56 protein-coding genes, 1 other RNA gene and 1 pseudogene (1 of these 58 cut by a window edge) are annotated in these 54,997 nt (G+C 62.6%); 24 read left to right on the top strand and 34 right to left on the bottom strand.

Translation table 11 applies throughout. The features are described 5' to 3' along the window. The 7 genes from NPS47_RS18180 to NPS47_RS18150 all read right to left on the bottom strand — a co-directional run. On the bottom strand, positions 1–1,186 hold the 5' portion of the coding sequence (locus NPS47_RS18180) for an ABC transporter permease (RefSeq protein WP_274296191.1). It extends 437 nt beyond the left edge of the window; the window shows 1,186 of its 1,623 coding nt (coding positions 1–1,186); its start codon is at positions 1,184–1,186; its stop codon lies beyond the left edge, outside the window. Between the two features lie 129 nt (positions 1,187–1,315). Beyond that, the gene (locus NPS47_RS18175) at positions 1,316–2,317 is read right to left on the bottom strand and encodes an extracellular solute-binding protein (protein WP_274296190.1); all 1,002 of its coding nucleotides are present in this window, start codon (positions 2,315–2,317) and stop codon (positions 1,316–1,318) included. Between the two features lie 116 nt (positions 2,318–2,433). Continuing rightward, a complete protein-coding gene (locus NPS47_RS18170) occupies positions 2,434–3,651 on the bottom strand; it encodes a 2-octaprenyl-3-methyl-6-methoxy-1,4-benzoquinol hydroxylase (RefSeq protein ID WP_274296222.1) in 1,218 nt (405 codons plus the stop codon). A 9-nt stretch (positions 3,652–3,660) separates the two neighbouring features. Continuing rightward, entirely contained in the window at positions 3,661–4,143 is a 483-nt protein-coding gene (locus NPS47_RS18165; RefSeq protein WP_274296189.1) for a DUF4442 domain-containing protein, read from the bottom strand. Between the two features lie 2 nt (positions 4,144–4,145). Further along, on the bottom strand, positions 4,146–5,339 hold the full coding sequence (ubiH, locus tag NPS47_RS18160) for a 2-octaprenyl-6-methoxyphenyl hydroxylase (protein WP_274296188.1): 1,194 nt from the start codon (positions 5,337–5,339) through the stop codon (positions 4,146–4,148). After that, complete coding sequence (gene pepP / locus NPS47_RS18155; protein ID WP_274296187.1) at positions 5,336–6,670, bottom strand: Xaa-Pro aminopeptidase; 1,335 nt, start codon at positions 6,668–6,670, stop codon at positions 5,336–5,338. The genes ubiH and pepP overlap by 4 nt, the downstream gene beginning before the upstream one ends. Before the next feature lie 22 nt (positions 6,671–6,692). Beyond that, on the bottom strand, positions 6,693–7,247 hold the full coding sequence (locus NPS47_RS18150) for a YecA family protein (RefSeq protein WP_274296186.1): 555 nt from the start codon (positions 7,245–7,247) through the stop codon (positions 6,693–6,695). 151 nt (positions 7,248–7,398) lie between these two features. Here NPS47_RS18150 and NPS47_RS18145 point away from each other — a divergent pair, with 151 nt between their 5' ends. From NPS47_RS18145 to NPS47_RS18130, 4 genes are all read left to right on the top strand, one after another. Then, positions 7,399–7,608, top strand: coding sequence for a TIGR02449 family protein (locus tag NPS47_RS18145; RefSeq protein ID WP_045181548.1), 210 nt, complete (start codon positions 7,399–7,401; stop codon positions 7,606–7,608). Continuing rightward, entirely contained in the window at positions 7,605–7,922 is a 318-nt protein-coding gene (locus NPS47_RS18140; RefSeq protein ID WP_038615705.1) for a cell division protein ZapA, read from the top strand. The genes NPS47_RS18145 and NPS47_RS18140 overlap by 4 nt, the downstream gene beginning before the upstream one ends. 18 nt (positions 7,923–7,940) lie before the next feature. Next, a non-coding RNA gene (gene ssrS / locus NPS47_RS18135) (6S RNA) lies at positions 7,941–8,118 on the top strand. 83 nt (positions 8,119–8,201) lie between these two features. Continuing rightward, complete coding sequence (locus NPS47_RS18130) at positions 8,202–8,810, top strand: 5-formyltetrahydrofolate cyclo-ligase (RefSeq protein ID WP_274296185.1); 609 nt, start codon at positions 8,202–8,204, stop codon at positions 8,808–8,810. Positions 8,811–8,828: 18 nt separating this feature from the next. Here NPS47_RS18130 and NPS47_RS18125 read toward each other — a convergent pair whose 3' ends face one another. Further along, a complete protein-coding gene (locus NPS47_RS18125) occupies positions 8,829–8,969 on the bottom strand; it encodes a hypothetical protein (protein ID WP_165392175.1) in 141 nt (46 codons plus the stop codon). Between the two features lie 180 nt (positions 8,970–9,149). On the opposite strand from NPS47_RS18125, the gene NPS47_RS18120 reads away from it, so the two are divergent. The 4 genes from NPS47_RS18120 (at position 9,150) to NPS47_RS18105 (ending at position 14,489) form a co-directional block, all read left to right on the top strand. Further along, entirely contained in the window at positions 9,150–9,599 is a 450-nt protein-coding gene (locus NPS47_RS18120) for an EVE domain-containing protein (RefSeq protein WP_274296184.1), read from the top strand. Positions 9,600–9,691: 92 nt separating this feature from the next. Beyond that, positions 9,692–10,651, top strand: coding sequence for an HlyD family secretion protein (locus tag NPS47_RS18115; protein ID WP_274296183.1), 960 nt, complete (start codon positions 9,692–9,694; stop codon positions 10,649–10,651). Continuing rightward, positions 10,648–13,371, top strand: coding sequence for a ribosome-associated ATPase/putative transporter RbbA (rbbA, locus tag NPS47_RS18110; protein ID WP_274296182.1), 2,724 nt, complete (start codon positions 10,648–10,650; stop codon positions 13,369–13,371). The genes NPS47_RS18115 and rbbA overlap by 4 nt, the downstream gene beginning before the upstream one ends. Continuing rightward, positions 13,371–14,489, top strand: a complete 1,119-nt coding sequence (locus NPS47_RS18105; RefSeq protein ID WP_274296181.1) for an ABC transporter permease — start codon at positions 13,371–13,373, stop codon at positions 14,487–14,489. The genes rbbA and NPS47_RS18105 overlap by 1 nt, the downstream gene beginning before the upstream one ends. Before the next feature lie 12 nt (positions 14,490–14,501). Here NPS47_RS18105 and NPS47_RS18100 read toward each other — a convergent pair whose 3' ends face one another. Beyond that, complete coding sequence (locus NPS47_RS18100) at positions 14,502–14,906, bottom strand: flagellar basal body-associated protein FliL (RefSeq protein WP_045181529.1); 405 nt, start codon at positions 14,904–14,906, stop codon at positions 14,502–14,504. A gap of 156 nt (positions 14,907–15,062) precedes the next feature. Here NPS47_RS18100 and NPS47_RS18095 point away from each other — a divergent pair, with 156 nt between their 5' ends. Further along, the gene (locus tag NPS47_RS18095) at positions 15,063–16,040 is read left to right on the top strand and encodes an NADPH:quinone oxidoreductase family protein (protein ID WP_274296180.1); all 978 of its coding nucleotides are present in this window, start codon (positions 15,063–15,065) and stop codon (positions 16,038–16,040) included. Positions 16,041–16,081: 41 nt separating this feature from the next. On the opposite strand, the gene NPS47_RS18090 is transcribed toward NPS47_RS18095, so the two are convergent. The 5 genes from NPS47_RS18090 to trxA form a co-directional block, all read right to left on the bottom strand. Next, entirely contained in the window at positions 16,082–16,753 is a 672-nt protein-coding gene (locus NPS47_RS18090) for a gamma-glutamylcyclotransferase (RefSeq protein WP_274296179.1), read from the bottom strand. 275 nt (positions 16,754–17,028) lie between these two features. Then, complete coding sequence (locus NPS47_RS18085) at positions 17,029–17,997, bottom strand: CDP-6-deoxy-delta-3,4-glucoseen reductase (RefSeq protein WP_274296178.1); 969 nt, start codon at positions 17,995–17,997, stop codon at positions 17,029–17,031. Next, the gene (gene ubiD / locus NPS47_RS18080; protein WP_038615731.1) at positions 17,998–19,464 is read right to left on the bottom strand and encodes a 4-hydroxy-3-polyprenylbenzoate decarboxylase; all 1,467 of its coding nucleotides are present in this window, start codon (positions 19,462–19,464) and stop codon (positions 17,998–18,000) included. Positions 19,465–19,590: 126 nt separating this feature from the next. After that, on the bottom strand, positions 19,591–20,850 hold the full coding sequence (rho, locus tag NPS47_RS18075) for a transcription termination factor Rho (protein ID WP_010221159.1): 1,260 nt from the start codon (positions 20,848–20,850) through the stop codon (positions 19,591–19,593). A 229-nt stretch (positions 20,851–21,079) separates the two neighbouring features. After that, the gene (gene trxA / locus NPS47_RS18070; RefSeq protein WP_045201042.1) at positions 21,080–21,409 is read right to left on the bottom strand and encodes a thioredoxin TrxA; all 330 of its coding nucleotides are present in this window, start codon (positions 21,407–21,409) and stop codon (positions 21,080–21,082) included. Positions 21,410–21,651: 242 nt separating this feature from the next. On the opposite strand from trxA, the gene ppx reads away from it, so the two are divergent. Next, a complete protein-coding gene (ppx, locus tag NPS47_RS18065) occupies positions 21,652–23,154 on the top strand; it encodes an exopolyphosphatase (protein WP_274296221.1) in 1,503 nt (500 codons plus the stop codon). Here the strand turns inward: ppx and ppk1 are convergent. Then, on the bottom strand, positions 23,141–25,327 hold the full coding sequence (gene ppk1, locus NPS47_RS18060) for a polyphosphate kinase 1 (RefSeq protein WP_425313527.1): 2,187 nt from the start codon (positions 25,325–25,327) through the stop codon (positions 23,141–23,143). The two genes, ppx and ppk1, sit on opposite strands and share 14 nt — an antisense overlap. A 79-nt stretch (positions 25,328–25,406) precedes the next feature. Next, positions 25,407–26,417, bottom strand: a complete 1,011-nt coding sequence (hemB, locus tag NPS47_RS18055) for a porphobilinogen synthase (protein WP_274296176.1) — start codon at positions 26,415–26,417, stop codon at positions 25,407–25,409. 207 nt (positions 26,418–26,624) lie between these two features. Here hemB and NPS47_RS18050 point away from each other — a divergent pair, with 207 nt between their 5' ends. Together NPS47_RS18050 and elbB are read left to right on the top strand one after the other, a co-directional pair. Then, complete coding sequence (locus NPS47_RS18050; protein ID WP_274296175.1) at positions 26,625–27,245, top strand: DedA family protein; 621 nt, start codon at positions 26,625–26,627, stop codon at positions 27,243–27,245. Positions 27,246–27,379: 134 nt separating this feature from the next. Then, positions 27,380–28,054: an isoprenoid biosynthesis glyoxalase ElbB gene (gene elbB, locus NPS47_RS18045; RefSeq protein WP_274296174.1), complete on the top strand. Its 675-nt coding sequence runs from the start codon at positions 27,380–27,382 to the stop codon at positions 28,052–28,054. 108 nt (positions 28,055–28,162) lie between these two features. On the opposite strand, the gene NPS47_RS18040 is transcribed toward elbB, so the two are convergent. The 5 genes from NPS47_RS18040 to NPS47_RS18020 all read right to left on the bottom strand — a co-directional run bounded on the left by NPS47_RS18040 (position 28,163) and on the right by NPS47_RS18020 (position 34,031). Further along, entirely contained in the window at positions 28,163–28,624 is a 462-nt protein-coding gene (locus NPS47_RS18040; RefSeq protein WP_274296173.1) for a YaiI/YqxD family protein, read from the bottom strand. 60 nt (positions 28,625–28,684) lie between these two features. Continuing rightward, positions 28,685–30,583: a cytochrome c/FTR1 family iron permease gene (locus NPS47_RS18035; RefSeq protein WP_274296172.1), complete on the bottom strand. Its 1,899-nt coding sequence runs from the start codon at positions 30,581–30,583 to the stop codon at positions 28,685–28,687. Positions 30,584–30,817: 234 nt separating this feature from the next. Beyond that, complete coding sequence (locus NPS47_RS18030; RefSeq protein ID WP_274296171.1) at positions 30,818–31,450, bottom strand: LysE family transporter; 633 nt, start codon at positions 31,448–31,450, stop codon at positions 30,818–30,820. 83 nt (positions 31,451–31,533) lie between these two features. After that, entirely contained in the window at positions 31,534–32,121 is a 588-nt protein-coding gene (locus tag NPS47_RS18025) for a mechanosensitive ion channel family protein (protein ID WP_038617017.1), read from the bottom strand. Beyond that, positions 32,121–34,031, bottom strand: a complete 1,911-nt coding sequence (locus tag NPS47_RS18020) for an ATP-binding cassette domain-containing protein (protein WP_274296170.1) — start codon at positions 34,029–34,031, stop codon at positions 32,121–32,123. Before NPS47_RS18020 ends, NPS47_RS18025 begins: the two co-directional genes overlap by 1 nt. A 50-nt stretch (positions 34,032–34,081) precedes the next feature. On the opposite strand from NPS47_RS18020, the gene NPS47_RS18015 reads away from it, so the two are divergent. Beyond that, on the top strand, positions 34,082–34,564 hold the full coding sequence (locus tag NPS47_RS18015; protein WP_274296169.1) for a TIGR02444 family protein: 483 nt from the start codon (positions 34,082–34,084) through the stop codon (positions 34,562–34,564). Here NPS47_RS18015 and NPS47_RS18010 read toward each other — a convergent pair. Further along, positions 34,540–35,628: an AlgP family protein gene (locus NPS47_RS18010; protein WP_274296168.1), complete on the bottom strand. Its 1,089-nt coding sequence runs from the start codon at positions 35,626–35,628 to the stop codon at positions 34,540–34,542. The two genes, NPS47_RS18015 and NPS47_RS18010, sit on opposite strands and share 25 nt — an antisense overlap. Before the next feature lie 226 nt (positions 35,629–35,854). Between NPS47_RS18010 and NPS47_RS18005 the strand changes: the two genes are divergently transcribed. After that, positions 35,855–36,520, top strand: a complete 666-nt coding sequence (locus NPS47_RS18005; protein ID WP_274296167.1) for an FKBP-type peptidyl-prolyl cis-trans isomerase — start codon at positions 35,855–35,857, stop codon at positions 36,518–36,520. Between the two features lie 16 nt (positions 36,521–36,536). Here NPS47_RS18005 and NPS47_RS18000 read toward each other — a convergent pair whose 3' ends face one another. From NPS47_RS18000 to NPS47_RS17965, 8 genes and pseudogenes are all read right to left on the bottom strand, one after another. Beyond that, positions 36,537–37,007, bottom strand: coding sequence for an Rsd/AlgQ family anti-sigma factor (locus tag NPS47_RS18000; RefSeq protein WP_038615765.1), 471 nt, complete (start codon positions 37,005–37,007; stop codon positions 36,537–36,539). Positions 37,008–37,230: 223 nt separating this feature from the next. After that, positions 37,231–37,749 carry a disulfide bond formation protein B gene (locus NPS47_RS17995; RefSeq protein ID WP_274296166.1) on the bottom strand — a complete coding sequence of 173 codons (519 nt, stop codon included), beginning with the start codon at positions 37,747–37,749 and terminating at the stop codon, positions 37,231–37,233. Between the two features lie 216 nt (positions 37,750–37,965). Further along, entirely contained in the window at positions 37,966–39,204 is a 1,239-nt protein-coding gene (locus NPS47_RS17990; RefSeq protein WP_274296165.1) for a heme biosynthesis protein HemY, read from the bottom strand. Beyond that, complete coding sequence (locus tag NPS47_RS17985; protein WP_274296164.1) at positions 39,201–40,295, bottom strand: uroporphyrinogen-III C-methyltransferase; 1,095 nt, start codon at positions 40,293–40,295, stop codon at positions 39,201–39,203. The genes NPS47_RS17990 and NPS47_RS17985 overlap by 4 nt, the downstream gene beginning before the upstream one ends. A 45-nt stretch (positions 40,296–40,340) precedes the next feature. Next, complete coding sequence (locus NPS47_RS17980) at positions 40,341–41,108, bottom strand: uroporphyrinogen-III synthase (RefSeq protein WP_274296163.1); 768 nt, start codon at positions 41,106–41,108, stop codon at positions 40,341–40,343. Next, positions 41,105–42,046: a hydroxymethylbilane synthase gene (hemC, locus tag NPS47_RS17975; RefSeq protein ID WP_274296162.1), complete on the bottom strand. Its 942-nt coding sequence runs from the start codon at positions 42,044–42,046 to the stop codon at positions 41,105–41,107. The genes NPS47_RS17980 and hemC overlap by 4 nt, the downstream gene beginning before the upstream one ends. A gap of 118 nt (positions 42,047–42,164) precedes the next feature. Then, a complete protein-coding gene (locus NPS47_RS17970) occupies positions 42,165–42,911 on the bottom strand; it encodes a LytR/AlgR family response regulator transcription factor (RefSeq protein WP_274296161.1) in 747 nt (248 codons plus the stop codon). Further along, a pseudogene (locus NPS47_RS17965) lies at positions 42,908–43,015 on the bottom strand (sensor histidine kinase); the annotation flags it as partial. The gene NPS47_RS17970 and the pseudogene NPS47_RS17965, both read right to left, overlap by 4 nt. 219 nt (positions 43,016–43,234) lie before the next feature. Here NPS47_RS17965 and argH point away from each other — a divergent pair. Next, complete coding sequence (gene argH, locus NPS47_RS17960) at positions 43,235–44,629, top strand: argininosuccinate lyase (RefSeq protein ID WP_274296160.1); 1,395 nt, start codon at positions 43,235–43,237, stop codon at positions 44,627–44,629. A 52-nt stretch (positions 44,630–44,681) separates the two neighbouring features. On the opposite strand, the gene NPS47_RS17955 is transcribed toward argH, so the two are convergent. Continuing rightward, on the bottom strand, positions 44,682–45,344 hold the full coding sequence (locus NPS47_RS17955) for a glutathione S-transferase (protein ID WP_274296159.1): 663 nt from the start codon (positions 45,342–45,344) through the stop codon (positions 44,682–44,684). A 146-nt stretch (positions 45,345–45,490) separates the two neighbouring features. On the opposite strand from NPS47_RS17955, the gene NPS47_RS17950 reads away from it, so the two are divergent. The 3 genes from NPS47_RS17950 to NPS47_RS17940 all read left to right on the top strand — a co-directional run bounded on the left by NPS47_RS17950 (position 45,491) and on the right by NPS47_RS17940 (position 49,115). Continuing rightward, on the top strand, positions 45,491–45,775 hold the full coding sequence (locus NPS47_RS17950; RefSeq protein WP_274296158.1) for a hypothetical protein: 285 nt from the start codon (positions 45,491–45,493) through the stop codon (positions 45,773–45,775). 84 nt (positions 45,776–45,859) lie between these two features. Next, positions 45,860–46,105, top strand: a complete 246-nt coding sequence (locus NPS47_RS17945) for a TIGR02647 family protein (RefSeq protein ID WP_107026129.1) — start codon at positions 45,860–45,862, stop codon at positions 46,103–46,105. 163 nt (positions 46,106–46,268) lie between these two features. Further along, on the top strand, positions 46,269–49,115 hold the full coding sequence (locus NPS47_RS17940; protein WP_274296157.1) for a class I adenylate cyclase: 2,847 nt from the start codon (positions 46,269–46,271) through the stop codon (positions 49,113–49,115). 3 nt (positions 49,116–49,118) lie between these two features. Here NPS47_RS17940 and rnk read toward each other — a convergent pair whose 3' ends face one another. From rnk to cyaY, 3 genes are all read right to left on the bottom strand, one after another. Beyond that, a complete protein-coding gene (rnk, locus tag NPS47_RS17935; RefSeq protein ID WP_157194640.1) occupies positions 49,119–49,538 on the bottom strand; it encodes a nucleoside diphosphate kinase regulator in 420 nt (139 codons plus the stop codon). A gap of 133 nt (positions 49,539–49,671) precedes the next feature. Then, positions 49,672–49,893, bottom strand: coding sequence for a DUF1289 domain-containing protein (locus NPS47_RS17930; RefSeq protein WP_274296156.1), 222 nt, complete (start codon positions 49,891–49,893; stop codon positions 49,672–49,674). Between the two features lies 1 nt (position 49,894). Next, a complete protein-coding gene (gene cyaY, locus NPS47_RS17925; protein WP_274296155.1) occupies positions 49,895–50,227 on the bottom strand; it encodes an iron donor protein CyaY in 333 nt (110 codons plus the stop codon). A gap of 192 nt (positions 50,228–50,419) precedes the next feature. Here cyaY and lptM point away from each other — a divergent pair, with 192 nt between their 5' ends. From lptM to NPS47_RS17895, 6 genes are read left to right on the top strand one after another with little or no spacing between them, the layout of a single operon-like run. Next, a complete protein-coding gene (gene lptM, locus NPS47_RS17920) occupies positions 50,420–50,557 on the top strand; it encodes an LPS translocon maturation chaperone LptM (RefSeq protein WP_010221125.1) in 138 nt (45 codons plus the stop codon). A gap of 9 nt (positions 50,558–50,566) precedes the next feature. Beyond that, the gene (gene lysA / locus NPS47_RS17915) at positions 50,567–51,814 is read left to right on the top strand and encodes a diaminopimelate decarboxylase (protein WP_274296154.1); all 1,248 of its coding nucleotides are present in this window, start codon (positions 50,567–50,569) and stop codon (positions 51,812–51,814) included. A 4-nt stretch (positions 51,815–51,818) separates the two neighbouring features. Then, positions 51,819–52,649, top strand: coding sequence for a diaminopimelate epimerase (gene dapF, locus NPS47_RS17910; protein WP_038615803.1), 831 nt, complete (start codon positions 51,819–51,821; stop codon positions 52,647–52,649). A gap of 13 nt (positions 52,650–52,662) precedes the next feature. Continuing rightward, the gene (locus tag NPS47_RS17905) at positions 52,663–53,400 is read left to right on the top strand and encodes a DUF484 family protein (protein ID WP_274296153.1); all 738 of its coding nucleotides are present in this window, start codon (positions 52,663–52,665) and stop codon (positions 53,398–53,400) included. Further along, complete coding sequence (gene xerC / locus NPS47_RS17900; RefSeq protein ID WP_274296152.1) at positions 53,400–54,299, top strand: tyrosine recombinase XerC; 900 nt, start codon at positions 53,400–53,402, stop codon at positions 54,297–54,299. Before NPS47_RS17905 ends, xerC begins: the two co-directional genes overlap by 1 nt. Next, the gene (locus NPS47_RS17895; RefSeq protein WP_274296151.1) at positions 54,296–54,991 is read left to right on the top strand and encodes an HAD family hydrolase; all 696 of its coding nucleotides are present in this window, start codon (positions 54,296–54,298) and stop codon (positions 54,989–54,991) included. Before xerC ends, NPS47_RS17895 begins: the two co-directional genes overlap by 4 nt. Positions 54,992–54,997: the final 6 nt, after the last annotated feature.

Below are 54,997 nucleotides of genomic sequence, written 5' to 3'. Positions count from 1 at the left end.
GCCAGTTGGACAACGGCACCACCACCTGGTTATCCAGGTAACTGAACGCCAGCATGATCGACACCGCCAGCACCGAGCCAGGCAAGGCATACCCCAGGTTGGCCAGCCCGACCCCGGCGCGGATACCCGGTGCGGACGATTGCCGGCGGGCGAACGCCAGCACCAGAGCGACACAGACGGTGATCAGCGCGGCCATGGCCCCCAGGTAGAGGGTATGCAGAATCAGGCTGGTGTAACGCTCATCGAGGTCGAAGCGTCCGCGCTGCCAGAACCATACCAGCAATTGCAGCAGCGGGATGACGAAGGCACAGGCGAACACCAGCAGGCACCAGCCACTGGCCGCCAGCGCCTTGATCCCGTGCAGGTGGTACAGCGCCTTGCCCCGTGGACGCTCGTTGCTGCCGCGCACGGCGCCACGGGCACGGCGTTCGCCGTAGAGCACCAGCATCACCGCCAGCAGCAACAGGCTCGCCAGCTGCGCGGCACTCGACAGGCTGAAGAAGCCATACCAGGTCTTGTAGATCGCCGTGGTGAAGGTGTCGAAGTTGAACACCGACACCGCACCGAAATCGGCCAGGGTTTCCATCAAGGCCAGGGCGACACCGGCGCCGATAGCCGGACGTGCCATGGGCAACGCCACTCGCCAGAACGCCTGCAATGGCGAATGCCCAAGTACCCGCGCCGCTTCCATCAGGCCTTTGCCCTGAGCCATAAAGGCGGTGCGCGCGAGCAAGTAGACGTAAGGGTAAAAGACCAGTACCAGGACGATGATCACCCCACCGGTGGAGCGAACCCGCGGCAGGTGCATCGGCCCGAACCATTCGCGCAGCAGGGTTTGCACCGGCCCGGCAAAGTCCAGCAGGCCGACGAAAACGAATGCCAGCACATAGGCTGGGATGGCGAACGGCAGCATCAATGCCCAATCCAGCCAGCGCCGCCCGGGGAACTCGCACAGGCTGGTGAGCCAGGCCAGGCTCACGCCGAGCAAGGTGACGCCAACGCCGACGCCGACAATCAGGGTCAGGGTGTTGCCCAACAGGCGGCTCATCTGGGTATCGAGCAGGTGCGACCAGATCTGCATGTCGACCGACTGCCAGGACAACAGCAGCACGCTCAGCGGCAGCAGCACCAGGGCGGCAATGGCGAAAACCAGGGGATACCAGCGGCGTTGGGCGGGGTGAGCCAAAAGGAGATCTCTGTGCAGTGATGACGACCGCGTTGCGGTCGATCGCTGGCAAGGCCAGCTCCCACTGTGGGAGCCGGCATTGCCGGCGATTGGGGCCTGACTAGGCCCCGAAAGGATAAAGCCTTGCGCTTAGTTCCAGCCAGCCCGATCCATCAGGCGAATTGCCTCAGCCTGACGCTTGCCAGCAATTTCAACCGGGATGGTGTCAGCCTTGAACGTACCCCAGGCCGCGACTTCTTCCGACGGTGCGACGTTCGGGTTGGCCGGGAATTCCTGGTTCACGCCAGCGAAAATTTTCTGCGCTTCTTCACCGGTCATCCACTCGACCAGTTTGGTCGCGGCTTCAGGATGCGGCGCGTACTTGGTCAGGCCGATGCCCGACAGGTTGACGTGCACGCCACGGTCAGCCTGGTTCGGCCAGAACAGCTTGACCGCCAGGTTCGGGTTTTCCTTGTGCAGACGACCGTAGTAGTAGGTGTTGACGATCCCGACGTCGCACTGGCCGGCATTGATGGCTTGCAGCAAGGCGGTGTCGTCGGAGAACACGTCGGTGGACAGGTTGTTGACCCAGCCCTTGATGATTTCCTCGGTTTTCTTCTCGCCGTGGGTTTCGATCAGGGTTGCGGTCAGCGACTGGTTGTAGACCTTCTTCGCCGTGCGCAGGCACAGACGCCCTTCCCAGTTCTTGTCGGCCAGGGCTTCGTAGGTGGTCAGTTCTTCAGGTTTGACCCGCTCGGTGGAGTAGGCGATGGTCCGTGCGCGCAGGCTCAGGCCGGTCCAGTCGTGGGACGAAGCGCGATACTGCTTGGGAATGTTGGCATCGATGACGTCCGATTTGATCGGCTGCAGGATGCCCATCTGCTCGGCCTGCCAGAGGTTGCCGGCATCGACGGTGAGCAGCAGGTCGGCGGTGGCGTTCTGCCCCTCGGCCTTGATCCGCTGCATCAGCGGCGCTTCCTTGTCGGTGATGAACTTGACCTTGACCCCGGTCTTGGCGGTGTAGGCGTCGAACACCGGCTTGATCAGCTCGTCGATGCGCGAGGAATACACCACCACCTCGTCCGCCGCCTGGGCGGTGCCGCCCAACAGGGTCAGAGCCAGGGCGGCCAATACGTGCTTGCGTGGCAACATGGTGCAGTCCTCGGAGTTCAAATTAGAGGCGCAAATGGTAGTTAATCCCATTTGCCTTCTCAACCGAACTCACTGGGGAGGAGTTACCAGATGTTACGACAGAAGAAGAACTGGCTTCAGGCCCTTGCCAGTTCTGGCAAGTCACCACTGAGCCCCAAGGCCTGACGAACGAACAGCGCCTTGGCTTCAGGCAGTTGCTCAACCCATTTCAGGCCACTGTTGCGCAGCCAGCGCAACGGCAACGGATCAGCCTGGAACAGGCGCTCGAAGCCTTCCATCGCCGCCATCAGCGCCAGGTTGTGCGGCATGCGCCGGCGCTCGAAGCGGCTCAACACGCGCTCATCCGCCAGTCGTTCACCGCGTTCGTAGGCATGCAGCAATTCTTCAGCCAATACCGCGGCATCGAGAAAGCCCAGGTTGACCCCCTGCCCGGCCAGCGGATGAATGGTGTGCGCAGCATCACCGATCAGCGCCAGGCCTTCGGCCACATAACGCTTGGCATGGCGCTGACGCAGTGGCACGCAGAGTCGTGGATCGGCCTGCAGTACGGCACCGAGGCGCCCTTCGAAGGCGCGTTCGAGTTGCGCGCAGAACTCGGCATCGTCGAGCTTCATCAGACGCTCAGCCTGCTCCGGGGTGGTCGACCAGACAATCGAGCACCAATCCTGCTGGCCATCGCGCAGCAGCGGCAGGAAGGCCAGCGGGCCATCGTCGGTAAAACGTTGCCAGGCCGTTGCCTGATGCGGCTCGGCGCAGCGTACGCTGGTGACAATGGCGTGGTGCAGGTAGTCCCATTCGCGGGTCTCGCAGCCGGTCAGACGCCGCACCGCCGAGTTCGCGCCGTCAGCGGCGATCACCAGCGGCGCGCGCAACGTGCGGCCATCGGCGAGGGTCAGCAGCCACTCGTCACCGGAACGGCGCATCTGCTCCAGGCGCGCGTTGGCCAACAGGCCGACTTCGCTGTCGTGCAGGCGCTCCAGCAGGCCATCCTGTATCACCCGGTTCTCGACGATGTGCCCGAGCGCCTCGGCATGCACGCTGGCCGCCGAGAAATGGATCTGACCGGTGCCGCTGCCGTCCCAGACGCGCATGTCCGAGTAAGGGCTGGCACGCCGTGCCTCGATCCCCTGCCAGGCACCCAGGCGCTCGAGGATGCGCTGGCTGGCCATCGACAGGGCGCTGACCCGCGGCTCGAAGGCGGCCTCTTCATCAAAGGGCTTGACCGACAGCGGACTGCCGTCGAGCAGGAGAATCTCCAGGCCGCTGTGCTGCAATGCCAGGGCCAGGGCGCTGCCGACCATACCGGCACCGACAATCAACAGATCTGCGCGCATTTCCATGCCTTAAGCCTGTCTCGCTTGCGGCTTGAGCCGCACGTAAAGGGTTTTGTCGACCTGCGCCACCAGCTCGCCGGCAGCGTCACGGATATCGACCTGAAGTCGTGGCAGGTATTTCTTGCCGCCTGCCGTGTGCTCGCGGATATCCGCCAGCAGTTGATCGTCGATGCGCAATTCAGCGAACACCGGGCCTTTGCCCGGGGTGATGAAATCGATACTGGCGGCCTTGTCCCAGACAATGTAATCGCGGCCCAGCAGTTCCATCAGCATCAGCATGTAGAACGGATCGACCATCGAATACAGGCTGCCGCCGAACTGGGTGCCGACGTAGTTGCGATTGAACCAACCCAGGCCCATGCGCACCTTTATCTGGCGCAAGTCCGGACTGATGCTTTGCACGTGAATGCCGGCACCGATATAGGGCGGATAAAAGTTCAGCCGCCAGCGCAGCCTGCGCGCACGCCGGGCCAGTTTGCGCGAATCGTCCATGCTCAGCTCCGTGGGTCCGGACGGGTTCCCAGGCCCATGGCCTGGCGGGCAAACCAACGCTTGGCCGGCGGCAACAGGTCGAGCCCGAGCAGCCCCAGGTTACGTCCGGTGGCAACCAGCGGTTGCGCACTGCCGAACAGGCGGGTAACGCGGTCGGAGAAGCCCACGGTCAGGTCCTGATCCAGGCGCTGACGCTCGCGGTAGGCCTGCAGTGTGGCAAAGTCCCCCGGCACTGCGGGCCCTGCCAGCAGGCCTTCGGCCAGTGACTGCACATCGCGCAGCGACAGGTTGAAGCCCTGCCCGGCAATCGGGTGCAGGCTGTGGGCGGCATTGCCCAGCACCACTAGGTGCGGACGTACCTGCTCCTGGGCCTCGATCAGCGACAAGGGGTACAGGTGCCGTGCGCCGACCTGGCGCAATGCGCCCAAACGGTAACCGAACACCTCCTGCAACTCGCTCAGGAAGCTGCGTTCGTCCAGCTCGGCCAGGCGTTTGGCGTCCATCCCGGCGCGGGTCCAGACCAGCGCACAGCGGTTTTCCGGCAACGGCAGCAGCGCCATCGGCCCTTCATCGGTGAAGCGTTCGAATGCCTGGCCGCAGTGGGCCTCGCTCGGGGTGATGTTGGCAATCAGCGCACTCTGGTTGTAAGGCCGCTGACTGACATGGATACCCAGTTGCTCGCGCAGGCCGGAACGACCGCCATCGGCCAGTACCGCCAGATCGCACTCGACCACGGTGTCGTCGTTGAGCGACAGACGATAGCCATCTTCCAGTGCCTGCATGGCAGTCACTTCAGCCGGGCAACGCCAGCTCACCACCTCGGCATCCAGGCCTTGCCACAGGCACTGCCCGAGCCAGGCGTTCTCCACCACATAGCCCAGGGCGGGAACCCCTTCCTCCAGCGCATCCAGACGCGTGGCGCCAAAGCGGCCACGGTCGGAAACCTGGATCTGGCGAATGGGCTCGGCGCGGCGGCTGATCTGCTGCCACAGGCCCAGGCGCTCGTAAATCTGCCGGGTGCCGAAGGACAACGCCGAGGAGCGGGCGTCATAGCTCGGTTGGTAAGTGTCGCCCGGTGCGAAGGGTTCGATCAGCAGGATCTTCCAGCCACGCGCCTTGGCTCCCGCTTGCAGGGCCAGCGCCAAGCTGGCGCCAACCAGGCCACCGCCGATGATTGCCAGGTTCACCCGGTTCATGCCGCGGCACTGCGCGCAGCAGCCATCAAGGCTTCGATTTCAGCGACCGTTTTCGGCACACCTGAGGTCAGGATTTCACAGCCCTGCTTCGTTACCACTACATCATCCTCGATACGTACACCAATGCCGCGCCACTTTTTCGCGACACTCTGGTTGTCGGCACCGATATAGATGCCAGGTTCCACGGTCAGGGCCATGCCGGGTTCAAGTACGCGCCACTGACCACCGACCTTGTACTCGCCGACATCGTGCACATCCATGCCCAGCCAGTGTCCGGCACGGTGCATGTAGAAGGCGCGGTAGGCTTCGCTTTCGATCAGCTCTTCAACCTTGCCCTTGAGCAGCCCCAGCGCCACCAGCCCTTCGGTGATCACCTGAACCGTCGCCTCATGGGCGTGGTTCCAGTGCTTGCCCGGCGCGATGACCGCAAACGCGGCTTCCTGCGCCTTGAGCACCAGCTCGTAGATCGCCTTCTGTTCCGCTGAGAACTGCCCGCTGACCGGGAAGGTACGGGTAATGTCGCTGGCGTAGCAGTCAATCTCGCAACCCGCGTCGATCAACACCAGATCCCCGTCCTTGAGCAGCGCGTCGTTCTCTTGATAGTGCAGGATGCAGCTGTTGCGTCCGGCCGCGACGATCGAGCCGTAGGCCGGCATCTTCGCCCCGCCTTTGCGGAACTCGTAGTCCAGCTCGGCTTCCAGGCTGTACTCGCGCAAGCCCGCACGGCAGGCCTGCATGGCCCGCACATGAGCCCGTGCAGAAATCGCCGCAGCCTCGCGCATGACTTTCACTTCTGCCGCCGATTTATACAGGCGCAGGTCATGCAGCAGATGATCCAGGGCAACGAATTCGTTCGGCGGCTGGGCGCCAAGACGGGCCTTGGAGCGGATCACGTTGATCCATTCCATCAGGTGCCGATCGAATTCCGGGTTGCTGCCCATGGCCGAATAGACCCGGTCACGGCCTTCGATCAGGCCGGGCAGAATGTCGTCGATATCGGTGATGGGAAAGGCGTCATCGGCGCCAAAGTCGCGGATCGCGCCTTCCTGGCCGGCGCGCAAGCCGTCCCACAACTCACGTTCCGGATTGCGTTCACGGCAGAACAGCACGTATTCGCCGTGTTCACGGCCGGGGATCAGGGCGATCACCGCCTCAGGCTCGGGGAAACCGCTGAGGTACTGGAAGTCGCTGTCCTGGCGGTACACATGCTCGACGTCGCGATTGCGAATGGCAACCGCGGCGGCGGGCAGAATAGCGATGCTGTTGGGCTCCATCTGCGCCATCAGCGCCTTGCGTCGACGGGCGTATTCCGACTTGGGGATATGGCTCATGGGCAGTGGAGTCCCTCAGCAATCAGTGCAACGAAGGTTTGGCGGCAGGCTCGACCGGCTTGGCCAGCTCCGTGTACAGCAGCAACGGCGCGACGCGCAGGTATTCCATGACTTCCATGTAGTCGCTTTCGCCGTCTTCGGATTCTTCCAGGGCATCCTGGACCTGGGAGATCGCGTCCAGGTCCTGGAGAATTTCCTTGGCCTCGGCGCTCAGGGTCAAGCCACCCGAGTTCAAGCCAAAGCCATAAAGGAAGCCCTTGCACCACTCACCCAGGGCAGCAGCCCGGTCGGTCAGCGTGGCGTCATCGCCCGGCAGCAGCAAGACAACAGTGATATCGTCGCCGGTGAGTTCGCCTTTGACCATCTCCTGCAGGCCGATCAAAGCGTTGCGAACGTTGTCTGCCGGATCGTTTTCCAGCAGGTGGGCGGCGTCGGCCAGCCAGGCCTCGGCATCGAAGCCGGCACCGGCGCAGCTGCGGCCGAGCAACAGCCCGTGCAGCTCGGCAGGGGAAACAGGATGCCCGTTGCTGCTGAGCAAGGTGGCGAAAGCGGTGTACGGCGAATTGGTATTGGGCATGGGCAACTAGGCGCCAGACGGCGCAATGACTAGAATGAAGACCTTGTATCCTAGCACCGGCAGGCGCGCCAAGACCATCGACGTGGCCAACTCGGGGCAGGTCGGGGCATAAACCGGGCAACCACCCCCAGAGCGAATCGAGTGGCAACCAATGCAAGAGAACGATCTGCAAACGCTGATGGGCCGATTCGAACTGCTGATTGAGCGAGTCGAGCAACTAAAACGGCAAAATGCACTCCTAATAGCTCAGGAAAAGTCCTGGCGCGAGGAGCGCGCCCACCTCATCGAAAAAAACGAAATCGCCCGGCGTAAGGTCGAATCGATGATTTTGCGACTCAAGGCCCTGGAGCAAGACTCATGAGTTCAAGCAATAGCGTCACCGTTCAGATCCTCGACAAAGAATATTCGATCATCTGTCCGCCCGAAGAGCGCAGCAACCTGGTCAGCGCCGCGCGCTACCTGGATGGCAAGATGCGCGAAATCCGCAGCAGCGGCAAAGTCATCGGTGCCGACCGGATCGCGGTGATGGCCGCGCTGAACATCACCCACGACCTGCTGCACAACCAGGAACGCCCTGAAGCGCCGGCAGGCGGCGCCTCCCGCGAACAGGTGCGCGATCTGCTCGAACGGGTCGATCAGGCACTGGCCGACGATCAAGATTCAAATAAGGGCTGAGTATCGGTATACTGGCGCCACTCCCTGGAGTGCTTGCCAGTCGGTCATGTCCCTGAGCCGATACGCACAACCACGGGGGTTGCACGTGGGGCCGGTGTGCATGTCCGCTTGACGGAAAGCCTTAACGCCTCCTGCAATCTCCACCTTGAACTTTCGGGTTCAAGGGCTACACCGACAGCGGTTCGTCGGGGAGCCTGAATTACCTTTGCACGCGTAATTGCGCGGGCAAATCGAGCTGCCGCCCTGCGCCAGGCAGCCCTCTCTGGGAACGCCCGTGCCATGACCGACACCGCGCCGCTCACCCGCCCCCAGCTCCGCCGCCTGTTACGCGATGCCCGCCGCGCCTTGAGCCCGGCCGAGCAACGTCAGGCCGCGCTTGGACTGTACCGGCAACTGGCCCAGCATCCGCTATTCCGCCGCGCCCGCCACATCGCCCTGTACCTGCCCAATGATTGCGAGATCGATCCGCGTCTGCTGCTGCGCGAAGCCCAGCGGCGCGGCAAGCGCACCTATCTGCCGGTGCTGCACGCCTGGCCGAGAAGCAAAATGGTTTTCCAGCGTATCGAACACGGCGAAAAGCTGCGGCCCAACCGTTTTCGCATCGCCGAGCCGCACATCAATCTGGCGCGGCAACGGCCGATCTGGGCGCTGGACCTGATCCTGCTGCCACTGGTGGGGTTTGATGAAGTCGGTGGCCGGCTGGGCATGGGCGGTGGCTTCTATGATCGCAGCCTGGCCTATCAGGCACGGCGCAAGGCATGGAAAAAGCCCTTGTTGTTAGGCTTGGCCCATGAATGTCAAAAAGTCGAGCGACTGGCCCAGGCCAGTTGGGACGTACCACTGCAGGGAACGGTCTCGGACCGTGGCTGGTACCTGGCGCCCATTTGAAAGGCGCCAGCATGGCGATCAACGCTGTTGCGGATTGACCGGCATTTCGTAAGGAGCGTCGAGTTTGCGCTCCCAAAGGCTTTGCGCATAACCGGTAGTGACCACACCCAAACCGAACAGAAACACCAGAATCCAGAGCAAGTCCGGTTTGCGATTCATTGATTGCCCCCCTCAGGCAAACTGATCACGTTGTCAGCAACGGTTTTTAGTGGTTGCAGCAGCGTCAAGCTTAAAAGTGGCGCATTCTCCGACAACCTGAGACGACACGCAAACCTTGACGCCAACCGACTGTCGGTTTCATGCATCAGGTTATTTCAAATTTTTACCAGGAGCAGCGCCATGGCCTATTGGCTGATGAAATCCGAGCCCGACGAACTTTCGATCAAGGATCTGGCACGCTTGCAGGAAGCGCGCTGGGACGGCGTTCGCAACTATCAGGCGCGCAATTTCCTGCGCAGCATGGCGGTCGGTGATCAATTTTTCTTCTACCACTCCAGCTGCCCTGAGCCAGGCATTGCCGGTATCGCCCGGATCAGTGCCGCCGCCTACCCCGACCCGACCGCCCTGGATCCGCAAAGCCATTACTTCGACGCCAAGGCCAACGTCGAGAAGAACCCCTGGAGCGCTGTCGACGTTGCCCATGTGGAAACCTTCGGCAAGGTGCTGGGCCTGGGTTACCTCAAACAGCAGACCGCGCTTGCCGAATTGCCTCTGGTACAGAAAGGCAGTCGCCTCTCGGTGATGCCGGTGACCCCCGAACAATGGGCCGCGGTACTCGCGCTGCGTTAAACCGGGTAGGATGCTATCAATTTGACCAACATCAAAGCACCAGGATCGGTGCCGCGTCACACTCTGACGTGAACGCAGCAGGATGCAGACTGATGAGCCAACATACCCCGAAATTTTTCGCCGGCGCCTTGATCGCCCTGCTTCTGGCCGCAGGCGGCCTGGGTTACTGGAAATCCCTGCACGATCGTCTGCCCGATGGCCTGAGCATGGGTAACGGCCGGCTCGAAGCCACTGAAGTGCAGATCGCCAGCAAGATCCCCGGACGCCTGGCCGAAGTGCTGGTCGACGAAGGCGACAAGGTACGCCAGGGCCAGCTACTGGCGCGCATCGACACCCGTACCCTCGAAGCGCAACGCAACCAGGCGGAAGCCGAAGTGCTGCGGGCCGAGGAAAACTACGCCGCCGCCCAGGCCAACGTGCAACTGCGCCAGAGCGAACTGCTGCTGGCCAGTCAGGAACTCAAGCGGGTGCGGGAAATCTTCCAGCGCAAATACGCCAGCCAGCAGTTGCTCGACCAGCAGCAGGCACGCTACGACACCGCCAGTTCCGCGGTGGTCGCCGCGCGCGCACAACTGGCCGCAATCAAGGCCGCGATCGGCGCCGCCCAGGCCCAGGTCGCGCAACTCACCAGCGAGATCGACGACAGCAGCCTGCGCGCGCCCATCGACGGCGTTATCCAGCTGCGCCTGGCCGAACCTGGCGAAGTACTCGGCGCCGGTGGCCGGGTGTTGTTGCTGATTGATCCAAACGATCAGTACATGAACCTCTACCTGCCGGCTTCGACTACCGGTCGCCTGACCGTCGGCGATCAGGCCCGGGTGGTGCTCGACGCCCTGCCGGAAAAGGCCCTGGCGGCAAAAATTGCCTTTGTTGCCGCCAAGGCCCAGTTCACCCCGAAGCAGGTGGAAACCCGCGACGAACGCCAGAAGCTGGTGTTCCGGGTCAAGCTGCGCCTGACCGCCCCGAGTGCCGTACCGCAGGCCAAGCCCGGCATGCCCGGTGCCGGTTATGTGCGCACCGCTGAAGTGGACTGGCCGGCGAACCTGCAATGAACGCACTGGCGCTGCAAGCCGAGGGCATCAGCCACCGCTACGGCAAGCTGGACGCCCTGCAGGACATCACCTTCAACCTGCCAGCCGGCACCCGCTGCGGCCTGATCGGCCCGGACGGTGCCGGCAAGTCCAGCCTGCTCGGGCTGATTGCCGGGGTGAAAAAACTGCAAAGCGGTGAGCTGTCGGTACTCGGCGGCTCGATCCGCAAGCGCCGTCATCGCAACAGCCTGTACCCGCGCATCGCTTTCATGCCGCAGGGTCTGGGCAACAACCTCTACCCGGAACTGTCGATCCGCGAAAACATCCGCTTCTTCGCCACCCTGTTCGGCCTCAGTGCCGCCGAGTGCGAGCAGCGTATGCATAACTTGCTGCTGGCCACCGACCTCGCCCGTTTTGCCGAACGGCCGGCGGGCAAGCTGTCCGGCGGCATGAAGCAAAAGCTCGGGTTGTGCTGCGCGTTGATCCACGAGCCGGACCTGTTGATCCTCGATGAGCCGACCACCGGCGTCGATCCGCTGTCACGCCGGCGCTTCTGGGAGCTGGTCGAACAGGTGCGCCAGGAGCGGCCGCAACTGACCCTGCTGGTGGCCACCGCCTACATGGAAGAGGCCGAGCAGTTCGAACATTGCCTGATGCTCGATCGCGGCCGATTGATTGCCGCGGGGCTCAGCCACGAACTGGCCGGTGCTACCGCCAGCGGCAAGCTGGATGATGCCTTCACCCACTATCAAGGCGACAGCGCACATGACGCGCAACCGCTGCAGATTCCACCGCGCCCTGACGGCGACACGAAGATTGCCATCGAAGCCCATGAGCTGACCCTGCGCTTCGGTGATTTCACTGCGGTGAACAAGGTCAGTTTTGCCATCGGTCGTGGCGAGATTTTCGGCTTTCTCGGCTCCAACGGCTGCGGCAAGACCACCACCATGAAGGTGCTTACCGGCCTGATGCCGGCCAGTGAAGGCAGCGCCATGCTGTTGGGCCGTCCGGTGGACGCCAAGGACCTGGCCACGCGCAAGCGGGTCGGTTTCATGTCCCAGAGCTTCTCGCTGTATGGCGAGCTCAGTGTGCGGCAGAACCTCGACCTGCACGCGCGGCTGTTCGACCTGCCGAAAGCCGAAAGCGCGCCGCGCATCGTCGAGCTGATCGAGCGCTTCGACCTCGGCGCTATCGCCGACCAGCAATCCGGCGCCCTGCCCTTGGGCCTGCGCCAGCGCCTGTCGTTGGCGGTCGCCGTACTGCATCGCCCGGAAGTACTGATCCTCGACGAGCCCACCTCCGGGGTCGACCCGGCTGCCCGCGATGATTTCTGGCGCTTGCTGATCGAGCTGTCGCGCGATCAGGGGGTGACCATCTTCCTGTCCACCCACTTCATGAACGAAGCGCTGCGCTGCGACCGCATTTCCCTGATGCACGCCGGCAAGGTACTGGCCTGCGACACCCCGGCTGCGCTGCAACAACAATTCGCCGGTGAGACCCTGGAGGACGCTTTCGTCACCTGCCTGGAACAGGCCCAGGAACCGAGCGAAACGCCTGTGGCGACAGCCCAGCTGGATGCACCTGCCTCGGCAACGCCAATAGTCATGTCACAAGGTTTCAGCATTAGACGCCTGTTCGCCGTGGCCACCCGCGAAGGCAAAGAACTGCTGCGCGACAAGGTACGCCTGGCATTCGCCCTGCTCGGTGCCTTGTTCATGATGGTGATTTTCGGCTACGGCATCTCGCTGGACGTGGAGAACCTGGCGTTCGCCGTGTACGACCAGGACCAGAGCCCGCAAAGCCGCGCCTACCTCGAAGCCTTCCGCGGCTCGCGCTACTTCGCCGAGCAAGCACCGATTCGCGACTCGAAACAGTTGCACCAACGCCTGCAGCGCTCGGAAATCAAACTGGCCCTGGAGATCCCACCCGGATTCGGTCGCGACCTGCATGCCGGACGCCAGCCGGTGGTGGCGGCCTGGCTCGACGGTGGCATGCCGTTTCGCGCCGAGACCAGCCGCAACTACGTCGAAGCCGTGCATCAGGCCAACCTCGAACAACTGGCGGCCCTGAGCAGCAGGGCGCACCCCGGACAATCCCCGGTGCGCCTGGAAACCCGCTTTCGCTACAACCAGGACGTGGTCAGCGTAAATGCCATCGGCCCCGGGGTGATGGCGCTGATCCTGGCTTTCATTCCGGCCATGCTCACGGCACTCGGGATTGTCCGCGAGAAAGAGCTGGGTTCGATCACCAACTTCTATGCCACACCGCTGACCCGCCTGGAATTCCTCCTCGGCAAACAGGCGCCGTACCTGGCAATCAGTCTGATCAACCTGGCGCTGCTGGTGGCAATGAACCGCTGGCTGTTCGGCGTACCCTTCAAAGGCAGCGCCCTGGCGCTCGCTTGTGGCGGTCTGTTGTACCTGTTGGCAACCACCAGCCTGGGCCTGCTGATCTCGGCTTTCACCCGCACCCAGATCGCCGCGATCCTCGGCACCATGATCATCACCAGCCTGCCGACCATCCAGTTCTCCGGGTTGATCGTGCCGCGCTCCTCGCTCGATGGCTCGGCGGCGCTGATGGGCCAGCTGTTCCCGGCCGGCTACTTTCTCGATATCGCCGTCGGCACGTTCACCAAGGCCCTGAGCCTGCGTGAGCTGTGGCCACAGTGCCTGGCGTTGCTGGGCTTCTTCCTCGGCTTCACCGGCCTGAGCCTGGCCATGCTGAAAAAGCAGGAGGTCTGATGCATCGTCTGGCACACACCCTGCGCCTGGGCCTCAAAGAGCTGACCAGCCTGCGCCACGACAGCGTACTGCTGCTGTTCCTGCTGTATGCCTTCAGCGTGGCGATCTACATGCCGGCAGCGGGATCGATCATCGGCGTGCACAACGCCAGCGTGGCGGTGATCGACGAAGACCACAGCCTGCTGTCGCGCAAGCTCGCCGAGGCCCTGCAGCCACCCGAATTCCAGACCGCTGTGCCGCTGGCCTACGACCAGCTCGACCAGGCCATGGACAGTGGCCTGTACACCTTCGTCATCAACGTACCGGTCAACTTCCAGACAGACCTGCTCGCCGGGCGCTCGCCAGAGCTGCAGGTCAATGTCGATGCCACAGCCATGAGCCAGGCGTTCATGGGCGCTGGCTACATCGGGCGGATCTTCGAACGCGAATTGCTGGACTACGCCAACCAGGGTTCGGCGGCCAGCAGCAGCCCGGCGCTGATCAGCCCCAGGGCGCTGTTCAACCCGAACCTGGAAGGCGGCTGGTTTCTGGCGGTGATCCAGATCGTCAACAACATCACCATCCTGGCGATTGTCCTCACGGGCACCGCACTGCTGCGCGAACGCGAACACGGCACCCTAGATCACCTGCTGGTGCTGCCGCTGACGGCGCTGGAAATCATGCTGGCGAAGATCGGCAGCAATGCCCTGGTGGTGGTGCTGTGCACCTGGGTGTCGCTGGAAGTGGTGGTCAAAGGGGCATTGGGCGTGCCGCTGGCAGGTTCGCTGGGCCTGTTCCTGGCAGTGACCGCGCTGTATCTTTTTGCCAGTACCGCGCTGGGGATCTTCCTCGCCACCCTGGCGCGCTCGACCCCGCAATTCGGCTTGCTGGCGATTCCGGTGATCATCCCCATGCTCTTGCTGTCCGGCGGCAGTACGCCGCTGGACAGCATGCCGCAGTGGCTGCAGTGGGTCATGCAGCTTTCGCCCTCGACCCACTTCGTCAGCCTCAGCGCCGCGATCCTGTTCCGTGACGCCGGGCTGGCGGTGGTGTGGCCCGACCTGCTGGCCCTGGCCGCCATCGGCCTGGCATTTTTCGCCGTGGCCCTGGGACGCTTTCGCCGCAGCCTGACGTCCTGAGGGCCGGGTGGGTTACTGCACGATCAGGTTGTTGAACAGCAGGTCATCCACCAGCGGTTTGCCTTCTTCGTTCTCCAACACCTGCTGGACCTGCTTCAGGGCTTCCTGACGCAGCTTTTCCTTGGCCTCGACATTGCTCATGCTTTCCAGGTTCTGCTGAGTGAAGAGCGCCACCAGTTGATTGCGGATCAATGGCTCATGATGCTTCACCGCCGTCGCGGCAGCATCGCTGTTGACCCGCAGGGCGACGTCGGCTTTGTACACACGCAGCTTCGGGCCGCCATCCAGGGCGTAGTTGCCCACAAACGGTGGGCTCAGGGAGATGTAGGAGACCTTCGGTTCCCCTTCCTTGGCTTCTTCGGCCATGGCCGCCATCGGCAGCATCAGCGCCAGTACCATCAAGATCCACGCTTTCACGAATTCGCTCCTCAAACAGTTGGCGCCAGCATACCCAGCGCACCGGTCAAACCCAAGCCCGGGCTTATGCCGGCCTATCAGGACGGGCCATGCTCGTTGACCCGACACCTGACCCACCTACACTTATCGGCCACTACGCGCAAAGGAATAGTCCCGATGAAAGCAGTGTTGTGCAAAACCCTGGGCCCGGCTCAGGGTCTGGTCCTGGAAGAGGTCGCAAGCCCGATACCGAAGAAGAACGAAATTCTCCTCGACGTGCATGCGGCCGGGGTCAACTTTCCCGACACCCTGATCATCGAAGGCAAGTATCAGTTCCAGCCGCCGCTGCCCTTCTCTCCCGGCGGTGAAGCAGCAGGGGTGATCAGCGCGGTGGGCGAAAAAGTCACGGATCTCAAGGTCGGCGACCGGGTCATGGCCCTGACCGGCTGGGGCAGCTTTGCCGAGCAGGTGGCCGTGCCGGGCTATAACGTGCTGCCGATCCCTGAGCAGATGGACTTCACCCACGCCGCCGCCTTTGGCATGACCTACGGCACCTCGATGCATGCCCTGCAGCAACGCGGTCAGCTCAAGGCCGGCGAGACCCTGCTGGTGCTCGGCGCCTCGGGCGGGGTCGGGCTGGCAGCGGTGGAAATCGGCAAAGCCATGGGCGCGCGGGTCATCGCCGCAGCCAGCAGCGCCGAGAAGCTCGCCGTGGCCAAGGCCGCCGGTGCTGATGAGCTGATCAACTACAGCGAGCACAGCCTCAAGGACGAGATCAAACGCCTGACCGCTGGCAACGGCGTCGATGTGATCTACGACCCGGTCGGCGGCGACCTGTTCGACCAGGCAGTGCGCGGCATTGCCTGGAACGGCCGGCTGCTGGTGGTGGGCTTTGCCAGCGGACGCATCCCGCAGCTACCGGTGAACCTGGCGCTGCTCAAGGGCGCGGCAGTGCTTGGCGTGTTCTGGGGCGCCTTCGCTCAACGCCAACCCGCGGACAACGCGGCGAACTTCAAGCAGCTGTTTGCCTGGTACGCCGAGGGCAAGCTCAAGCCACTGGTGTCGCAAACCTTCCCGCTGGCCGAGGCCGGCGCGGCCATCGACCTGCTCGGTCAGCGTAAAGCGCTGGGCAAGCTGGTGGTGACTCTTCGCTGAGCCGGTGGGAGCGAGCTTGCCCCGCGATGGCGCACTGCCAGTCACATCACATCGCGGGTCAAGCCCGCTCCCACCGAATGCAGTGCCGCCCGGAACCTGGCCTCCAGATTACGGTCCGGCATGGCGTGGCTACGCAGGGCATGGAGGGTCTGCTCGACGTAGTCACGGGTACTGCCATAACGCCCCTTGGCGTTGGCGAAAATCTGACTGAGCAGATCGTCGGGCAAATTGCCGGCATAACACGGCAAATGCCGCTCCAGCACAAAACCCAAGGCCTGCACCTTGCTGCCATCGTCCAGGCGGCAGGCCAGCCAGTGCGGCCGGTAAGCCGGATAAGGCATTTCGCGTTGCCACAGGGCCAGCAGCGAGTCTTCCAGGCATTCGTCTGGCAGGCGGTAGGCAAAGCCGCTGCACGAGCCGCCACGGTCAAGGCCGAAGACCAGCCCAGGGCACTCCGGCGTCCCCCGGTGCTCATGCGACCACAGGTACAGCCCGCGATGGTAGCCATGCACCCTGGCACGCCGACGCTCGGCGGCGTTGCACTCCGGACGCCAGATCAGCGAGCCGTAGGCAAACAGCCAGACCGGGCCACCCTGGTGGCGTGACATGGTGTGTTGAACCGAATGTTGAAGTTGCTCGCGAGACAGTTGTTGTCCGAAATCGAGCAACGGAGGATAAGCCACAGGCAAAGATGAAGTTTCAATCGCCGACATAGCTGCCGCCAGAATTCCTCGTGAACTACTGAAGTGAGTCACTGTAAACGAATACGTCATCCGTGTACTTACCGTACGGCAGATGGTGTATTTAACACAAGCCTCACCTCACCCCGGAAGCGCCCTGCAGCAAGGCTTTGAGCGAACAGCCGGGTGTTATTCCAAGTGTAGCGAAAGTTATTTACGCTGCCGGCAATAATAATTGCCTTATGCCCGGCACAAACAACGGCAGTTATTAAACCGGCACGCTATTGCAGCGTGCCTTATTCCGTCATTCAACCGCGAGGGGCATAAGCGAAGACATCAGCGCGCATCTGGTGAGCGTCCATTCCGGCTTCGACCAGTGCATCAAGGGTGGCATAGATCATATTGGGCGAACCGCTGGCATAGACGTGCACACCTGCCAGATCGTTCAGATCCTCGCAGACCGCTTCATGTAGCATCCCGCAGCGCCCTTCCCAGCCACACAGGTCACTGACCACTTTGTGCAGGAACAGGTTCGGCAACTGCTCCCATTCGGCCCAATGCTCGATCTGATAGAAGTCTTCCGGCAGGCGCACACCCCAGTACAGATGAACCGGGTGCTTGAAGCCCTGGGCCCGGCAATGCTCGATCAGGCTGTGCATTTGCGCCATGCCGGTGCCTGCGGCAATCAGCACCAGCGGGCCATCGGGCAGCTCGGCCAGGTGCGCATCGCCAAACGGCATCTCGAGTCGCGCCATACCGTTGCGTTGCAACTGGGCGATCAATGCCACCGCACTGTTCTCGCGGGCCAGTACATGCAGCTCAAGGTCGCGCCCGCTGTGGGGTGCCGAGGCCAGGGAGAAGGCCGCCTTGTCGCCCGCTTCGCGTTCGATCATCAGGTACTGCCCAGCGTGGTAACGCGGCAGCTTGCCCGCTGGCGCGCGCAGGCGCACCCGCCAGACGTCGCCACCGACCTCGACGCACTCGCTCAACTGACAGGCCAGTGTCCGTACTGGCAACTCGCCTAACGCGAGCACACCATCCCATAACAAGACACAGTCCTCCAGCGGTTCGGCGATGCAGGTGAACAGCTCGCCATGGTCACGCTCCTGCCCGTCCTGACGCACCCGTCCTTCCACCAGCAACGCCGCGCAGACGTGGCAGTTGCCATTGCGGCAGCTCTGCGGGCAGTCGTAACCAAGACGTCGCGCCCCATCCAGAATCCGTTCGCCGGGGTTGAGCGCCAACACCGCCCCGGACGGCTGCAAGGTTACCTGCATTTAGTCTATTCCCAACTGGTTCCACAGCTCATCGATCCGCCGGGTGACAGCTTCATCCTTGACGATGACCCGTCCCCATTCACGGCTGGTTTCTCCCGGCCACTTGTTCGTCGCGTCCAGGCCCATCTTCGAGCCCAGGCCGGAAATCGGCGAAGCGAAGTCCAGGTAGTCGATCGGGGTGTTGTCGATCATCACCGTATCGCGCTTGGGGTCCATGCGCGTGGTAATCGCCCAGATCACATCGTTCCAGTCCCGGGCATTGATGTCGTCGTCGGTGACAATAACGAACTTGGTGTACATGAACTGTCGCAAAAACGACCAGACCCCGAGCATGACGCGCTTGGCGTGCCCCGGATACTGCTTCTTCATGGTCACCACCGCCATGCGGTAGGAGCAGCCTTCCGGTGGCAGATAGAAGTCGGTGATTTCCGGGAACTGCTTCTGCAGGATCGGCACGAAAACTTCGTTGAGCGCCACACCGAGGATCGCCGGCTCATCAGGCGGACGGCCGGTGTAGGTGCTGTGGTAGATCGGATTCTTGCGGTGGGTGATGCGCTCGACGGTGAACACCGGGAAGCTGTCGACTTCGTTGTAGTAGCCAGTGTGGTCGCCGTACGGGCCTTCCGGGGCCATTTCGCCCGGATGAATCACACCCTCGAGGATGATCTCGGCGGTGGCCGGCACCTGCAGGTCATTGCCACGGCACTTGACCAGCTCGGTACGGTTGCCGCGCAACAGGCCGGCGAAGGCGTACTCGGACAGGGTGTCGGGCACCGGGGTTACCGCGCCAAGGATGGTCGCCGGGTCCGCGCCGAGGGCCACGGAGACCGGAAACGGCTGGCCCGGGTGCTTCTCGCACCACTCGCGATAGTCCAGGGCGCCGCCGCGGTGGCTGAGCCAGCGCATGATCACCTTGTTGCGGCCGATCACCTGCTGGCGGTAGATCCCCAGGTTCTGACGCTCTTTGTTCGGCCCGCGGGTCACGGTCAGGCCCCAGGTGATCAGCGGCGCGACGTCGCCCGGCCAGCAATGCTGCACCGGCAACATGCCCAGATCGACGTCGTCGCCTTCGATGACCACTTCGTGGCAAGCCGCATCCTTGACCACTTTCGGCGCCATCGACACGACCTTCTTGAAGATCGGCAGCTTCGACCAGGCATCCTTGAGGCCCTTGGGCGGCTCAGGCTCCTTGAGGAAGGCCAGCAGCTTGCCGATTTCGCGCAGCTCGCTGACCGACTCGGCGCCCATGCCCATGGCCACCCGCTCCGGGGTGCCAAACAGGTTGCCGAGCACCGGAATGTCGAAGCCCGTGGGCTTTTCGAACAGAAGCGCCGGGCCTTTGGCGCGCAGGGTGCGGTCGCAGACTTCGGTCATTTCCAGGACTGGAGAGATCGGAACCTGGATGCGCTTGAGTTCGCCGCGCTGTTCCAGGCCACGGATAAAGTCGCGCAAATCGCGATACTGCATGCAAAAGCCTCGTATTCGCCGTACCGGTCGGGGTGCAAAGTGTATCGCCTAACCCGGCCGGCCTGAATAGCCAAAGTACAGATAGCAAAAAGCCGGGTTGCCCCGGCTTTTGCGCAACGCACTCGTTTACTTGCGCTTCATCGACAAGAAGAACTCGTCGTTGGTCTTGGTCTGCTTGAGCTTGTCGACCAGGAACTCGATGGCCGCTACTTCATCCATCGGGTGCAGCAGCTTGCGCAGGATCCACATGCGCTGCAGCTCGTCGTCGGCGGTCAGCAGCTCTTCGCGACGGGTACCCGAACGGTTGATGTTGATGGCCGGGAACACACGCTTCTCGGCGATCTTGCGGTCCAGCGGCAGTTCCATGTTGCCGGTGCCCTTGAACTCTTCGTAGATCACTTCGTCCATCTTCGAACCGGTTTCAACCAGTGCGGTGGCGATGATGGTCAGCGAGCCGCCTTCTTCGATGTTACGCGCAGCACCGAAGAAACGCTTTGGCTTCTCCAGGGCGTGAGCATCGACACCACCGGTCAGAACCTTGCCGGAGCTCGGGATCACGGTGTTGTAGGCACGTGCCAGACGGGTGATCGAGTCGAGCAGGATGACCACGTCTTTCTTGTGCTCAACCAGGCGCTTGGCCTTCTCGATGACCATTTCGGCAACCTGCACGTGGCGGGTTGGTGGCTCGTCGAAGGTCGAGGCAACCACTTCGCCGCGCACGGTGCGCTGCATTTCGGTCACTTCTTCCGGGCGCTCGTCGATCAGCAGAACGATCAGGTGGCACTCGGGGTTGTTACGGGTAATGTTCGCCGCGATGTTCTGCAGCATGATGGTCTTGCCCGCTTTTGGCGGTGCAACGATCAAACCACGCTGGCCTTTACCGATCGGGGCGCAGAGGTCGATCACCCGGCCGGTGAGGTCTTCGGTGGAACCGTTACCGGCTTCCATCTTCAGGCGCTCGTTAGGGAACAGCGGCGTCAGGTTTTCGAACAGAATCTTGTTCTTCGCGTTTTCCGGCCGGTCGAAGTTGATGGTGTCGACTTTCAGCAGGGCGAAGTAACGCTCGCCTTCTTTTGGCGGGCGGATCTTGCCGACGATGGTGTCGCCGGTGCGCAGGTTGAAACGGCGGATCTGGCTTGGCGAGACATAGATGTCGTCCGGGCCGGCCAGGTAGGAAGCATCCGCCGAGCGCAAGAAGCCGAAGCCGTCCTGGAGAATCTCCAGCACGCCGTCACCGGAGATTTCCTCGCCGCTTTTCGCATGCTTTTTCAACAGGGAGAAAATCACATCTTGCTTGCGCGAACGGGCCATATTTTCTATGCCCATCTGTTCGGCCATTTCGAGCAGATCGGTAATCGGCTTTTGCTTGAGTTCAGTCAGGTTCATAAGGGGAGTGACGTAATCATGTAAGAAGGGGAAATTAAGCTTCTGGCTTAATGAAGCCGCGCCGCAGAGAAGGCGACAGGATCGCGTACTGATTCGAATTAGGGATGCGTCGGCGACGGCGTGCAGAGGGCACCGAAGAAACAGTGCGAGGCCGAATGTAACACCTGCTTTTTCTGCCGTCTAGTCACCCGACAAAGAAAAGCCCCGGCGAATGCGGGGCTTTTTTCACTCAGATATTGGCGTCCAGGAAGGCTGCCAGCTGAGACTTGGACAGTGCGCCGACCTTGGTGGCCTCGACGTTGCCGTTCTTGAACAGCATCAGCGTCGGGATGCCACGCACGCCGTGCTTGGCCGGGGTTTCCTGGTTGTCGTCGATATTCAGCTTGGCGACGGTCAGTTTGCCCTGGTAGGTAGCGGCGATGTCGTCCAGAACCGGAGCGATCATTTTGCAAGGGCCGCACCATTCAGCCCAGTAGTCGACCAGCACCGGGCCTTCAGCCTTCAGGACTTCGGCTTCGAAGGTGGCGTCAGTGACGTGTTTGATAAGATCGCTGCTCATGGAAGTCTCCAAGGTCGTAAGCAAAAAAACGTGGCCCATCATAGCCGCACCGGCGACTTACAGGAAGTCACGGACGATTGAGTGTAACTATAGTTGTGCATGACCGCGCATATCGGTGCGCTCACAGGAAAGTCATATTTCCTCCATCAACCTGCCCCACATCAAGCCTTGATACGCTGCGCGTTGGCGTCAGCCGTGGATCGTGGCAGGATTGCCGGGTTATCGACCGAGAAACCATGACCATGCCGCAAACCCCAGCCAAGAATCTGTCCTTGATCGCTGCCATTGACCTGGGCTCCAACAGTTTCCATATGGTTGTGGCCAAGGCCCACCATACCGAGATCCGCATTCTTGAGCGGCTCGGGGAGAAGGTTCAGCTGGCCGCCGGCATCAACGAAGAGCGCCAGCTCAACGAAGAGTCGATGCAACGCGGCCTCGATTGCCTCAAGCGCTTCGCCCAGCTGATCAGCGGCATGCCCGATGGCGCCGTGCGCATTGTCGGCACCAACGCCCTGCGCGAGGCGCGCAACCGCGGCGAGTTCATCCGCCGCGCCGAAGAAATTCTCGGCCACCCGGTCGAAGTCATTTCCGGTCGTGAGGAAGCTCGCCTGATCTACCTCGGCGTTTCCCACACCCTGGCCGATACCCCCGGCAAACGCCTGGTCGCCGATATCGGCGGCGGCAGTACCGAATTCATCATTGGCCAGCGCTTCGAGCCGTTGCTGCGCGAGAGCCTGCAAATGGGCTGCGTCAGCTACACCCAGCGCTACTTCCGCGACGGCAAGATCACCCCGGCGCGCTACGCCCAGGCCTATACCGCGGCGCGCCTGGAACTGATGAGCATCGAAAACGCCCTGCACCGCCTGACCTGGGACGAAGCCATCGGCTCCTCCGGGACCATCCGCGCCATCGGCCTGGCGCTCAAGTCAGGCGGCATGGGCAGCGGCGAGGTCAACGCCGAGGGCCTGGCCTGGCTCAAGCGCAAGCTGTTCAAGCTGGGCGAAACCGACAAGATTGATTTCGACGGCGTCAAACCGGACCGCCGGGCGATCTTCCCGGCGGGCCTGGCGATCATGGAAGCGATTTTCGATGCGCTGGAACTGCAGCGCATGGACCACTGCGACGGTGCCCTGCGCGAAGGCGTGCTGTACGACCTGCTCGGCCGCCATCACCATGAAGACGTGCGTGAACGTACCCTGACCTCGCTGATGGAGCGTTACCACGTCGATCAGGGCCAGGCGGCCCGGGTCGAGCGCAAAGCCCTGCACGCCTTCGACCAGGTGGCCAAGGCCTGGGACCTGGAAGACGGTATCTGGCGTGAACTGCTCGGCTGGGCGGCCAAGGTGCATGAAGTGGGCCTGGATATCGCCCACTATCACTACCACAAGCACGGCGCCTACCTGATCGAGCACTCCGACCTGGCCGGCTTCTCCCGCGAAGACCAGCAGATGCTCGCCCTGCTGGTGCGCGGCCACCGCCGAAACATTCCCAAGGACAAGTTCGCCGAATTCGGCGACGAAGGCGTCAAACTGATTCGTCTGTGCGTGCTGCTGCGCTTTGCGATCCTGTTCCACCACATCCGCGGCACCCAGCAGATGCCGACAGTGACCCTGCACGCCAACGGCGATAGCCTGGATGTCGAGTTCCCGGCCGGCTGGCTGGAAGAGAATCAGCTGACCCAGGCCGACTTCGGCCTGGAGGCCGAGTGGCTGACCCGGGTCGGCTTCGTCCTCAGCGTACGCTGAGGACCGGGTTGCTCAGGCGCTCGAGCAGAGCGGCCTGGGCACTGCGCGGGTTCTGGTTGCCGGTCGGCGTGCTGCGCACGTAGCGGCCGTCCGGTTGCAGGATCCAGGCGTGGGTGTTGTCGGTCAGGTACCCTTCCAGCTCCTTCTTCACCCGCAGGATCAGCTTCTTGCCCTCGACCGGGAAGCAGGTCTCGACCCGCTTGTCGAGGTTGCGCTCCATCCAGTCGGCACTGGACAGGAACATCTGCTCCTCGCCGCCGTTGAGGAAGTAGAACACCCGCGTGTGCTCGAGGAAGCGGCCAATGATCGAACGCACCTGAATGTTGTGCGAGACCCCGGCAATCCCCGGACGCAGACAGCACATGCCGCGCACCACCAGATCGATACGCACGCCTGACTGACTGGCCTTGTACAAGGCGCGGATGATCTTCGGATCGGTCAGCGAGTTGAACTTGGCGATGATGTGCGCCGGCTTGCCCTCCAGGGCAAACTGGGTTTCCCGCGCGATCATGTCGAGCATGCCCTTCTTCAGGGTAAACGGTGCGTGCAGCAGCTTCTTCATGCGCAGGGTCTTGCCCATGCCGATCAACTGACTGAACAGCTTGCCGACGTCTTCACACAGGGCGTCGTCGGAGGTCAGCAGGCTGTAGTCGGTGTACAGACGCGCGTTACCGGCGTGGTAGTTGCCGGTACCCAGGTGTGCGTAGCGCACAATCTCGCCGGCCTCGCGACGCAGGATCAGCATCATCTTGGCGTGGGTCTTGAAACCGACCACACCATAGATCACCACCGCACCGGCGGCTTGCAGACGGCTGGCCAGCTGCAGGTTGGACTCTTCGTCAAAACGCGCACGCAATTCGATCACCGCAGTGACCTCCTTGCCGTTACGCGCCGCATCGACCAGTGCGTCGACGATCTCCGAGTTGGCACCGCTGCGGTACAGGGTCTGGCGCACGGCCAGGACATGCGGGTCCTTGGCGGCCTGGCGCAGCAGATCGACCACCGGCGTGAACGACTCGAAGGGGTGCATGAGCAGGATGTCCTGCTTGCCAACCACACTGAAAATATTCTCGGCGTTCTGCAACAGCTTGGGGATCGCTGGTGTGAACGGCGTGTATTGCAACTCAGGGTGACTGTCCAGGCTGGTGATGCTGAACAGCCGGGTCAGGTTGACCGGGCCATTGACCTGGTACAGCTCGCTTTCACTCAGGCTGAACTGCTTGAGCAGGTAGTCCGAGAGGTGTTTGGGGCAGGTGTCGGCGACTTCCAGGCGCACGGCATCGCCATAACGGCGCGAGAACAGCTCGCCACGCAGGGCCCGGGCCAGGTCTTCGACGTCTTCGGAGTCCAGCGCCAGGTCGGCGTTACGGGTCAGACGGAACTGGTAGCAACCCTTGACCTTCATGCCCTGGAACAGATCATCGGCGTGGGCGTGGATCATCGACGAGAGGAACACGTAGTTGTCGCCAGGACCACAGACATCCTCCGGCACCTTGATCACCCGCGGCAACAGGCGTGGCGCCGGAATGATCGCCAGACCGGAGTCGCGGCCGAAGGCATCGACGCCTTCCAGCTCGACGATAAAGTTAAGGCTCTTGTTCACCAGCAACGGGAACGGGTGCGTCGGATCGAGGCCGATCGGAGTAATGATCGGCGCGATCTCGTCGCGGAAGAAGCGCCGCACCCAGGTCTTGAGCTTGGTGTTCCAGTGACGGCGGCGGATAAAGCGGATCTGGTGTTTTTCCAGCTCCGGCAGCAGCACATCGTTGAGGATCGCGTACTGGCGATGAACCTCGCTGTGTACCACTTCACTGATCCGCGCCAGTGCCTGGTGCGGCTGCAGGCCGTCAGCGCCGGCCTGTTCACGGGCAAAGGTGATCTGCTTCTTCAGGCCCGCCACACGAATTTCGAAGAACTCATCCAGGTTGCTGGAAAAGATCAGCAGGAACTTCAGCCGCTCCAGCAGCGGGTAGCTCTCATCCAGTGCCTGTTCCAGCACACGGATATTGAACTGCAGCTGGGACAACTCGCGGTGAATGTAGAGACTGCTGTCATCCAGACCGGGAATAGCGATAGCCGGTGCCGCCACCACCGGGGCGGGCGCAGGCGCAGGCGCCTCGACCTCGGCCACAGGCTCTGGCACTGCAGCAGGCTCCGGCGGCGTTTCGAGCATCTGCTCCGGCACGGGCTGGGCTTGCTTCATCTCGATATCACTGAGTACTTCGTTATTCATCTGGCGTTCCTGAAGGGCGTTACTGCCCTCTCATCAATTGAGCAGCGCGAACAGCGAAATAGGTCAGGATGCCATCAGCTCCTGCCCGTTTGAAGGCCGTGAGGGATTCCAGGATCACTCCTTCACTGAGCCAGCCGTTCTGGATCGCGGCCATGTGCATGGCGTATTCGCCACTGACTTGATAGACAAAGGTCGGGACCTTGAATTCATCCTTGACCCGATAAAGGATATCCAGATACGGCATACCTGGCTTGACCATGACCATGTCGGCGCCTTCGGCCAGGTCCGCAGCCACTTCATGCAGGGCTTCGTGGCTGTTGGCCGGGTCCATCTGGTAGGAGGCCTTGTTGGCCTTTCCCAGGTTCAGGGCCGAGCCGACCGCATCGCGGAACGGGCCATAGTAGGCGCTGGCGTACTTGGCCGAATAAGCCATGATACGCACGTTGACGTGACCTGCCAGCTCCAGGGCTTCGCGGATGGCCTGGATGCGGCCGTCCATCATGTCCGAAGGGGCTACCACCTGGGCACCGGCTTCAGCATGGGACAGGGCCTGACGTACCAGGGCATCGACGGTAATGTCGTTCTGTACGTAGCCTTCTTCGTCGAGAATACCGTCCTGACCATGGGTGGTGAACGGGTCCAGGGCAACGTCGGTGATCACCCCCAGCTCCGGGAAGCGCTCACGCAGGGCGCGGGTGGCACGCTGGGCGATACCGTCCGGGTTCCAGGCTTCGGCACCGTCGAGGGATTTTTTCTCGGTCGGTGTCACCGGGAACAGGGCCAGGGCTGGAATCCCCAGCTTCACCCACTCTTGCGCCGCTTCCAGCAACAGGTCGATGCTCAGACGCTCGACACCCGGCATCGAGGCAACTTCCTCACGGCGGTTTTCGCCATCGAGGACAAACACCGGGTAGATCAGGTCATCGACGGTCAGCACGTTTTCGCGTACCAGACGACGGGAGAAATCGTCACGACGGTTGCGACGCAGACGGGTGGCAGGAAACAAACGGTTAGCGGGGGTAAAGCTCACGGCAGACTCCTGAGCCCGCGCAGGCGGGCGAGCGCGACAGTTATAAGCGGCCATTATGACGCTTGAATGACAGCCTGGGACAACCCTGCGACTTGAGGACGCAGTCATTGTCCTTGGAGGAAATGTTAACGTCGAGACACATTTGGATACTTTCCCCAACGGCCACGAAGGGTTAGGCTGCGCGTTCATTTCGCCAGCACCCAGAAAATGCTCCAACAATTCCTGCAGGATTTTGGTTACTTTGCCCTTTTTCTCGGCACATTTTTCGAAGGTGAGACCATCCTGGTTCTCGCCGGCTTCCTTGCGTTCCGCGGATACATGGATATCAACCTGGTGTGCCTGGTGGCCTTCTTCGGCAGCTATGCCGGTGACCAGCTGTGGTACTTCATGGGGCGCAAGCACGGGCGCAAACTGCTGGCGCGCAAACCGCGCTGGCAGCTGATGGGCGACCGGGCGCTGGAGCACATCCGCCGCCATCCGGATATCTGGGTTTTGAGTTTCCGCTTCGTCTACGGCCTGCGCACGGTCATGCCCGTGGCCATCGGCCTGTCCGGCTACCCACCGCGCCGCTACCTGCTGCTCAACGGCATCGGCGCGGCGGTCTGGGCCCTGGCCCTGGGTGCCGCGGCCTATCACTTCGGTGCCATTCTCGAAGGCCTGCTGGGCAACGTGAAAAAGTACGAGCTATGGGTGCTCGGCGGCCTGCTGGCCTTCGGCGGCCTGCTGTGGCTGCGCCGGCGCTTCAAGGCCGCACGTGTTGCCCGCAAGGAAGCGGCGGCCATCGAGGCCGAACAGCGCGCAGCCGACCAGGACAGTGACCGGCCATAACTCCGCGCCACGGCAGGCACGCCCAGAACCTCTTCCTGAAAAGCGCATCCAACGACCAAGGACACTGAGAGAGTGGACGTGGTGATTGGACATCTGCCAATTTAGAGGCCATTCAGCGCCTCGACACGGGAGTAATGGGCATGACCTCAAAAAAAGTTGCAGTAATTCTTTCCGGCTGTGGTGTCTATGACGGCGCCGAAATCCACGAGAGCGTGATCACCCTGTTGCGCCTCGACCAGCGTGGCGCCCAGGTGCAGTGCTTTGCGCCGAACATTGCGCAGATGCATGTAATCGATCACCTGACCGGCGAAGAAATGCCCGAATCGCGCAACGTCCTGGTGGAGTCGGCGCGTATCGCCCGCGGCAATATCAAGGATCTGCGTGAAGCCGATGCCAAGGACTTTGACGCCCTGATCGTGCCGGGTGGCTTTGGCGCGGCGAAAAACCTCTCCAACTTTGCCGTTGAAGGCCCGGGCTGCAGCGTCCACCCGGACGTGCTGAGCCTGGCAGAAGCCTTCGCCGAAGCCGGCAAACCGGTCGGCCTGATCTGCATCTCCCCTGCCCTGGCGGCGAAGATCTACGGCCCTGGCGTGGTTTGCACCATCGGCAACGATGCCGGCACCAGTTCAGCGATCGTCAAGATGGGCGCCACCCACGAAGAGTGCGATGTCCATGACATCGTCGAAGATACCCAGCGCAAGCTGGTCAGCACTCCGGCCTACATGCTCGCGCAGTCGATCAGCGAAGCGGCTGGCGGTATCTACAAGCTGGTTGACCGGGTGCTGGAACTGACTCACGAGAACGATTGAATCGGCCACCAGAAGCAGTGAACACCCCTTCTGTGGGAGCTGGCTTTGCCAGCGATGGGTCCACACTGGCCTCATCGCCGGCAAGGCCGGCTCCCACAATGGTTTCAATCAGCCCGGAAACTCGCGCGCCAGCCGCGTGAGGATGCGGTCCAGGGAGTTGGCGAAGGCCTGCTTCTCGCGATCACCATAGGGCGCCTGCCCACCACCGACCTGCCCCTGTTCACGCAGGTCGGTGAACAGGTTACGCACCGCCAGGCGTTCGCCCATGTTGCGTTCGTCAAACTCTCGTCCACGCGGATCAAGGCAGGCCACGCCTTTCTTGACCAGCCTGTCGGCCAACGGCACATCGCTGCAGATCACCAGCTCACCCGGCAGCGCATGCTCGACCAGATAATCGTCGGCAGCATCCGGCCCGCTGGGCACGACGATCAACCTGACGCAGGTGAACGCCGGTTTGATCTGGCTCTGCCCGGCCACCAGCACCACCTCCAGCTGGCGTTTCAGGGCAAATTTGACGACCTGATCCTTGGCTGCCTTGGGGCAGGCATCGGCATCGATCCAGATACGCATGACAACAGCTTCCAACGAATACGGGCGGACAGTATCCCTGCTCGCCCGCCCGGCTTCAATTCAGCCCGCTGATACCCGGCGTTTCTCGGCCAGACGGCTGCGTCCGTAGAGAATCGCAATGGCCAGCAAGGCCACCACTTGCGCCGCCAGCGAGTAGGCATCGGCGTGGATGCCCAGCCAGTCGAAGTCAAAGAAGGCCACCGGACGGGTACCGAACACCCCGGCCTCCTGCAGGGCCTTGACCCCGTGACCGGCAAACACCACCGACAATGCACACAACAATGCCGCGTTGATGCTGAAGAACAGCGCCAGCGGCAGCTTCGCCGAACCGCGCAGGATCACCCAGGCCAGCCCCACCAGCAGCACCAGCGCCGTAGCGCCACCGGCCAGTACCGCCTGATGCCCGCCAGGCCCGGCCTGCAACCACAGCGTTTCGTAGAACAGAATCACTTCGAACAGCTCGCGGTAAACCGAGAAGAACGCCAGCAAGGCAAAGCCGAAGCGCCCGCCACCGCTGACCAGGCTGCTCTTGATGTAATTCTGCCAGGCCGCCGCGTGCCGGCGATCGTGCATCCACACGCCCAGCCACAGCACCATGACACTGGCGAACAGCGCCGTGCAGCCTTCCAGCAGTTCGCGCTGCGCGCCGCCGACATCGATGACATACGCCGCCAGGGCCCAGGTACCGAAACCGGCCAGCAACGCCAGGCCCCAGCCAATGTTAACGCTACGCACCGCCGACTGCTGGCCGGTGTTGCGCAGGAAGGCGAGAATGGCCGCCAGCACCAGAATGGCTTCCAGGCCTTCGCGCAGCAGGATCAGCAGGCCGGAAATGTAGCTCAGTGACCAGCTCAGGCCATCACCACCGAGCAAATCGGCGGCTTCCTTGAGTTTCGCCTTGGCAGCTTGCAGACGCTGGCTGACCTGCTCAAGCGGCAAGCCATCCTGCAGCGACTGGCGGTAGGCCATAAGCGACTTTTCTGTGTCTTTGCGCACGTTGGTATCGACGTTGTCGAGGGAGCTTTCGACCAGCTCGAAGCCTTCCAGGTAGGCCGCTACCGACAGGTCATAGGCCTGCTCGTGGTCACCGCTCTGGTAGGCCGCCAGGCTCTTGTCCAGGGTGTTGGCGGTGTAGTCCAGCAATTGCGCCGGGCCACGCTGCACCTGCGGCGGTTGGGCGCGCTGTGCACGGAAAACCGCCGCCGCTTCCAGTCCTTGCGCCGCTTCAACTTCCAGCGGCGTCTGACGTGCCAGATCCGCGAGGTTATAGGTCGTTTCGCCCTTGGCCTGGGCCGGATCTGCGGTGAAGCTGGCGACATAGGTGGCCAGGTCCCAGCGCTGACGTTCGTCGAGCTGATCGGCAAAGGACGGCATGTCGGTGCCTTCGATGCCCTGCCCCAAGGTGTTGTAGAGGTCGTACAGGCTCAGCCGGGCCAGGCGCTCGCTGCTGCGCAGGTTGGCCGGCGGTGGCTCCAGGCCTACCCCCGCCGGGCCGTCACCGGCACCGCTATCGCCATGGCAGACCGAGCAGTGCTGGGCATACAGCGGTGCCCCGCGAGAAGGGTCCGGGGTGATGACAGGGGCCTGGCTGACTTCATAGGCGACTGCCAGCTGCGCACCGAGCTGGCGGGCCTGACGCGCGACGCTGGCACCGTCCTGGCGCTGATTGATCGCCTCACGCAGGCTGACCACGCCCTGCTCCAGCGCTTGCTGCTCGGCACGGGCGGGCAAGCCACCGATCAGGCCTTGCAGCACATCCGTGAACTCCAGCTGCTCGCGGTATTCGCCGTCGTCCACCACCTTGCCCGCCTCGACCGTCGCCGGGTAGTCGGCACCGATGTAGTCGAGCAGGTGCAAGGCCTTGGCGGCGTTTTCGACTGTGTCGGCCAGCAGCACAGAACTACTCAGTGCCAGCACTGGCCAGAGCAACCAGGCGAGCAAGCGGGAACGGGGAATCATGAGCCAATCTCAAATAACAATGCGAGGTATTGCATTGTTCACTTCCAATGGCGATCGCTCAAGGTTTGCGCGGCAATCTCAGTAAAAATTAGTGACAATTTCATCTCGAGCACAAAAAAGGCGACCCTGAGGTCGCCTTTTTTTCACTGTGGGAGCGGGCTTGCCCCGCGAGGCGATGTGACTGACAGATCGCTATCGCGGGCAAGCCCGCTCCCACCGAGAACTCATCCAAACTTAGACCGGCGCCCGGCGAATCGTCGCGAGCAAGGTCGCAGCGCCGAGGAACAATCCGGCAAAGGTACGGTTCATCCGCCGCTGCTGCTTGGGTGTGCGCAGCAAACGCAGCACCCGCGCCGCCAGACCGGTGTATCCGGCCATGACCAGCAGGTCCACGGTCACCATGGTCGCCGTAATGATCAGGTACTGAGGCAACAGCGGTGCTTGCGGGTTGATGAACTGCGGCAGCACCGCCAGCATGAAGATCAGCGCTTTAGGGTTGCTGACGTTGACCAGAAAGCCGCGGAACACCAGACTCAGCGGCTTGCCGATGGGCCGCACGGCAGACTCGTCGCTGATGTCGGCCGGCAAGGCGCGCCACTGTTTGACTGCCAGGTAGACCAGGTAGGCAACGCCGAACCATTTGATCACCTGGAACGCGGTAGCGGACGCTGCGAGGATGGCGCCAACGCCGGCAGCAATGATCGCAATCTGCAGCACCAGGCCCAGCTGCAGGCCCAGGGCGTTCCAGTAGCCGCGCCAGAAGCCGTACTGCAGGCCACAGGACATCGAGGCAATCGCCCCGGCGCCCGGTGAGAGACTGATCACCCAGCAAGCGGCAAAAAATGCCAACCACGTTTCCAACGACATCGCACACCTCGGCCATAGCTTGTTACAAAGCTCTAAGCTAGTGCGCTGGCGAAAAAATAACCACGGTTTTTTTCAGCGGCCGATCATTTCCCGACGATTTTGTCTTCACCCACCAGCGGCACGATCTCGGCCCCACGCCAGCGCCTGACCGACTTCTGGAAAAACTGGCTGTTGGGCACCTGGACAGTCGCGCCACCGGCTTCGGGCATTTCGATCAGGGTCGTGAACAGCAGGTTGATGGCCACCACCCGCCCTTTCACCCCGGGCTTGTCGATGGTCTCGACCAGTTCCACCACGTCGCCGATGCGAAACGGCCCGACGGTGAAGATCAGCACTGCACACAGCAGGTTCGACAGCACACTCCACATGGCGAAGAACGCCACCGCTGCAACAGCAACGAAGCCGGACAACGCCGTCCACAGCACCGTGGCGGACACGCCCAGACGCTCGAGCACGAACACCAGCGCACTGCCCATGATCAGCCAGCGCAGACCACCGCGCACCGGCATCATCAGCTCCGGCGGCAAGGGATAACGCTCGCCCAGGCGCTTCAGGCAGCGCCCGACCAGGCGCTGCAGGACAAATGCAGCGCAGAGGATCAGCAGGATCTGCAAACCCAGCCAGAACGGTGCAATCCACTCCGGCGGCACCGGCAACTGCAACGACGCCATCAAGACAGCGCCTCCAGCTCCGCCTGCATGGTCTCCAGCTGCTCAAGGGCGGCCATCCAGGCTTCTTCCAGTTCTGCTTCGCGGACCTTGAGCTTGGCCTGTTGGGCCAGCAAGTCGCGCAGCTCATCCTTGCGTGCAGCTTCGTAGAGAGCACTGTCACCGAGGCTGGCATCGATCTTGGCCAGTTGCTCATGCAGGGTACCCAGCTCGCGCTCCAGCTTGTCGGCTTCACGCTTGTGCGGGGCCAACTGCTGACGCAGCGCTGCCGCTGCCTGACGCTGGGCTTTTTTGTCGGTCTTGTCGGCGTTGACCGGCGCCGTACTGACCGGCGCATTGCGCTGGCGATACTCGACCAGCCAACGGGTGTAGTCGTCGAGGTCACCGTCGAACGTTTCAACCTTGCCGTCAGCCACCAGCAGGAAGTCATCGGTGGTGCTCTTGAGCAGGTGACGGTCGTGGGACACCACCAGCACCGCACCGCTGAACTCCTGCAGCGCCATGGTCAGCGCCAGGCGCATTTCCAGATCCAGGTGGTTGGTCGGTTCGTCGAGCAGCAGCAGGTTCGGACGCTCCCAGGCGATCAACGCCAGGGCCAGGCGGGCCTTCTCACCACCGGAGAAATTCAGCACCGGCTCGTCGATACGCCCGCCACGGAAGTCGAAGCCGCCAAGGAAGTCGCGCAGGGTCTGCTCGCGCTCGGTCGGGGCCAGGCGCTGCAGGTGCAGCAACGGGCTGGCCTTGTTGTCCAGCGAGTCGAGCTGGTGCTGGGCGAAGTAGCCCACCGAAAGGTTTTCACCGCGCACCAGGCGTCCGCTCAAGGGCTCCAGCTCACCGGCCAGGTTCTTGATCAGGGTCGACTTGCCCGCGCCGTTGGGGCCCAGCAAGCCGATACGTGCACCCGGGGTGAGCTGCAGCTTGACCTTCTCGAGGATGGTCTTGTCGCCATAGCCCAGGCGACCTTCGGACAGGTCGAGCAAGGGGCTGGAGATTTTCTCCGACTCGCGGAAGGTGAAGTCGAACGGCGAATCGACATGCGCCGCCGACAGTTCTTCCATGCGCTCCAGGGCCTTGATCCGGCTCTGCGCCTGACGGGCCTTGGTGGCCTGGGCCTTGAACCGGGCGATGTATTTTTCCATGTGCGCGCGCTGGGCCTGCTGCTTCTCGTAGGCCTGTTGCTGCTGCGCCAGACGTTCAGCGCGGGTGCGCTCGAACGCCGTGTAACCACCACGGTAAAGGGTCAGCTTGCACTGCTCGACATGGGCGACATGATCGACCACCGCATCGAGGAAATCGCGGTCGTGGGAAATCAGCAACAGCGTGCCCGGATAACCCTTGAGCCAGTCTTCCAGCCAGAGGATCGCATCGAGATCGAGGTGGTTGGTCGGTTCATCGAGCAACAGCAGGTCGGAGGGGCACATCAGCGCCTGGGCCAGGTTCAGGCGCATCCGCCAGCCACCGGAGAAGTCGCCGACGCGGCGGTCCATCTGCTCGTTGGTGAAACCCAGACCGGCCAGCAGTTTGCGAGCACGGGCATCGGCGGTGTAGCCGTCGGCGCTGTCCAGTTCGATGTGCAGACGCGCCAGCGCCGTACCGTCATGGGCGGCTTCGGCGGCAGCGAGATCGGCCTGCACCTTGCGCAGGCGGATGTCGCCATCGAGTACATAGTCGACTGCCAGGCGGTCGAGGGTATCGACCTCCTGACGCATGTGCGCGATACGCCAGTCGGCCGGCAGCTGACAGTCGCCGGAGTCGGGCGTCAGCTCACCGCGCAGCAAGGCGAACAGGCTGGATTTACCGGCGCCATTGGCGCCGATCAGGCCGGCCTTGTGACCGGCGTGCAGGGTCAACTCAGCGCCTTCTAGCAGGCGCTGGGGACCACGCTGTAAAGTGAGGTTCGATAGTCTGATCATAATGGCCGCGGAGTCTACCAGCTTCGTCGGCAACTGGCGCGAGTGGGACCATGCACACCGACCTGTGGAATTTTGCCCTGAATCTTTACGCCCGCCCAGGCATCGAGGCAGCCTGCCTGCAATGGCAGGATCACGGCGGCGATGTCTGTCTGCTGCTGTGCGCAGCCTGGCTTGATACGCGGGGGGTGATGCCGAGCGAGCAACGCCTGCAAGCATTACGGGAAGTGGCCGAGACCTGGCAGAGCAACGTAGTCAAACCGCTACGCAGTTTGCGTCAGCAATGGCGCAATGCGGCCATGCAGGATCCGCAGTTGGCGAGTTTGCGTGAGCAAGTGAAGGGACTGGAACTGAACGCAGAGCGCATTGTGCTGGAGCGCTTGCAGGAGGCTTGTGAAGGCTGGGCAGCAACACCCGAAGCTGACGTCGACTGGCTGCAATGCCTGGCGTCAATGGACGGTGGTTTGCATCACGACGCGCTGCACATGCTGCGCGCCGTGATGCAGTCGGCTCAGGATGCCGAAGACGGCGTCTGAGGCGGCGTTACCGAGGTTGCAGATGCAGTCGGCGCGCTGCTCGCCGGTGCGCTGACTGCAGGCGTTGGCGCGGTAGCTGCTGGCGCCGGTGCGCTGGCAGGCTTGGCGGCAACAGGCTGTGCGGCCGGCTTGGCAGGTGCTTTGGCAGCAGGCTTGGGCGCAGGTTTTGCAGGTGCTTTCGCGGCAACAGGTTTGGCCGCTGCTGGCTTGGCGGGTGCTTTCGCCGCTGCGGGTTTGGCCGCAGGCCTGGCTGGCGCTTTTGCCGCAACAGGCTTGGCTGCTGCTGGTTTGGCTGCAGGTTTGGCCGCTGCTTTCGCTGCCACTGGCTTGGCTGCAGGTTTGGCTGCTGCAGGTTTAGCCGCAGGCTTGGCTGCGGGCTTTGCAGCAGCGGTTCGGGCCGCTGGTTTAGCCGCGGCTTTGGTTGCAGGCTTGGCTGCCGGTTTTGCCGCTGCAGGTTTAGCAGGCGCTTTCGCCGCAGCAGGTTTAGCGGCGGCAGTTTTGGCCGCAGGTTTGGCGGGCGCTTTTGCTGCAGCAGGCTTGGCAGCGGCGGTGCGCGCAGGCGCTTTTGCTGCCGGTTTGGCGGCGGCTTTGACCGCAGGTTTGGCGGTAGGTTTGCTCGCGGCCCGGGCGGCGGGTTTGGCTGCTGCAGGCGCAGGTTTTGCCTCACGCTGAGTCAGCGCCTTGGCAGCCGCTTCCTTGACCTTGCCGACACCCTGGGCCAGTTTCAGGCTTTCCTGGGCATCGCGCTTGAGCTGCAGAATGTAGGTGCGGGTCTGCGACTGGCGCTCTTTCAGCGAGTCGAGCAGCTCTTCCAGTTCAGCCGCTGCCGACTTGGCCTTGGCTTGTGCCTTGGCTTTTCCGGACTTGGCCGCGTCTTGCAATTTGAGACGTGACTTGTGCAGTTTTTCTTGTGCCTTGCCGCGTTGTTTTTCCAACTTGGCGAGCAATTTTTCAGCATCAGCCAGCGCTTGCGAGCAGGCATTTTCCAAATGATCGAGCAGGCTGCCCGAGAGTTGCTGGAGCAGGTGCAACGGCGTACTTACTGGCTTCTTATTGGCCGACATGGTTTACCTCCTGGCTGACGAGAGTGCGGCTCATACTATGCTTCTGCTGCTACCGCCGCTAGGGCATGTTGACAGTATCGAAGGCGCCGCGTTGCATGCCTGGGCAAAGTTGTTATCGCTGCAGCTGGAATCAAGTGTAGATGCTTCACAAAGTGTTGCTGATATTTGCACGAAGTCGCAGAGCAAGGCTGGCATACTTTACTTCCGCTGAAGCAGGAGTACGCCAGTGTCGCGCTATCTAGTGTTAGCTGTTTTTCTATTGCCGGCAGCGCTCATGGCAGCGCCCGCCGAAACCACGACAAATGATCACGACCTGGCCTACAGCCTGGGCGCCAGCCTTGGCGAACGTCTGCGTACAGAAGTTCCTGACCTGCAACTGGAAGCCTTGCTTGAGGGGTTACGCCAGGCCTATCAGAACAAGCCGCTGGCCCTGAGCAAAGAACGCATGGCGGTCATACTCAGCGAACATGAAAGCCGCGCCAATGAAGCGGCGCTGCACGCGCAAAGTGAACAGTTACTGACTGCGGAAAAACGCTTCATGGCTGCTGAGCGAACCCACGCTGGAGTGCGCGAATTAGCCGCAGGCATTCTGGTAACAGAATTGGTCAAAGGCAGCGGCGCCAAACCCGGCGCAAAAGGCAAAGTCCAGGTTCGCTATGTCGGCAAGTTGCCAGACGGCACTGTCTTCGATCAGAACCAGCAAGCGCAATGGTTCAATCTGGACAGTGTGATCGAGGGGTGGCAAGTAGCATTGCCAGAGATGGCGACAGGGTCCAAGTGGCGTCTGGTGATTCCATCAGCCCAGGCATATGGTGCTGAAGGCGCGGGCGACGTGATAGCGCCCTACACGCCACTGGTGTTCGAGATCGAGTTGCTGGGGGTCGCCGACTGAAGCGTCGGCACACCCATCAGGCCTGTACCGCGCCCTCTTCGCTGTGCGCGTTGTGCAGTACTTCGATCAGGCAGTCTTCGAGTTCGAAGCGCTCATGCAACAAGCTGCCGAGTTCGGTCAACTTCTTCGCAAAGCGCTCAGGGTCGTTGCAGTCGCCCTTATCGCAATGATCGTTGAAAGCCGAGGCAATTTCGGTGGTCGCATCGATTCGCGGGCTGATCTGCTTCGCCAGCTCCAGCCCTCGCGTATCGCCAAAGGCCTTGGCTTCGCTGACCAGTTGCTCGCTCACTTCAAAATGCCACGCCGAAACATAATCGATCAGCACCGCACAGAAGTCCCGGCTCTTGTCCTTGTCGGCGAATGCCGGCTTGGCATCGCGCAACTCGCGAAAAGCCGTTACCAGCTCTGCACGCTCATCCAACCAGCGGTCAATGAGCTTGTGAACCCCACCCCAGCGTTCCTGAGCATTCTGACAACTATCTAGCATGGCGATCTCTTCCCTTCTGGGTAATGCGCCTGCCCCCGCTCGCAAGTGTGCGCAGCAATGGTGAAATCAGCAGACGGCATCGAGCAGCTGTGTTTTCGGTATGCGTGCAGGGAGATTATTCCCGTGCGCCCTTGGCTTCAAGGTACGCAGACGACAAAGTTCATACAAGTGTTTAATACCTTATGAAGGTGCCGCCGGTCGTTTGCACGTGCAATCGATTGCTTCAGTTTTTTGCCGGCTGGCTGATGAGCGAACGCTTGTGCGCACACAGGCGCAAAAGTAGCAGTGCCACCAACAGCACAAATGACAGCAAGCTCCACTCGGGGACCGTCAGGTCGAGAAAACTCCAGTTGATGGTGATGCATTCAGGGCTGCCGAGCAGCATGATTTTCAGCGATTGGCTCAGTGGCAGGCTTTCGAAGAAATAGCTCATCGATGGCTGGCAACCCATGTTCGCCAGCGGCGTACCTTGCAACCACACATGCCTGGCCGCAAGCAGCGCTCCACCCGCCGCAAAGAACAGCGCCAGCGCCGCATAAATGCGCGTCCCCAGACGTCCGGGAGCCTGTACCACCGCGCACAGGCAGACCAGTGCAAAGCTCCCCAGAAACAGCCGCTGGCTGTAGCACAGTGGACACGGCTCCAGCGCCATGCCCCATTCAAGATAGAACGCAGCAGCCAGCATCAGTACCGAGGCCAGCAAGGCCGGAAGGAACATTGAACGCAAGCGAGCCAACGGCATGGTAGTTCCGCAATCGAGATAGACAGATCTCAACGGTAGAGGATTGCCGCATCTTGTTTCAAGGCACGACAAATAGGATAAGTCATTGACTATAAAGGGAATGGTCGCGAAAAAAGCCGGAAATATATTCAGCTATTGTCGGACGAGGGAGTAGGAGTTTGTAGGCGTTTTCGCCGAGGCCTTGGGCTTGCGGATTAGCGCAAGCCCAAGGGTAGCTCAAGCGCGAACCGCTTCTGGCAAGGGTAGCGCCAGCAGGCGTTCGTCCAGCAGGCCCAGCCCCTCCTGGAACAGCTGGTTGCTGCGCTCGGTGTCACCCAGTCCGGCCAGCAGGCGTGCCAGTTCGGCGCAGGCTTCGGGATTGCGCTGCAGGCGCAAGCTGCTTTCCAGGTAGTCACGCGCCTTGCCCCACAGGCGATTCTGCAGGCTCAGCCGACCGAGGGTGAGCAACAGGCCAGGGTCATCGCCGTGCTGCTTCAACCAGCCTTCGGCGGTCTGCAGCTGGCGCGCCAGATCGGTGCCGCGCACCAGGCCATAAAGCCGCGCCAGGTGGCTTTCGTACTGGCGCTTGAGCGCGGTACGCAGGACCTCTTCGGCCTCGCTCTCGGCGCCCAGCTGACGCAGTTGTTCGGCATAGGCCAGCACCAGTTGCGGCTCCTGGCGCTGAGCGGCAGTCAACTGTTGCCAGGCCCGCTCCAGGGACTGACGGGCACTCTGTTCTTCACCTTCACGACTGGCGGCCAGGCTGAGGTTCTCGCCCCAGGCGCGCCGCTCCAGCTCCGCCAGTTCAGCAGCGGGCAGGACCTTGTCCTTGCGCAGCTCGGGCATCAGCCGGATCAGTGCCGACCAGTCACCACGCTCACGGTACAACCGCTGCAGCAAGCGCAGCACCTGGGCGTTATGTGGATGACGCTCCTGCATGGCTTGCAGGGTAACCAGCGCCGCATCGCTCTCACCGTGATCCATCTGCAACTGGGCATGACTCAAGGCAATCGCCAGCTCCGCTTGCGGCTGGCGCTCCAGGGCGCGTTCGAGCAGGTTGTCACGGTCTTCGGTGCGCCCCAGTTCGTTCGCAGCGCGCGCAGCGCCAAGGTAGTACAACAGTGGCTGACGCTCCGCCTCAGCGGCGCGTTGCAGGTGGCGCTGGGCGCTGGCCCAGCGACCCTCGGCAAGGTCCAGTTGGCCCTGTTCGATGGCCAGACGGGTACGACGACTGCGGTTGCGCCGCGACCAGGGATTGACCACGCCACTGGAGGTCAGCACCAGACCGACCAGATAGCGCACCAGCAGCACGGCGAGAATGAGGCTGGCCAGCACCGCCAGTGCCGCCCAGAGCCCGGATTGATAGCGAAAGCTGCCGTAGGAAATCAGCACATAACCGCTGTGCTTGGCGATCGCGATCCCGAGTGCGGCCGCGGCCGCAATGGCCACCACCGCCAGCAGGTAGACGCGCTTCATGGCTTGGCCTCCTCAACCGGCAAGTGCCGACGCTCAAGGTAGGCTTGAACCGCGCTGAGACTGTCGGCCAGGTCCGGGACCACCACCGATACCGGCTCCTCGGCCAAGGCATTGAGGCTATCGAGCATCGCCTTGCTTTGCGGGTTGTCCGGGTTGAAGTTGGCCAGCAGAACGCTGCGCGCATCATCCAGGGCCTGGGTGTACACCTTCGCTTCACCGTTCAGTGCGGCCCACTGGGCCTGCTCGAGGGTCAGGCTCAGCGCCAGGCGCAATTGATTGAGCGACTGCCCGGCAAGCAATGGACGAACATTTTCGTCAGCGTTGAAATCAATCTGGAAGTACTTGGACAGCTCTGCCCACCACTGCGACCAGCGACTGGCGCCATCGCCATCAGCGGTCAAGGCGCCCAGGGCATCGGCATCGGTGTTGAATTCCGGCGACACCGCACTGAGCTGCTGGACCATTTCACGCTGGGCCGCCAACTTCAGGAACAAACCGGTCCGGTCCGGTTGCTGAACGCTGTTGAGGGTGGCCAGGCTCTTGCTCAGTTGCTCACGTGCGGCAAAGGCACCCGGGTCGCTCTGCTCGCGCAGAATGTCATCGGCACCCTGCACCAGTGCACGAGCACTGACGATATCCTGCAGGGCCGACAAGCGCAGACTGGCCAGGCGCAGCAAGTGCTCGGCTTCGGCCAGGCGCCAGTCCTTGCGGCTGGCACCCAGAATACTTTCCAGGCGCTGGCTCAGGCGCTGCTGATCGCCCTGCAGTTGCGCCACCAGGCGGCGGCGGTCTTCAAGCTCGGTAGCAGCCGGCAAACCCGCCAGCTGCGCCGACATCTGCTGTTCACGCAATTGCAGCGCCTGGGTCTTTTCGCCCAAGGCTTGCAGGTACTGGCCCTGGCCCTGCTCGGCACCCTGGAGCTGGCGCACCTGCCATACCCCCCAACCGCCAACGGCAACGCCCGCAGCACCGAGCAGCAAGGCCAGAATTGCCAGGCCGTTGCCCGCACGTTTGGCCGGCGCAGTGGCGGAGGGTTCAGACGCGTCTGGCGTCGATTGCAAGTCATCGTTGGGCAAGACAGTTTCGCTCACGTATCCATCCTTTGCATTGGGCTCGTCGCCAATCAGCTTAGCGCTTCAGAGGGCAGGTGCAGGCAATTGCTGCAGGGCTGCCAACAACGCCGCGGCACTGGCGCCGCGACAGTCCACTACATTCTGTGCCCCGGCATCCCGGGCTTGCGCGGCAACACGCGGGCTAGGCACGAACAGCGGCAGTTGCGCCAGCTGCGGCCACTTCTCCCCGGCCAGTTGCCGCAAGTGTTCAAAACCCTGTCCACTGCTGACCACCAGGCCGTTCAGGCGTTCCTCGGCAATGCGCGCGGATAAAGCGCCGTGCGGGTAGACCGGCAGGCAGCGGCGGTAGAGTTGCAGATAATCGACACTAGCACCTTGCTCGGTGAGACGCTCGGCGAGCAATTCGCGCCCGCCTTCGCCGCGCATGATCAATACCCGCGGTGCCGGGCCGGCAATCGCCTGGTGCAACGCCGGTAGCTGCAGCAGTGCTTCGCTGTCGTCGCCAGCCGGCGGGAAGCTGACCTGGCAGCCTTGGTCCTGAAGAATCTGCGCAGACGCAGCCCCCACGGTAAACCAGGCTGACTCAGGCAACTGCGGCCAATAGCGGAACAGCTGCGCCAGCCCCAGGCGCGCAGCCGGTTTGCTGACCACGATAATCGCAGCGTAGCGATCAAATGCACGCAACAGGCCGAGCTGGGGCTCATCCAGGCACAGCGCCTCGATTTCCAGCAGCGGCAGGCTGCTGCTGGCAACGCCTTGCTCCGCCAGCACCTGTGCCAGTGCGGCGCATTCCTCTGCCGGCCGGGTCAGAAGCAGGCGCCAGCTGCTCACGGGTGACCGGCCTCGCCATACACGGCTTTGAGGATGTCTTCGGCGCCTTGCTTGAGCAGGTCTTCGGCCACCTGGACGCCCAGCGCCTCAGCATCGCCACGCGGCGCACGGGCCTGGGCGGTCAGCAATTTGCCGCCGCTCGGTTCGCCGACCAGACCGCGCAACCACAGCTGATCGCCCTCCAGCACTGCGTAACAGGCGATCGGCACCTGGCAGCCGCCATTGAGGTGTTTGTTCAGCGCTCGCTCGGCAGTTACACGGTCAGCCGTGTCCTGATGGTGCAATGGCGCCAACAAGGCGTGGATTTCGCGGTCGGCGCTACGGCACTCGATGCCCACCGCGCCCTGGCCACCGGCCGGCAGGCTGTCGTCGACACTGATGCCAGAGGTGATGCGCGCTTCGAAGCCCAGGCGGATCAGGCCGGCAGCGGCGAGGATGATCGCGTCGTACTCGCCGGCGTCGAGCTTGGCCAGGCGAGTGTTGACGTTACCGCGCAGGAAACGGATCTGGAGGTCTGGGCGACGGGTCAGCAGTTGGGCCTGACGACGCAGGCTGGAAGTGCCGACGATACTGCCGGCAGGCAGCTCATCGAGGCTCTTGAAGGTATTGGAAACGAAGGCGTCACGCGGGTCTTCGCGCTCGCAGATGCAGTACAGGCCCAGACCTTCGGGGAAGTCCATCGGCACGTCTTTCATCGAGTGCACGGCGATATCGGCCTGGTTTTCCAGTAATGCGGTTTCCAGTTCCTTGACGAACAGGCCTTTGCCACCGATTTTCGACAACGGCGAGTCGAGCAGCTTGTCGCCGCGACTGACCATAGGCACGAGGGTTACCAGCAGACCAGGGTGAGCCTGCTCCAGACGGGCTTTGACGTATTCGGCCTGCCACAGGGCAAGGGCACTTTTACGCGTGGCAATGCGGATTTCACGAGTGGACATGGATCGATCCGTACAAAGATAGATGTAACGGATGATACCAGTTCATTCCGACCCGCTTGCAGATCTATGTCACAGGAGAAATTAACCATCCCTGGTAGGAATATTCTCCAATCCCGGCCTAGAGGTGCTGCATCATCTTGCGCACACCCGCCACATGCCGCCGACTGACGATCAGGGCATCGCCATTGAGGCCTTTGAGAAACAGCTGAAAATGCCCCAGCGGCGTGCGCTGCAAACGCTCGATGCGATTGCGGGCCACCAGGGCATTGCGGTGAATCCGCACGAAACGATCACCGAACTCGTCCTCCAGTGCCTTGAGCGGCTCATCCAGGAGCACTTCGCCGGCTTCATGGCGCAAGGTCACGTACTTGTGATCGGCGATGAAATAAATCACCTGATCCAGGGGAATCAGTTCGATGCCTTTGCGGGTTCGCGCACTGATGTGGCTGCGCGGGCCACTGCCGCTCTCGGCGGCCGGACGCGTCAGCGCCGCCAGTTGCACCCGGCTGGGTCGCTCGGCCTTGCGCAACGCTTCGCGCAGGGCATCGGCCGTTACCGGTTTGAGCACATAACCCAGGGTGCTTTCCGTAAAGGACTGTACGGTGAATTCATCATCACCGGTACAGAACACCACGGCAGGCGGGGCTTCGCGCTCGCACAGGCGAGCGGCGACCTGGAGACCGTCCAGGCCCGGCATGCGGATGTCGAGCAGGACCACCTCGGGTTTGAGGCTGTCAATCAGGGCCAGAGCCTCTTCGCCATTGGTGGCGCTGGGCTCCAGCACGGTATAGCCCCCCAGTTCGCCAAGCAGTCGGCTCAGGCGTTCCCGGGCTTGGGCTTCGTCATCAACGATCAGGACATTCATATTGCGCTGGATTCCTGCGTGAGTCTCGCACAAGGGTAGCGTAGACAGGTGAGGTGACGACCGTCACGGCAATCCACGCTCAGACTCGCACGATGGCTAAAGATTCACTGGTTCGGCAGGAAACATGCCGAGCCTCTGTCCAACTGTAGACGGTTGCCGGAACACTGCCGTTCATTCGATAAATATCCTGTTAAGAACGTGCTGTCGCCTGCCTGTGCCGCGACATAATCACGCATTTGCCCCGACCGCCGTCCTGCGGCACGCGCCTCAACCCTGCTATCATCGACGCCACTTTTCCGTTCACGCCTCCAACGAGTGAATCCATGAGCACCGACAAGACCAATCAGTCCTGGGGCGGCCGCTTCAGTGAGCCCGTCGACGCCTTCGTCGCCCGTTTCACCGCCTCCGTCAATTTTGACCAGCGCCTGTACCGCCACGACATCATGGGTTCGATCGCCCACGCCACCATGCTGGCGAAGGTCGGCGTGCTCACAGACGCCGAGCGCGACACCATCATCGATGGCCTGAAAACCATCCAGACTGAAATCGAGTCCGGCAACTTCGACTGGCGCGTCGACCTTGAAGACGTGCACATGAACATCGAAGCACGCCTGACCGACCGCATCGGCATCACCGGCAAGAAGCTGCACACCGGGCGCAGCCGCAACGACCAGGTCGCCACCGACATCCGCCTGTGGCTGCGTGACGAAATCGACCTGATCCTGGCCGAGATCACCCGCCTGCAGCAGGGCCTGCTGGAGCAGGCCGAGCGTGAAGCCGAGACCATCATGCCCGGCTTCACCCACCTGCAGACCGCGCAGCCCGTGACCTTCGGCCACCACCTGCTGGCCTGGTTCGAGATGCTCAGCCGTGACTACGAGCGCCTGGTCGACTGCCGCAAGCGCACCAACCGCATGCCCCTGGGCAGCGCCGCACTGGCGGGCACCACCTACCCGATCGATCGCGAACTGACCTGCCAGCTGCTGGGCTTCGAAGCCGTGGGCGGCAACTCGCTGGACGGCGTCTCCGACCGCGACTTCGCCATTGAATTCTGCGCCGCTGCCAGCGTGGCGATGATGCACCTGTCGCGCTTCTCGGAAGAGCTGGTGCTGTGGACCAGCGCCCAGTTCCAGTTCATCGACCTGCCTGACCGCTTCTGCACCGGCAGCTCGATCATGCCGCAGAAGAAGAACCCGGACGTTCCCGAGCTGGTTCGCGGCAAGACCGGCCGTGTGTTCGGCGCCCTCACCGGCCTGCTGACCCTGATGAAAGGCCAGCCGCTGGCCTACAACAAGGACAACCAGGAAGACAAGGAGCCGCTGTTCGACGCCGCCGACACCCTGCGCGATTCGCTGCGCGCCTTTGCCGACATGATCCCGGCGATCAAGCCGCGCCACGCGATCATGCGTGAAGCCGCCCTGCGTGGTTTCTCCACCGCGACCGACCTGGCCGACTACCTGGTACGTCGTGGCCTGCCGTTCCGTGATTGCCACGAAATCGTCGGCCACGCGGTCAAGTACGGTGTCGATAGCGGCAAAGACCTGGCCGAGATGAGCCTGGATGAACTGCGCCAGTTCAGCGACCAGATCGAGCAGGACGTGTTCGCCGTGCTGACTCTGGAAGGCTCGGTCAACGCCCGTGACCACATCGGCGGTACCGCCCCGGCGCAAGTACGCGCCGCCGTAGCCCGCGGCAAGGCGCTGCTGGCCAGCCGCTAAGCCCTGCGCACAGGCTCGCCGGCGTCCTGCCGCGAGCCTGCTGCATCCGCTGTCAGCGCTTGCCGCCGCGCACCATTTCAAGGAACGCCGGCATCTGCGCCTCCTTGTCGGCCGCGATCTTCTGCACATTCGGATTGTTCTTCAGGTGCTCAAGCAGCTCGCGCGCTTGCGGGAAGTCTTCCAGCACATCGATGCCGAATACCTTCTTGCCCACCGCATACGCCAGGTCGACGCTGAAGCAGAACAGCACATCGGCGATGGTCAGGCTGTGGCCGGCTACATAGGGGCTGAACGAGCCGTTGCGCTTGAGGGTGGCAATCCCCAACAGCAGCTCGGCCTTGGCCTTGTCCTTGATGGCCGGGTCGACCTGGGCGCCGAAGAAGGCTTCGGGGTAGCAGGCGCGGGCAGGCAATTCGATGTACAGCTCGATCTCCTTGGCCAGCTCGTGCACCTTGGCCTGGGCGAAAACCCCTTCCGGCAACAGCGCCTTACCTGCCTGGGTCCGCTCGATGTAATCAAGGATCAGGTTGGTTTCACTGAGAAAACCGTGTTCGGTCTCCAGCGTCGGCACCTTGCCGCGCGGGCTCATCTTCAGTGCTTCGGGGCTCTGACCGCCGAAGAACAGTACCTCTTCAAAGGCTACGCCCTTTTCCAGCAGCGCCAGTTTGACCATGTTGTAGTAGTTGCTGACCGCGAATCCATGAAGCTTGAGCATGAAAACAGCCTCCAGGCCGTAAAGGGGTTGGCCGGGTTGTTATAGACCCGTGACCGGGTACTGACCAGCATCATGGAGAGTGTCGATAGCAAGGCATTGGCGCTTTTCTCGTGGCAAACTGGACACCCCTTCAGAGGAGATCGCCCATGAGCGAGCCAACCGATATCGACAACGACGAAGAAGAGTTCGCCGAGTCGACCCTGATCGAAGCGATCGAAAACCAGATTGAAAGCGACAACCCGCCGGCGGCCAAAGCCACGTTCAACAAGCTGACCCTGGTGGGTTACGAGCGCGACGACATCCTCAACCTCATGGCCCATGTGCTGGCCCACGAGATCGACGCGATGCTCGAAGACGACCGCGCCTTCAACACCGAATGGTACGAAACCGCCTTGCGCACCCTGCCCGAGCTTCCGCCGGAAAAGGACTGAAGCAAAGCAGGATTTCCCTGACTACACTGCAAAACCAGGCACCGGCGACGGTGCTGCCCTCCTTGTCTGGAAGTCGGAGTCTCTATGTCGTTTACCCCCGAACTGATTGCCGAGCTGGAAGTCCTTGCCCTGTTCAACCTGGATAGCAGCCAGGAAGGCATCAAGGTCCATAACACTGCCTCCAAAGACCTCATCGCTGCAGCTCAACGCCTGTACGACAAGCAACTGACCGACCAGCCCGATGGCGGTTATCTGACCAGTCTGGGGCATGATGCTGCCGAGCACGCACAGCAGCTGCTGACCATCCTGAACGTCGCCCAGCCGGCCTGAGAACACGGATCATCGCGGGGCAAGCCCGCTCCCACAGGGTTAGTCACCGCCTGTGGGAGCGGGCTTGCCCCGCGATGCATTCACCGCTAATAAAATGGCGTCAAAATTAAATTAACGCTTAAACTCGCCATAGCTTCCCCCAGACGGCCGGCTTGAGCTCGCAATGAACCACCCCCACGAAATTCGCCCCGACCTTGATCAGGGCATTGACCGCAAGGTGCTCAGCCAGCTGCGCCAACGCTTCCTGACGCTCAATCAGGGGCGCCTGGAGCGGGCCATGGAGGGACTGTCGAGCCGTCAACAGCAGGTCATGACCCTGCTGCCGCTGTTCTTCCACGTCAACCATCCGCTGCTGCCCGGTTATGTGTCCGGCACCACGCCGGCGGGTGTCAGCAATTTCGAACCGGACGCCCGACTGCTGGCCGAAGCCCAGCGTCTGACCCGTTCATTCGCCTACAAAACCCGCCGCGGCAACCCGCCCCAGCCGATCCACGGCCTGTTCCTGATGGGCAGCCTGGGCACCCTGGCCCAGGCCGAGCAGAGCGACATGGATGTCTGGGTCTGCCACGCCGCCGACCTCAGCGACAGCGAAATGGCTGAGCTGCGCAAAAAGTGCCAGCTCCTGGAGAGCTGGGCCGCCAGCCAGGGTGCCGAAGCCCACCTGTTCCTGATCGAACCAGAGAACTTCGTCAAAGGTGAACGCGACAGTCAACTCAGCTCCGATGACTGCGGCACCACTCAGCATTACCTGCTGCTCGACGAGTTCTACCGCACCGCCATCTGGCTCGCCGGACGTACACCTTTGTGGTGGCTGGTGCCGGTCTACGAAGAACCGCGCTATCACCACTACATCGAAACCCTGCTGTCCAAACGCTTCGTACGCGCCGAGAACCATCTCGACCTCGGCCACCTGGCGCACATCCCGCCCGGCGAATTCGTCGGCGCCGGGCTCTGGCAGTTGTTCAAGGGCATCGAGTCGCCTTACAAATCCGTACTCAAGCTGCTGCTGACCGAGGTCTATGCCAGCGAACACCCGCAGGTGCAGTGCCTGAGCCTGCAGTTCAAACAGGCTGTGTTCGCCAATCGCCTCGACCTCGACGAGCTCGACCCGTACATGATGATTTACCGGCGCATCGAGCAGTACTTGCAGGGGCGCGGCGAACAGCAACGCCTGGAACTGGTGCGCCGCAGCCTGTACCTGAAGGTGAACAAGAAGCTCAGTGGTCTGCCCCGTCAGCGCAGCGCCAGCTGGCAGCGTGAACTGCTGCAGCGGTTGAGCCGGGAGTGGGGCTGGGACGAGCGCCAACTGACGCTGCTCGACAGCCGCAGCCAGTGGAAAGTGCGCCAGGTCGAGGCCGAGCGCCGCGAACTGGTGGCCGAGCTCAATTACAGCTACCGCTTCCTGTGCCAGTTTGCCCGTGGCCAGAACGCCACCTGCCGCATCGACCAGCGTGACCTCAGCGTCCTCGGCCGACGCCTGTACGCAGCCTTCGAACGCCGCGCCGGCAAAGTCGAATTCATCAACCCGGGGATCGCCCCGGATCTGGCCGAAGACACCCTGACCCTGGTCCAGTCGCCCAACCGCAAAGAACCCGGGCAACTCCACTGGGGCCTGTACAACGGCAACCTGGGCGTACACGAATGGGAGCATTTCGCCCCGATCAAGCGCTGTCGCGAGCTGCTCGAACTGCTGACCTGGGCCCACCGCAACGGCGTGATCGACAGCAGCACGCGCCTGGCCTTGCACCCGGGCAGTAGCGACCTCAGCGAGTACGAGCTGTTCAACCTGCTCGGCAGCTTGCAACAGAGCGTCGCCCTGCCCTTGCCGGTAGTCAGTGAACAGCGCCTGCTTCAGCCCAGCGTGGCAGACGAAATCCTCCTGCTGGTCAACGTCGGCATCGACCCGCTGCGCCACCATCGCGACCTGAACATCCTGATGACCACCGAGCGCACCGACTCGCTGAGCTATGCCGGGGTGCGCGAGAACCTGGTGCTGACCCTGGACCAGGTCACCCTCAACAGCTGGAACGAGGTCCAGGTGCACCGCTACGACGGCGAGCATGCCTTGCTACGCTGCCTGCGTGATTACCTCGGCAACCTCGGCGCCAACCCGCCACCCAGATTACGGGTGCGCTGCTTCTGCCATAACCGTGCCCAGGCCATCGCCCAGCGCGTAGAGGAAGTCTTCACCACTGCCCAGGCGCTGCTGGCACAGAACCTCAACTACCGCTACCTGCTGCAGGTCCAGCAGCACACGCATGTACTGGAGCTGCAGGCCGGCGCGGTGAACCTGGTCACGCTTGATGGCCAGGATGCCGTGCTGCGTTACCTCAGCGAAGAACGCAGCGACTACAGTCCGCTGCACCTGGACGCCAACGGTCTGCAGGAACTGGACCTGGCCCAGATCCTGCCCTTGGGCCAGCCGCAGTGCATTCAGCTGTTCTATCGGGTGCAGGAGGCCTGGGCGGACGTCTACGTGCTGGATGAACACAACGCGCTGTGGCAACAACGCCTGCCGTTTCATGATGAAAACAGCCTGTTGCTACCGCTGCAGCGGTTTGTGCAAGCGATCGTGTTTCGCCGTGAAGCCCGCCTGCCGCTGGACAGCCTGCAAGCCCAGGGCTCGCTGGATATTCTTTATTACCAGTTGTTGCCATCAGGCACCGGAAAGGTCCGCCAGGTGGAAGCCAGGCAGGTCGCGATCACCGCCATCGACACGCCCTACTACGAAGTGCAGGCGATTCTGCAGGCAGGCGCCAGCGATGACGTGCAGGTAACGCTGTACTGCAATCAGCGGGAGTTTTCCGAGCTTGAGCACGGCGACCAGCTGTATGCCGTGGTCGCCGGCGAAATCATCGGGCAGCGCCGCGAGGCCGAGCGCTACCGTTGCTACATCACCGACCTGGATCTGTCTGGCCTACTGGCCGACGGTCTGGGGTCGAGCATTCTTTACCTGCGCTACAAGGGCGAGCTGGAGCGGGCGCTCAACGAGGCCCTGGCGCAGGCATAAGGCTCAGAGGTCGAAGTCGCCCGCGGCTTCTGGCTGATACTCGACCGCCAGCAGCTCAAGCTTCAGGGTCTTGCCGCCCGGGAGTGACCAATCAATTTTGGCGCCCACCGACAGGCCCAGCAGCGCGCTGCCAACCGGCGCGAGGATCGAGATCTTGCCCTCGTCGGCGTTGGCATCCTTCGGGTAGACCAGGGTCAGGTGGTAGTCCTTGCCGCTGGCTTCTTCGCGGCAATGAACCCGGGAGTTCATGGTCACGACACCGGCCGGAACTTCCTCGTGACCGACCTGCTCGGCGCGGTCCAGCTCGTCTTGCAAGGCGAGCACACCCGGAGAATCCTGCGTCTTCTCATCGAGGCTGTCGATCAGACGCTCGAGACGCTGAACGTCCAATCGGGTGACGATAATGGAAGGCTTGGTGCTCATGATCCAGTCAGACTCCTTTTTTTGAGCGATATAAAGCAAAACCCCGCCCAAGGGCGGGGTTTGCAGGAATTCGGCACAGCCGAAGCACGTTCGACACTACCACAGCCAAGTAAATACACAATAGCTGAAGGGGTTAGGCCGATCCTGCCTGTTGCCGGCGAACCTGAGCTTGCTGGCAGATCTGCCGCCGCTGCGCGTCGTCGGCCGAGCGCCACTGGCGAATGTCTTCGACATGGCGGAAACAGCCAATGCAGACCTTGTGCTCATCCAGCCGGCAGGTGCTGATGCAGGGCGACGGCACCGCCGGGCTGACATTGCTGTAGAGCGGCTTGGCCGGCTTTGGCGTGTCGCTCATCTCAGATCTCTTCGAAGTCGAGCTTTTCGCCGATGCGATCCCAGACGATGCGTTCAAGCATCTCGCCGAGCAACTCTTCGGTTTTTTCGCAGGTCCACTTGCCGTTCGATTCGTCGTAGTCGAAGTGGAAACCACCGGATTTGTCGGCCAGCCATAGCTGGCGCAACGGCTCCTGACGGCTGAAGATCAGCTGGCTGCCGTTGTCGAACTTGATGGTCAGGACCCCTGCCGAGTTCTCCATGTCCAGATCCAGGTCAGTGTCGTCAAACAGGTCTTCCAGGGCCTGTTGGGTCGCGTCGACCAGGTCGTGAAAACGCGCTTCGGTCAAACTCATTGCAAGAACCTCAAAAATGTCTGCACACACGCAAGCCGGGCAAGATACGAGCGCGGCGCGCCGAATGCAAAGGATAACGCCCGCCGCCTGCCCCCGGCAGCCCCCCGCCCGACGGCGGGCCGCCCGCATAGGCAAGGCGGCAGGTGCTCGGTATACTCGGGCGCAATACTGCTTATTACAAAGGATTACGCCATGAAGCGCCTGATCTCCACCCTCGCGGCGCTCGTCGCGGTTGCCTGCCTTGTTTCCGCCTGCGGCCAGAAGGGCCCGCTGTACCTGCCAGACGACAGCAAAGACGGTCAAAAGTCGCAATCGCACAAGCACCAGTAAGGGTAACCCATGGACGCTTTCAACTACCGCGACGGTCAACTGTTCGCGGAAGGCGTGGCCCTGTCGGCCATCGCCGAACGTTTCGGTACACCAACCTACGTCTACTCGCGCGCCCACATCGAGGCCCAGTACCGTAGCTATACCGACGCTTTGCAGGGTGTTTCGCACCTGGTGTGCTTTGCCGTCAAAGCCAACTCCAACCTCGGCGTGCTGAACCTGCTGGCCCGCCTGGGCGCAGGTTTCGACATCGTTTCCGGCGGTGAGCTGGAGCGAGTTCTGGCCGCTGGCGGCCGCGCCGACCGCGTGGTGTTCTCCGGTGTCGGCAAGACCCGCGAAGACATGCGTCGTGCCCTGGAAGTCGGCGTGCACTGCTTCAACGTCGAGTCCACTGACGAGCTCGAGCGCCTGCAAGTGGTGGCCGCCGAAATGGGCCTGCGCGCGCCGATTTCGCTGCGGGTCAACCCGGACGTCGATGCCGGCACCCACCCGTACATCTCCACGGGTCTGAAAGAAAACAAGTTCGGTATCGCCATCGCCGATGCCGAAGAGGTGTACATCCGCGCCGCCCAGTTGCCCAACCTGGAAGTGGTCGGTGTCGACTGCCACATCGGTTCGCAGCTGACCACCCTGGAACCCTTCATCGACGCCCTCGACCGCCTGCTGGCGCTGATCGACCGCCTCGGCGACTGCGGTATCCACCTGCGTCACCTGGATCTGGGTGGCGGCGTTGGCGTGCGCTACCGTGACGAAGAGCCGCCGCTGGCCGGTGACTACATCAAGGCTATCCGCGAACGTCTCGGCGAGCGCGATCTGGCCCTGGTGTTCGAGCCAGGCCGCTACATCGTGGCCAACGCCGGTGTCCTGCTGACCCGCGTCGAATACCTCAAGCACACCGAACACAAAGACTTCGCCATCGTCGATGCGGCCATGAACGATCTGATCCGTCCGGCCCTGTACCAGGCCTGGATGAACGTCACCGCCGTGCAGCCGCGCGCCGGTGAAGGCCGTACCTACGACGTGGTCGGACCGATCTGCGAAACCGGCGATTTCCTCGCCAAGGAGCGCACGCTGAATCTGGCCGAAGGCGATCTGCTGGCGGTGCACTCGGCGGGCGCCTATGGTTTTGTCATGAGCTCGAACTACAACACCCGTGGCCGCTGTGCCGAAGTCCTGGTCGATGGCGACCAGGCGTTCGAAGTGCGCCGCCGGGAAACCGTAGCCGAGTTGTTCGCCGGCGAAAGCCTGCTGCCGGAGTAAACCCATGCTGCTGCGTTTTACCAAGATGCATGGGCTGGGCAACGACTTCATGGTCCTCGACCTGGTCAGCCAGCATGCGCACATCCTGCCCAAGCACGCCAAGCAATGGGGCGATCGTCACACCGGTATCGGCTTCGACCAGTTGCTGATCGTCGAAGCGCCGAGCAATCCGGAGGTGGATTTCCGCTATCGGATCTTCAACTCCGACGGCTCCGAGGTCGAGCAGTGCGGTAACGGTGCGCGCTGCTTCGCGCGCTTCGTGCTGGACAAGCGCCTGACCGCGAAAAAACGCATCCGCGTGGAAACCAAGGGCGGCATCATCGAGCTGGACGTGCGCAACGACGGGCAGATCTGCGTCGACATGGGCCCGCCACGCCTGGTGCCGGCCGAGATTCCGTTCGACGCCCCGGCGCAGGCCCTGAGCTACCCGCTGGAGGTGGCCGGGCAACAGGTCGAACTGGCCGCCGTGTCGATGGGCAACCCGCACGCCGTGCTGCGCGTCAACGACATCAACAGTGCCCCGGTGCATGAACTGGGTCCACAGATCGAGCACCATCCGCGCTTCCCGCAGCGGGTCAATGTCGGTTTCATCCAGGTCATCGACCGCCATCGCGCGCAACTGCGCGTCTGGGAACGTGGCGCCGGGGAAACCCAGGCCTGCGGTACCGGTGCCTGCGCCGCTGCCGTAGCGGCGATCAGCCAGGGCTGGATGGACTCGCCTTTGCTGATCGACCTCCCCGGTGGACGCCTGTCCATCGAGTGGGCCGGCCCCGGCCAGCCGGTGTTGATGACTGGCCCTGCCGTACGCGTCTTTGAAGGACAGGTTCGTCTATGAGTGAGTGCCAACCATGACCGATCAGCCCCAGGCTCCTGCCGAACAGCCCACCGACCTTAGCGCCGAGGGCTCGACGCCCGCCTTCGGGGCTGAGGCCGTGGTTGCCTTTCTACGTGACAACCCGACGTTCTTCGCCGAACACGACGAACTGCTCAGCGAGCTGCACATTCCCCACCAGCGCGGCGACAGCGTTTCGCTGGTGGAGCGTCAGCTCAAGCTGCTGCGCGACCGCAACATCGAGATGCGCCACCGTCTCTCGCAGTTGATGGACGTGGCCCGTGACAACGACCGGCTGTTCGACAAGACCCGCCGGCTGATTCTCGACCTGCTCGATGCCGACAGCCTGGAAGCCGTGGTCATAGCCGTCGAAGACAGCCTGCGCCAGGAATTCAAGGTGCCCTTTGTCAGCCTGATCCTGTTCGGTGAAACCGCCGCACCGGTCGGGCGCTGGGTCAACAGCGCCGACGCCCAGCAAGCCATCGGCGGCCTGTTGTGCAGCGGCAAGACAGTCAGCGGCAATCTGCGCGACCATGAGCTGGACTTCCTGTTCGGTGAAGACCAGCGCAAGGAAGTCGGTTCCACCGCCGTCGCCACCCTGAACCACCAGGGTCTGCATGGCGTGTTGGCCATCGCCAGCCGTGACCCGCAACACTACAAAAGCTCCGTGGGCACCCTGTTCCTCAGCTACATCGCCGAAGTACTTGGCCGCGTGGTGCCACGCTTTACCCAGACCCTGCGCCCGGTGCGCTGATGGAACGCCAGCTGCAGGCCTTTTGCGCGCACCTGCGCAATGAACGCCAGGTGTCCGAGCACACCCAGCTGGCGTACCGCCGCGACCTCGACAGTGTTCTGGCGTTCTGCGCCAAGAGCGGTATCGACAGCTGGAATGCCCTGCAGATCCAGCACCTGCGCCAGTTCATCGCCCGCCAGCATCATCACGGCCAGGCGTCCCGTAGCCTGGCCCGGCTGCTCTCGGCAGTGCGCGGTTTCTATCGATACCTGAACCGCGAAGGCCTGTGCAGCCACGATCCGGCCAATGGCCTGTCGGCGCCCAAGGGTGAGCGGCGCCTGCCGAAAACCCTCGACACCGACCGTGCCTTGCAGTTGCTCGAAGGCGCGGTTGAAGACGACTTTCTCGCCCGCCGCGACCAGGCCATGCTCGAGCTGTTTTATTCCTCCGGCTTGCGCCTGTCGGAGCTGACCAGCCTCGATACCGACCAGCTCGACCTGCCCGCAGGCCTGGTCCAGGTGCACGGCAAGGGCAGCAAGACCCGCGTGCTGCCGGTCGGCCGCAAAGCCCGCGAAGCCCTTGAACAATGGCTCGCGCTGCGCGGCATCAGCGCCCCGCAGGACAAGGCGGTGTTCGTCAGCCGCCAGGGCCGTCGCCTCGGTCCACGGGCCATCCAGCTGCGGGTCCAGGCGGCCGGCGAACGTGAGCTGGGCCAGAACCTGCACCCGCACATGCTGCGGCACTCGTTCGCCAGCCACCTGCTCGAATCATCCCAGGACCTGCGCGCCGTGCAAGAGATGCTCGGGCATGCCGACATCGCCACCACGCAGATCTACACTCACCTTGATTTCCAGCACCTGGCCGCTGTCTATGACAGCGCCCATCCTCGGGCTAAACGCAGTAAGGGCAGCGATTCATGAGTATCAAGCTGATCACCTTTGATCTGGACGACACCCTGTGGGACACCGCCCCGGTGATCGTGAGCGCCGAAGCCATCCTGCGCGACTGGCTGGCCGCCAATGCGCCGGACCTTGGCGCAGTACCGGTGGAGCACCTGTACGCCATCCGTGAGCGCCTGGTGCAGGCCGAGCCCGGACTCCGGCACCGCATCAGCGCCCTGCGCCGCCGTGTGCTGTTTCACGCCCTTGAGGACGTCGGCTACAGCGAGAACAAAGCCCGCGAGCTGGCCAACGAAGGCTTCGAGGTGTTCCTCCACGCTCGCCACCAGATCGATATCTTCCCCGAGGTCCAGCCGGTGCTGGAGATCCTCCGCCACAGCTACACCCTTGGCGTGGTCACCAATGGCAATGCCGATGTACGTCGCCTGGGGCTAGCCGACTACTTCAAGTTTGCCCTGTGTGCCGAAGACCTGGGGATTGGCAAGCCCGATCCACAGCCCTTCCTTGAAGCGCTGCGCCAAGGTGAGGTTGAAGCGCATGCGGCGGTGCATATTGGCGATCATCCCGGCGACGACATTGCCGGCGCCCAGCGTGCAGGCCTGCGGGCGATCTGGTTCAACCCGCAGGGCAAGACCTGGGAGGCCGACAACCGTCCCGATGCCGAAATCCAGCGCCTGTCGCAGCTGCCCGAACTGCTCAACAGCTGGCGCTGATCCCCC

It is taken from the genome of Pseudomonas putida (genome assembly GCF_028682475.1).
GTDB classification, from domain to species: domain Bacteria; phylum Pseudomonadota; class Gammaproteobacteria; order Pseudomonadales; family Pseudomonadaceae; genus Aquipseudomonas; species Aquipseudomonas putida_AG.
Note: the sequence above shows the minus strand (reverse complement) of the source record. Positions and strands in the feature narration are given on the sequence as shown.

What these genes read in the sequence shown, in the direction of transcription:
- NPS47_RS18175 (WP_274296190.1), bottom strand. Translation starts at nt 2,317, where the DNA reads ATGTTGCCACGCAAGCACGTATTGGCCGCCCTGGCTCTGACCCTGTTG.
- NPS47_RS18170 (WP_274296222.1), bottom strand. Translation starts at nt 3,651, where the DNA reads ATGCGCGCAGATCTGTTGATTGTCGGTGCCGGTATGGTCGGCAGCGCC.
- NPS47_RS18165 (WP_274296189.1), bottom strand. Translation starts at nt 4,143, where the DNA reads ATGGACGATTCGCGCAAACTGGCCCGGCGTGCGCGCAGGCTGCGCTGG.
- ubiH (WP_274296188.1), bottom strand. Translation starts at nt 5,339, where the DNA reads ATGAACCGGGTGAACCTGGCAATCATCGGCGGTGGCCTGGTTGGCGCC.
- pepP (WP_274296187.1), bottom strand. Translation starts at nt 6,670, where the DNA reads ATGAGCCATATCCCCAAGTCGGAATACGCCCGTCGACGCAAGGCGCTG.
- NPS47_RS18150 (WP_274296186.1), bottom strand. Translation starts at nt 7,247, where the DNA reads ATGCCCAATACCAATTCGCCGTACACCGCTTTCGCCACCTTGCTCAGC.
- NPS47_RS18145 (WP_045181548.1), top strand. Translation starts at nt 7,399, where the DNA reads ATGCAAGAGAACGATCTGCAAACGCTGATGGGCCGATTCGAACTGCTG.
- NPS47_RS18140 (WP_038615705.1), top strand. Translation starts at nt 7,605, where the DNA reads ATGAGTTCAAGCAATAGCGTCACCGTTCAGATCCTCGACAAAGAATAT.
- NPS47_RS18130 (WP_274296185.1), top strand. Translation starts at nt 8,202, where the DNA reads ATGACCGACACCGCGCCGCTCACCCGCCCCCAGCTCCGCCGCCTGTTA.
- NPS47_RS18125 (WP_165392175.1), bottom strand. Translation starts at nt 8,969, where the DNA reads ATGAATCGCAAACCGGACTTGCTCTGGATTCTGGTGTTTCTGTTCGGT.
- NPS47_RS18120 (WP_274296184.1), top strand. Translation starts at nt 9,150, where the DNA reads ATGGCCTATTGGCTGATGAAATCCGAGCCCGACGAACTTTCGATCAAG.
- NPS47_RS18115 (WP_274296183.1), top strand. Translation starts at nt 9,692, where the DNA reads ATGAGCCAACATACCCCGAAATTTTTCGCCGGCGCCTTGATCGCCCTG.
- rbbA (WP_274296182.1), top strand. Translation starts at nt 10,648, where the DNA reads ATGAACGCACTGGCGCTGCAAGCCGAGGGCATCAGCCACCGCTACGGC.
- NPS47_RS18105 (WP_274296181.1), top strand. Translation starts at nt 13,371, where the DNA reads ATGCATCGTCTGGCACACACCCTGCGCCTGGGCCTCAAAGAGCTGACC.
- NPS47_RS18095 (WP_274296180.1), top strand. Translation starts at nt 15,063, where the DNA reads ATGAAAGCAGTGTTGTGCAAAACCCTGGGCCCGGCTCAGGGTCTGGTC.
- NPS47_RS18090 (WP_274296179.1), bottom strand. Translation starts at nt 16,753, where the DNA reads ATGTCGGCGATTGAAACTTCATCTTTGCCTGTGGCTTATCCTCCGTTG.
- NPS47_RS18085 (WP_274296178.1), bottom strand. Translation starts at nt 17,997, where the DNA reads ATGCAGGTAACCTTGCAGCCGTCCGGGGCGGTGTTGGCGCTCAACCCC.
- ubiD (WP_038615731.1), bottom strand. Translation starts at nt 19,464, where the DNA reads ATGCAGTATCGCGATTTGCGCGACTTTATCCGTGGCCTGGAACAGCGC.
- rho (WP_010221159.1), bottom strand. Translation starts at nt 20,850, where the DNA reads ATGAACCTGACTGAACTCAAGCAAAAGCCGATTACCGATCTGCTCGAA.
- trxA (WP_045201042.1), bottom strand. Translation starts at nt 21,409, where the DNA reads ATGAGCAGCGATCTTATCAAACACGTCACTGACGCCACCTTCGAAGCC.
- ppx (WP_274296221.1), top strand. Translation starts at nt 21,652, where the DNA reads ATGCCGCAAACCCCAGCCAAGAATCTGTCCTTGATCGCTGCCATTGAC.
- ppk1 (WP_425313527.1), bottom strand. Translation starts at nt 25,327, where the DNA reads ATGCTCGAAACGCCGCCGGAGCCTGCTGCAGTGCCAGAGCCTGTGGCC.
- NPS47_RS18050 (WP_274296175.1), top strand. Translation starts at nt 26,625, where the DNA reads ATGCTCCAACAATTCCTGCAGGATTTTGGTTACTTTGCCCTTTTTCTC.
- elbB (WP_274296174.1), top strand. Translation starts at nt 27,380, where the DNA reads ATGGGCATGACCTCAAAAAAAGTTGCAGTAATTCTTTCCGGCTGTGGT.
- NPS47_RS18040 (WP_274296173.1), bottom strand. Translation starts at nt 28,624, where the DNA reads ATGCGTATCTGGATCGATGCCGATGCCTGCCCCAAGGCAGCCAAGGAT.
- NPS47_RS18035 (WP_274296172.1), bottom strand. Translation starts at nt 30,583, where the DNA reads ATGATTCCCCGTTCCCGCTTGCTCGCCTGGTTGCTCTGGCCAGTGCTG.
- NPS47_RS18030 (WP_274296171.1), bottom strand. Translation starts at nt 31,450, where the DNA reads ATGTCGTTGGAAACGTGGTTGGCATTTTTTGCCGCTTGCTGGGTGATC.
- NPS47_RS18025 (WP_038617017.1), bottom strand. Translation starts at nt 32,121, where the DNA reads ATGGCGTCGTTGCAGTTGCCGGTGCCGCCGGAGTGGATTGCACCGTTC.
- NPS47_RS18020 (WP_274296170.1), bottom strand. Translation starts at nt 34,031, where the DNA reads ATGATCAGACTATCGAACCTCACTTTACAGCGTGGTCCCCAGCGCCTG.
- NPS47_RS18015 (WP_274296169.1), top strand. Translation starts at nt 34,082, where the DNA reads ATGCACACCGACCTGTGGAATTTTGCCCTGAATCTTTACGCCCGCCCA.
- NPS47_RS18010 (WP_274296168.1), bottom strand. Translation starts at nt 35,628, where the DNA reads ATGTCGGCCAATAAGAAGCCAGTAAGTACGCCGTTGCACCTGCTCCAG.
- NPS47_RS18000 (WP_038615765.1), bottom strand. Translation starts at nt 37,007, where the DNA reads ATGCTAGATAGTTGTCAGAATGCTCAGGAACGCTGGGGTGGGGTTCAC.
- NPS47_RS17995 (WP_274296166.1), bottom strand. Translation starts at nt 37,749, where the DNA reads ATGCCGTTGGCTCGCTTGCGTTCAATGTTCCTTCCGGCCTTGCTGGCC.
- NPS47_RS17990 (WP_274296165.1), bottom strand. Translation starts at nt 39,204, where the DNA reads ATGAAGCGCGTCTACCTGCTGGCGGTGGTGGCCATTGCGGCCGCGGCC.
- hemC (WP_274296162.1), bottom strand. Translation starts at nt 42,046, where the DNA reads ATGTCCACTCGTGAAATCCGCATTGCCACGCGTAAAAGTGCCCTTGCC.
- NPS47_RS17970 (WP_274296161.1), bottom strand. Translation starts at nt 42,911, where the DNA reads ATGAATGTCCTGATCGTTGATGACGAAGCCCAAGCCCGGGAACGCCTG.
- argH (WP_274296160.1), top strand. Translation starts at nt 43,235, where the DNA reads ATGAGCACCGACAAGACCAATCAGTCCTGGGGCGGCCGCTTCAGTGAG.
- NPS47_RS17955 (WP_274296159.1), bottom strand. Translation starts at nt 45,344, where the DNA reads ATGCTCAAGCTTCATGGATTCGCGGTCAGCAACTACTACAACATGGTC.
- NPS47_RS17950 (WP_274296158.1), top strand. Translation starts at nt 45,491, where the DNA reads ATGAGCGAGCCAACCGATATCGACAACGACGAAGAAGAGTTCGCCGAG.
- NPS47_RS17945 (WP_107026129.1), top strand. Translation starts at nt 45,860, where the DNA reads ATGTCGTTTACCCCCGAACTGATTGCCGAGCTGGAAGTCCTTGCCCTG.
- NPS47_RS17940 (WP_274296157.1), top strand. Translation starts at nt 46,269, where the DNA reads ATGAACCACCCCCACGAAATTCGCCCCGACCTTGATCAGGGCATTGAC.
- rnk (WP_157194640.1), bottom strand. Translation starts at nt 49,538, where the DNA reads ATGAGCACCAAGCCTTCCATTATCGTCACCCGATTGGACGTTCAGCGT.
- NPS47_RS17930 (WP_274296156.1), bottom strand. Translation starts at nt 49,893, where the DNA reads ATGAGCGACACGCCAAAGCCGGCCAAGCCGCTCTACAGCAATGTCAGC.
- cyaY (WP_274296155.1), bottom strand. Translation starts at nt 50,227, where the DNA reads ATGAGTTTGACCGAAGCGCGTTTTCACGACCTGGTCGACGCGACCCAA.
- lptM (WP_010221125.1), top strand. Translation starts at nt 50,420, where the DNA reads ATGAAGCGCCTGATCTCCACCCTCGCGGCGCTCGTCGCGGTTGCCTGC.
- lysA (WP_274296154.1), top strand. Translation starts at nt 50,567, where the DNA reads ATGGACGCTTTCAACTACCGCGACGGTCAACTGTTCGCGGAAGGCGTG.
- dapF (WP_038615803.1), top strand. Translation starts at nt 51,819, where the DNA reads ATGCTGCTGCGTTTTACCAAGATGCATGGGCTGGGCAACGACTTCATG.
- NPS47_RS17905 (WP_274296153.1), top strand. Translation starts at nt 52,663, where the DNA reads ATGACCGATCAGCCCCAGGCTCCTGCCGAACAGCCCACCGACCTTAGC.
- xerC (WP_274296152.1), top strand. Translation starts at nt 53,400, where the DNA reads ATGGAACGCCAGCTGCAGGCCTTTTGCGCGCACCTGCGCAATGAACGC.
- NPS47_RS17895 (WP_274296151.1), top strand. Translation starts at nt 54,296, where the DNA reads ATGAGTATCAAGCTGATCACCTTTGATCTGGACGACACCCTGTGGGAC.